The organism is Nesterenkonia haasae (assembly GCF_010119385.1).
Lineage (GTDB): Bacteria > Actinomycetota > Actinomycetes > Actinomycetales > Micrococcaceae > Nesterenkonia > Nesterenkonia haasae.
In genome coordinates this window covers 29370-86518 of sequence record NZ_VFIE01000018.1, presented here as the reverse complement: position 1 = coordinate 86518, position 57149 = coordinate 29370, and the positions used below count along the sequence as shown (strand labels likewise).

Annotated in this window: 57 protein-coding genes (1 of these 57 only partly in view); 21 read left to right on the top strand and 36 right to left on the bottom strand. The window is 61.0% G+C overall.

Going from position 1 to position 57149, the window contains the following annotated elements:
• A protein-coding gene (locus tag FH975_RS03735) for a DUF421 domain-containing protein (RefSeq protein ID WP_162320136.1) crosses the window boundary here: on the top strand, positions 1-517 show its 3' portion. Its footprint begins 11 nt before the window's first position; 517 of the gene's 528 nt are visible here — the last part of the coding sequence; its start codon lies beyond the left edge, outside the window; its stop codon occupies positions 515-517.
• A complete protein-coding gene (locus FH975_RS03730; RefSeq protein WP_235928432.1) occupies positions 504-1094 on the top strand; it encodes a protein-L-isoaspartate O-methyltransferase family protein in 591 nt (196 codons plus the stop codon). Before FH975_RS03735 ends, FH975_RS03730 begins: the two co-directional genes overlap by 14 nt.
• 10 nt (positions 1095-1104) lie before the next feature.
• Here the strand turns inward: FH975_RS03730 and FH975_RS03725 are convergent, their stop codons facing one another.
• The 4 genes from FH975_RS03725 to FH975_RS03710 form a co-directional block, all read right to left on the bottom strand.
• Positions 1105-1476 carry a hypothetical protein gene (locus FH975_RS03725; protein ID WP_162320135.1) on the bottom strand — a complete coding sequence of 124 codons (372 nt, stop codon included), beginning with the start codon at positions 1474-1476 and terminating at the stop codon, positions 1105-1107.
• 11 nt (positions 1477-1487) lie between these two features.
• A complete protein-coding gene (locus FH975_RS03720) occupies positions 1488-3269 on the bottom strand; it encodes an Ig-like domain-containing protein (protein ID WP_162320134.1) in 1782 nt (593 codons plus the stop codon).
• A 172-nt stretch (positions 3270-3441) separates the two neighbouring features.
• Positions 3442-4017: a signal peptidase I gene (locus FH975_RS03715; protein ID WP_162320133.1), complete on the bottom strand. Its 576-nt coding sequence runs from the start codon at positions 4015-4017 to the stop codon at positions 3442-3444.
• A 79-nt stretch (positions 4018-4096) separates the two neighbouring features.
• A complete protein-coding gene (locus FH975_RS03710; RefSeq protein WP_328821764.1) occupies positions 4097-4687 on the bottom strand; it encodes a TasA family protein in 591 nt (196 codons plus the stop codon).
• Between the two features lie 129 nt (positions 4688-4816).
• Between FH975_RS03710 and FH975_RS03705 the strand changes: the two genes are divergently transcribed.
• Together FH975_RS03705 and FH975_RS03700 are read left to right on the top strand one after the other, a co-directional pair.
• Positions 4817-5557, top strand: coding sequence for a response regulator transcription factor (locus FH975_RS03705; RefSeq protein ID WP_162320132.1), 741 nt, complete (start codon positions 4817-4819; stop codon positions 5555-5557).
• Positions 5550-6833 carry a sensor histidine kinase gene (locus FH975_RS03700; RefSeq protein ID WP_162320131.1) on the top strand — a complete coding sequence of 428 codons (1284 nt, stop codon included), beginning with the start codon at positions 5550-5552 and terminating at the stop codon, positions 6831-6833. The genes FH975_RS03705 and FH975_RS03700 overlap by 8 nt, the downstream gene beginning before the upstream one ends.
• 24 nt (positions 6834-6857) lie before the next feature.
• Here the strand turns inward: FH975_RS03700 and arfB are convergent, their stop codons facing one another.
• Entirely contained in the window at positions 6858-7289 is a 432-nt protein-coding gene (arfB, locus tag FH975_RS03695) for an alternative ribosome rescue aminoacyl-tRNA hydrolase ArfB (protein WP_202923043.1), read from the bottom strand.
• 75 nt (positions 7290-7364) lie between these two features.
• Here arfB and FH975_RS03690 point away from each other — a divergent pair, with 75 nt between their 5' ends.
• Both FH975_RS03690 and FH975_RS03685 read left to right on the top strand, forming a co-directional pair.
• A complete protein-coding gene (locus FH975_RS03690) occupies positions 7365-8219 on the top strand; it encodes an endonuclease/exonuclease/phosphatase family protein (protein ID WP_162320129.1) in 855 nt (284 codons plus the stop codon).
• 41 nt (positions 8220-8260) lie between these two features.
• The gene (locus tag FH975_RS03685; RefSeq protein ID WP_162320128.1) at positions 8261-8992 is read left to right on the top strand and encodes a sulfite exporter TauE/SafE family protein; all 732 of its coding nucleotides are present in this window, start codon (positions 8261-8263) and stop codon (positions 8990-8992) included.
• A gap of 50 nt (positions 8993-9042) precedes the next feature.
• On the opposite strand, the gene FH975_RS03680 is transcribed toward FH975_RS03685, so the two are convergent.
• A complete protein-coding gene (locus FH975_RS03680) occupies positions 9043-10767 on the bottom strand; it encodes a carbon starvation CstA family protein (RefSeq protein ID WP_162320590.1) in 1725 nt (574 codons plus the stop codon).
• 237 nt (positions 10768-11004) lie between these two features.
• Here FH975_RS03680 and FH975_RS03675 point away from each other — a divergent pair, with 237 nt between their 5' ends.
• A complete protein-coding gene (locus FH975_RS03675; RefSeq protein ID WP_162320127.1) occupies positions 11005-11478 on the top strand; it encodes a DinB family protein in 474 nt (157 codons plus the stop codon).
• A gap of 16 nt (positions 11479-11494) precedes the next feature.
• On the opposite strand, the gene FH975_RS03670 is transcribed toward FH975_RS03675, so the two are convergent.
• Entirely contained in the window at positions 11495-11782 is a 288-nt protein-coding gene (locus FH975_RS03670; RefSeq protein ID WP_162320126.1) for a transcriptional regulator, read from the bottom strand.
• A gap of 7 nt (positions 11783-11789) precedes the next feature.
• Positions 11790-12236 (bottom strand): hypothetical protein, encoded by a 447-nt coding sequence (locus tag FH975_RS03665; protein WP_162320125.1) that lies wholly within the window; start codon positions 12234-12236, stop codon positions 11790-11792.
• A 91-nt stretch (positions 12237-12327) separates the two neighbouring features.
• Here FH975_RS03665 and FH975_RS03660 point away from each other — a divergent pair, with 91 nt between their 5' ends.
• A complete protein-coding gene (locus tag FH975_RS03660) occupies positions 12328-13035 on the top strand; it encodes a carbon-nitrogen hydrolase family protein (RefSeq protein ID WP_162320124.1) in 708 nt (235 codons plus the stop codon).
• A 35-nt stretch (positions 13036-13070) separates the two neighbouring features.
• Complete coding sequence (locus tag FH975_RS03655) at positions 13071-13724, top strand: class I SAM-dependent methyltransferase (protein WP_162320123.1); 654 nt, start codon at positions 13071-13073, stop codon at positions 13722-13724.
• Here FH975_RS03655 and FH975_RS03650 read toward each other — a convergent pair.
• Genes FH975_RS03650 through FH975_RS03630 form a run of 5 tightly spaced genes read right to left on the bottom strand, consistent with a single transcriptional unit; the run spans position 13627 to position 17727 of the window.
• Positions 13627-14586, bottom strand: a complete 960-nt coding sequence (locus tag FH975_RS03650) for a lysylphosphatidylglycerol synthase domain-containing protein (RefSeq protein ID WP_162320122.1) — start codon at positions 14584-14586, stop codon at positions 13627-13629. The two genes, FH975_RS03655 and FH975_RS03650, sit on opposite strands and share 98 nt — an antisense overlap.
• A 3-nt stretch (positions 14587-14589) precedes the next feature.
• Positions 14590-15465 (bottom strand): SAM-dependent methyltransferase, encoded by an 876-nt coding sequence (locus FH975_RS03645; protein ID WP_162320121.1) that lies wholly within the window; start codon positions 15463-15465, stop codon positions 14590-14592.
• Entirely contained in the window at positions 15420-16487 is a 1068-nt protein-coding gene (locus FH975_RS03640) for a glycosyltransferase family 4 protein (RefSeq protein WP_162320120.1), read from the bottom strand. Before FH975_RS03640 ends, FH975_RS03645 begins: the two co-directional genes overlap by 46 nt.
• A complete protein-coding gene (locus FH975_RS03635) occupies positions 16487-17263 on the bottom strand; it encodes a CDP-alcohol phosphatidyltransferase family protein (protein ID WP_162320119.1) in 777 nt (258 codons plus the stop codon). The genes FH975_RS03640 and FH975_RS03635 overlap by 1 nt, the downstream gene beginning before the upstream one ends.
• Positions 17263-17727: a DUF3817 domain-containing protein gene (locus tag FH975_RS03630; RefSeq protein WP_153078753.1), complete on the bottom strand. Its 465-nt coding sequence runs from the start codon at positions 17725-17727 to the stop codon at positions 17263-17265. Before FH975_RS03630 ends, FH975_RS03635 begins: the two co-directional genes overlap by 1 nt.
• A 124-nt stretch (positions 17728-17851) precedes the next feature.
• Here FH975_RS03630 and FH975_RS03625 point away from each other — a divergent pair, with 124 nt between their 5' ends.
• The 3 genes from FH975_RS03625 to FH975_RS03615 all read left to right on the top strand — a co-directional run bounded on the left by FH975_RS03625 (position 17852) and on the right by FH975_RS03615 (position 22997).
• A complete protein-coding gene (locus tag FH975_RS03625) occupies positions 17852-19114 on the top strand; it encodes an NAD(P)/FAD-dependent oxidoreductase (protein WP_162320118.1) in 1263 nt (420 codons plus the stop codon).
• 4 nt (positions 19115-19118) lie between these two features.
• On the top strand, positions 19119-20729 hold the full coding sequence (locus tag FH975_RS03620) for a cryptochrome/photolyase family protein (protein WP_162320117.1): 1611 nt from the start codon (positions 19119-19121) through the stop codon (positions 20727-20729).
• A gap of 285 nt (positions 20730-21014) precedes the next feature.
• On the top strand, positions 21015-22997 hold the full coding sequence (locus FH975_RS03615; RefSeq protein ID WP_162320116.1) for a BCCT family transporter: 1983 nt from the start codon (positions 21015-21017) through the stop codon (positions 22995-22997).
• Between the two features lie 7 nt (positions 22998-23004).
• Here the strand turns inward: FH975_RS03615 and FH975_RS03610 are convergent, their stop codons facing one another.
• A complete protein-coding gene (locus FH975_RS03610; protein ID WP_235928430.1) occupies positions 23005-23871 on the bottom strand; it encodes an SUMF1/EgtB/PvdO family nonheme iron enzyme in 867 nt (288 codons plus the stop codon).
• Between the two features lie 84 nt (positions 23872-23955).
• Here FH975_RS03610 and betC point away from each other — a divergent pair, with 84 nt between their 5' ends.
• On the top strand, positions 23956-25500 hold the full coding sequence (betC, locus tag FH975_RS03605; protein WP_162320114.1) for a choline-sulfatase: 1545 nt from the start codon (positions 23956-23958) through the stop codon (positions 25498-25500).
• 11 nt (positions 25501-25511) lie between these two features.
• On the opposite strand, the gene FH975_RS03600 is transcribed toward betC, so the two are convergent.
• From FH975_RS03600 to betT, 3 genes are read right to left on the bottom strand one after another with little or no spacing between them, the layout of a single operon-like run.
• Positions 25512-27068: a GMC family oxidoreductase gene (locus FH975_RS03600; protein ID WP_162320113.1), complete on the bottom strand. Its 1557-nt coding sequence runs from the start codon at positions 27066-27068 to the stop codon at positions 25512-25514.
• Positions 27069-27076: 8 nt separating this feature from the next.
• The gene (locus FH975_RS03595; protein ID WP_162320112.1) at positions 27077-28579 is read right to left on the bottom strand and encodes an aldehyde dehydrogenase family protein; all 1503 of its coding nucleotides are present in this window, start codon (positions 28577-28579) and stop codon (positions 27077-27079) included.
• On the bottom strand, positions 28576-30708 hold the full coding sequence (gene betT / locus FH975_RS03590; RefSeq protein WP_153078760.1) for a choline BCCT transporter BetT: 2133 nt from the start codon (positions 30706-30708) through the stop codon (positions 28576-28578). The genes FH975_RS03595 and betT overlap by 4 nt, the downstream gene beginning before the upstream one ends.
• Before the next feature lie 247 nt (positions 30709-30955).
• Here betT and FH975_RS03585 point away from each other — a divergent pair, with 247 nt between their 5' ends.
• The 4 genes from FH975_RS03585 (at position 30956) to FH975_RS03570 (ending at position 34886) form a co-directional block, all read left to right on the top strand.
• On the top strand, positions 30956-31711 hold the full coding sequence (locus tag FH975_RS03585) for a fasciclin domain-containing protein (RefSeq protein ID WP_235928428.1): 756 nt from the start codon (positions 30956-30958) through the stop codon (positions 31709-31711).
• Between the two features lie 195 nt (positions 31712-31906).
• The gene (locus tag FH975_RS03580; RefSeq protein ID WP_162320111.1) at positions 31907-32518 is read left to right on the top strand and encodes a sigma-70 family RNA polymerase sigma factor; all 612 of its coding nucleotides are present in this window, start codon (positions 31907-31909) and stop codon (positions 32516-32518) included.
• Complete coding sequence (locus FH975_RS03575; RefSeq protein ID WP_162320110.1) at positions 32508-33278, top strand: anti-sigma factor; 771 nt, start codon at positions 32508-32510, stop codon at positions 33276-33278. The genes FH975_RS03580 and FH975_RS03575 overlap by 11 nt, the downstream gene beginning before the upstream one ends.
• A 39-nt stretch (positions 33279-33317) precedes the next feature.
• Positions 33318-34886, top strand: a complete 1569-nt coding sequence (locus tag FH975_RS03570) for a molybdopterin-dependent oxidoreductase (RefSeq protein WP_162320109.1) — start codon at positions 33318-33320, stop codon at positions 34884-34886.
• Between the two features lie 24 nt (positions 34887-34910).
• Here FH975_RS03570 and FH975_RS03565 read toward each other — a convergent pair whose 3' ends face one another.
• The 4 genes from FH975_RS03565 to FH975_RS03550 form a co-directional block, all read right to left on the bottom strand.
• Positions 34911-35564: a hypothetical protein gene (locus tag FH975_RS03565; RefSeq protein WP_162320108.1), complete on the bottom strand. Its 654-nt coding sequence runs from the start codon at positions 35562-35564 to the stop codon at positions 34911-34913.
• A gap of 9 nt (positions 35565-35573) precedes the next feature.
• Complete coding sequence (locus tag FH975_RS03560; RefSeq protein WP_162320107.1) at positions 35574-36398, bottom strand: aldo/keto reductase; 825 nt, start codon at positions 36396-36398, stop codon at positions 35574-35576.
• Positions 36395-36880: an HAD family hydrolase gene (locus tag FH975_RS03555; protein WP_328821800.1), complete on the bottom strand. Its 486-nt coding sequence runs from the start codon at positions 36878-36880 to the stop codon at positions 36395-36397. The genes FH975_RS03560 and FH975_RS03555 overlap by 4 nt, the downstream gene beginning before the upstream one ends.
• A 253-nt stretch (positions 36881-37133) precedes the next feature.
• The gene (locus FH975_RS03550; protein WP_162320106.1) at positions 37134-37679 is read right to left on the bottom strand and encodes a GNAT family N-acetyltransferase; all 546 of its coding nucleotides are present in this window, start codon (positions 37677-37679) and stop codon (positions 37134-37136) included.
• Between the two features lie 62 nt (positions 37680-37741).
• Here FH975_RS03550 and FH975_RS03545 point away from each other — a divergent pair, with 62 nt between their 5' ends.
• Positions 37742-38653: an NADP-dependent oxidoreductase gene (locus FH975_RS03545; protein ID WP_153078768.1), complete on the top strand. Its 912-nt coding sequence runs from the start codon at positions 37742-37744 to the stop codon at positions 38651-38653.
• A gap of 24 nt (positions 38654-38677) precedes the next feature.
• Here the strand turns inward: FH975_RS03545 and FH975_RS03540 are convergent, their stop codons facing one another.
• From FH975_RS03540 to FH975_RS03500, 9 genes are all read right to left on the bottom strand, one after another.
• Positions 38678-40075: an L-serine ammonia-lyase gene (locus FH975_RS03540; RefSeq protein ID WP_162320105.1), complete on the bottom strand. Its 1398-nt coding sequence runs from the start codon at positions 40073-40075 to the stop codon at positions 38678-38680.
• Positions 40076-40099: 24 nt separating this feature from the next.
• A complete protein-coding gene (locus tag FH975_RS03535; RefSeq protein ID WP_162320104.1) occupies positions 40100-40795 on the bottom strand; it encodes a YitT family protein in 696 nt (231 codons plus the stop codon).
• A 315-nt stretch (positions 40796-41110) separates the two neighbouring features.
• A complete protein-coding gene (locus FH975_RS03530) occupies positions 41111-41899 on the bottom strand; it encodes an ABC transporter ATP-binding protein (RefSeq protein ID WP_202923013.1) in 789 nt (262 codons plus the stop codon).
• Positions 41896-42876 carry a putative F420-0 ABC transporter permease subunit gene (locus tag FH975_RS03525; protein ID WP_235928426.1) on the bottom strand — a complete coding sequence of 327 codons (981 nt, stop codon included), beginning with the start codon at positions 42874-42876 and terminating at the stop codon, positions 41896-41898. Before FH975_RS03525 ends, FH975_RS03530 begins: the two co-directional genes overlap by 4 nt.
• 101 nt (positions 42877-42977) lie before the next feature.
• Positions 42978-43988 (bottom strand): putative F420-0 ABC transporter substrate-binding protein, encoded by a 1011-nt coding sequence (locus FH975_RS03520; RefSeq protein WP_162320102.1) that lies wholly within the window; start codon positions 43986-43988, stop codon positions 42978-42980.
• Positions 43988-45007 carry a glucose-6-phosphate dehydrogenase (coenzyme-F420) gene (gene fgd / locus FH975_RS03515; protein WP_162320101.1) on the bottom strand — a complete coding sequence of 340 codons (1020 nt, stop codon included), beginning with the start codon at positions 45005-45007 and terminating at the stop codon, positions 43988-43990. The genes FH975_RS03520 and fgd overlap by 1 nt, the downstream gene beginning before the upstream one ends.
• Positions 45004-45858, bottom strand: coding sequence for a coenzyme F420-0:L-glutamate ligase (gene cofE / locus FH975_RS03510; RefSeq protein WP_162320100.1), 855 nt, complete (start codon positions 45856-45858; stop codon positions 45004-45006). Before cofE ends, fgd begins: the two co-directional genes overlap by 4 nt.
• A 97-nt stretch (positions 45859-45955) precedes the next feature.
• Positions 45956-46618, bottom strand: coding sequence for an FMN-dependent NADH-azoreductase (locus FH975_RS03505; RefSeq protein ID WP_162320099.1), 663 nt, complete (start codon positions 46616-46618; stop codon positions 45956-45958).
• 84 nt (positions 46619-46702) lie between these two features.
• Positions 46703-48931, bottom strand: a complete 2229-nt coding sequence (locus FH975_RS03500; RefSeq protein WP_162320098.1) for an LLM class flavin-dependent oxidoreductase — start codon at positions 48929-48931, stop codon at positions 46703-46705.
• A gap of 64 nt (positions 48932-48995) precedes the next feature.
• Between FH975_RS03500 and FH975_RS03495 the strand changes: the two genes are divergently transcribed.
• Positions 48996-49370, top strand: a complete 375-nt coding sequence (locus FH975_RS03495) for a winged helix-turn-helix transcriptional regulator (RefSeq protein ID WP_328821763.1) — start codon at positions 48996-48998, stop codon at positions 49368-49370.
• Positions 49371-50122: 752 nt separating this feature from the next.
• On the opposite strand, the gene FH975_RS03490 is transcribed toward FH975_RS03495, so the two are convergent.
• The 3 genes from FH975_RS03490 to FH975_RS03480 all read right to left on the bottom strand — a co-directional run bounded on the left by FH975_RS03490 (position 50123) and on the right by FH975_RS03480 (position 53546).
• Complete coding sequence (locus FH975_RS03490) at positions 50123-52537, bottom strand: ATP-binding cassette domain-containing protein (RefSeq protein ID WP_162320097.1); 2415 nt, start codon at positions 52535-52537, stop codon at positions 50123-50125.
• 150 nt (positions 52538-52687) lie between these two features.
• Positions 52688-53098, bottom strand: coding sequence for a VOC family protein (locus tag FH975_RS03485; protein ID WP_153078772.1), 411 nt, complete (start codon positions 53096-53098; stop codon positions 52688-52690).
• Positions 53099-53108: 10 nt separating this feature from the next.
• Positions 53109-53546 carry a helix-turn-helix transcriptional regulator gene (locus FH975_RS03480; RefSeq protein ID WP_162320096.1) on the bottom strand — a complete coding sequence of 146 codons (438 nt, stop codon included), beginning with the start codon at positions 53544-53546 and terminating at the stop codon, positions 53109-53111.
• Positions 53547-53626: 80 nt separating this feature from the next.
• On the opposite strand from FH975_RS03480, the gene FH975_RS03475 reads away from it, so the two are divergent.
• Both FH975_RS03475 and FH975_RS03470 read left to right on the top strand, forming a co-directional pair.
• Positions 53627-53929 (top strand): ArsR/SmtB family transcription factor, encoded by a 303-nt coding sequence (locus tag FH975_RS03475; RefSeq protein ID WP_153078774.1) that lies wholly within the window; start codon positions 53627-53629, stop codon positions 53927-53929.
• The gene (locus FH975_RS03470) at positions 53926-54441 is read left to right on the top strand and encodes an SRPBCC domain-containing protein (RefSeq protein WP_153078775.1); all 516 of its coding nucleotides are present in this window, start codon (positions 53926-53928) and stop codon (positions 54439-54441) included. The genes FH975_RS03475 and FH975_RS03470 overlap by 4 nt, the downstream gene beginning before the upstream one ends.
• 35 nt (positions 54442-54476) lie before the next feature.
• Here the strand turns inward: FH975_RS03470 and FH975_RS03465 are convergent, their stop codons facing one another.
• The 3 genes from FH975_RS03465 to FH975_RS03455 all read right to left on the bottom strand — a co-directional run.
• Entirely contained in the window at positions 54477-55754 is a 1278-nt protein-coding gene (locus FH975_RS03465; RefSeq protein WP_153078776.1) for a Y-family DNA polymerase, read from the bottom strand.
• On the bottom strand, positions 55751-56182 hold the full coding sequence (locus FH975_RS03460) for a LexA family protein (RefSeq protein WP_162320095.1): 432 nt from the start codon (positions 56180-56182) through the stop codon (positions 55751-55753). The genes FH975_RS03465 and FH975_RS03460 overlap by 4 nt, the downstream gene beginning before the upstream one ends.
• A gap of 57 nt (positions 56183-56239) precedes the next feature.
• The coding region (locus FH975_RS03455) for a cytochrome b/b6 domain-containing protein (RefSeq protein WP_202923012.1) at positions 56240-57149 on the bottom strand (910 nt) is incomplete at its 5' end.

Below are 57149 nucleotides of genomic sequence, written 5' to 3'. Positions count from 1 at the left end.
TTCGTGGTCAGATATTCTCCGTATTCTGTTCGTTGGCAGTGCGGCTTACGTCACGCTGGTGTGCGTTCTGCGGTTCACCGGCAAACGCACACTCGCCCAGTTGAATGCTTTCGACTTCGTCGTCACGGTGGCGCTCGGGTCAACTCTGGCGACAATCCTGCTCAGCAGCGACGTGTCGTGGAGTGAGGGTGCGACGGCACTTGCGCTCTTAGCACTGTTGCAGTATTTCGTCGCGTTCGTCTCATCGCGGCGGCCCGCAGTCAAGAAGGCGCTGACAGCCAATGCCGATGTGCTGCTGCTGCACGGACGCTTCGATCAGCAGGCGCTGCGACGGCACCGGATGACTGAGAGTGAGCTCCGTCAGGCAGCGCGTCAGGCCGGAAAGGGTGACCTCGGTAAGATCGCCGCAATCGTACTCGAAACCAACGGTTCGCTCAGCGTGATTGCCGACCAAGACTGGGGAGATGCGTCCGCGCTGGCTGGGCTGAATCTGGAGCGGCTTGATGAGCAGCCATAGCTGGATGAGGAGACGCCAGAAGGACGACGTCGAGAAGTCGATGACCGCCATTCGCCGAGCAGATTTTCTGCCCGAGGAGGTGCGTCACCTGGCGGACCTCGATGAGGCTCTCCCCATTGGGTTTTCACAGACCAACTCACAGCCCAGAACCGTGAAGTCGATGCTTCAATTGCTGGAGGTTCGGCCCGGTCACAAGATACTCGACGTGGGTGCGGGGTCAGGATGGTCCACAGGGCTGCTGGGCCACCTCGTCGGAGAGCAGGGCCGCGTCATCGGTGTAGAGCTGGTTCCAGAGCTCGTGAACCGGGCCAATGCTGCGTTGGACACCTATGGCATGCCGTGGATCGAGGTCAGGCAAGCCAGTCGGGGAGAACTCGGGCTGCGTGGGGACTCACCCTTTCACAGGATTCTTGTCTCTGCCGAAGCTGACCACCTGCCGGAGTCGCTGATCGAGCAGCTGCACATGAGCGGAATCATGGTCATACCTGTTCGCGGTGAAATGCTGCGCGTTGAAAAGCGACCGAACGACGTCGCAGTCACCAGACACGGCCCTTTCAGCTTTGTCCCCCTCAGGTGAGTGCCAGCGTCTAGCAGGTGCGGCGCTGCTCTTGCGGAGGGGCGCGTGGGGGAGGCCTGGTTATCACCAGAAGTAGGAGGACAGCGCAGGAAAGCGCAACGATGATGACGTCGATAGCCTGAGGCGGCAGCGCCTGCCGCTGCCCTGGTAGGCCGACGGCCGCCACCAGTAGATGTCCAAGAAGAGCCCCCAGGGCGATCGCGGCGGTGACGAACCTCGACTCCATACAGTTGGCCCACCATAGGCGGGCTGCCGCGATGATCCCAAGAAGTGCGGCGACGCCTGACAACAGGGCAAGATACGCGGTGTCATCGTACTGGAGCCAGGCCAGGTAGCCGTGCGCGGCTGCGAGCAGTACGGCCGAAGCAGCCGTGGCGCGCACCCGCCGCACCATCAGAACCGGTTTCCGGATGTGGAGACCGTATCTGTGGACATTGGGATTCCGAACTGGTTGGTCGCTGCGCTGGAAGGTGACCAGATCATGGTGGAGGGGAAGAGCACTCCGCGTGTGACGCTGCCTCCGCTGGCTTGTTCGCCGAGAGTCACCGTAATAACCGTGCGCTGCGCTCCGTTGACCGTGGTGGTTGAGGCGTTCATGGTGGCATTGAACGTCGCGGTAGCTCCTGTGTTGATGTAGTTATTGCGCAGGTTCACAGAACCCAGATTGACTTGGCTCCCGCCGCGCAGGATATCGATGCTGTCATTGATGAGGCCGCCGTCTTGCAGCCGCACCGTGACCGGAATAGAGCCTCCATTCCAACCTGGCGTCACGGATCCCAGATTGGCCTGCTCGCTGAAGGTGTAGACGATCTGGTCCCCTGGATCCACCTCTCCGCCCCAGCCTCTGCCGTTCGAAACATGTACGCTCAGGCCGCGCATCAGGGGGTTGTCTACTCGTACGCCGGTCACGGTCTGCGACACAGTCTGGGTGCCGTTACCGTCGGTGAGCACCGCGCGGAAGCTGTGCTGGCCGTTGGCTACAGACCTCGAGTTCCAGTCACATGTATACGGAGAGGTGGTCGCAGTGCATACCGTGGTCCATGCTGTGGAACCGGATGGTGCGTGCTGAATTGCCACGGACTGCACTCCAGCAGTGGAGCTCGCCGTCGCGTTCAGGGACACATTGCCGCTTACGTTCGAGCCGGGGCTTGCCATGGTGACAGTGGATACGGTGTTTTCAATGGCGCGGTTCGTCACAAGAGCCGACGTGGAGGAGTTGCCGGCGCGGTCCGTCGCGACCGCTCGGAAGTTGTACGTGCCGTCGGTCAACTTTTTCGTGTCGTATTGGCATGAGTACGGCGCTGTGGTGTCGACGCAGAGGTCCGCCCACGAGCCTGTCCCGGCGACTGAGTACTGCATGCGGACCTCGGCAACACCGGAGCCACTGTCGCTCGCGGTGCTAGTGAACGTGAGGGTTCCTCGCAACGGCGAGCCGGGATCCGCCATGTTCACACTTGGTGCCGTGTTATCGACACGGATCTTGCGAACCAGCTCAGAGGTCGTCGCCGTGCTTCCTGCGTGGGCGGTGGCGCGCAGATCGTATTCTCCATCCGTCACGGCGGTGGTGTTGACCCTGCACGTGTAAGGCGCATCTAGGTTGGTGCAGGCGGTCGCCCATGTGTTCGTGCCGGTGGGAGCGTATTCCACCGTGACCCGATAAGGAGTGGAGCCCGCGTGATGCAAAGTGGTGATGAAGTCTGTGGTGCCGCGAATGATCTCGGCAGGCGCGGTCAACACCACAGTGAGCTTATTTGCCACGGCCGTGGTCACAGTTGCTGACGTTGCCGTGTTGCCGTAAGTGTCTGTTGCCCTCGCGCGGAGGCTATGTTCCCCGTCGTCGGTGTTCACCGTGTCCCATGTGCATGAGAAAGGCGGAACGGTCGCAGTGCACACGTCGCTCCAGCTTCCTGCGGATGGCCCGCGGTGTTGGATGGTGACGCTCCGGACTGCGGAATCCGCGTCCGAGGCCTCGGCCGAGAGGGTCGTGGAGCCTTTCACTGCCGTACCCGGGTTGACCATGGTGACCTCTGGAGGCGTCCAGTCCTTGGCAGCTTGGATGGTGCTGACGCCAGTACTGGACGATGAGGTGAAGGAAGCCGTCGAGAAGCTCGGAGAAGTGTGGCCCAGAACGGCCGCAAGGACGGTTACTAAGACCAGCAGTGTTCGTGCATTCATGTTTTTCCAGGCTTCCGGTTCTCAGCGAGTTGGCTTCACTATTCAGGGTAGAGAGCGGCGGGTTACAGGAACTCAACAGAATGTGCGCGTCGCCCCACAGCATTGCAACAATTCCTATTGACGCACTGAGGACCCCACCTGGTGGTGGGGTCCTCAGTGCGGGCGTTCGTCGTTATGCCGCAAGTGCGGAAGATGTACCGACCGAATTGGGTGCCTGCTCCGGGGTCCGCCAGGCGCGTACCAGGTCAAGCAGGCAGAGCATTCCGATGACGGCTGCGGGTATACCGATCATGACCATCCGCATCTCTCTGTCAGCAAGTGCGATGAAAACCCATCCAATCTCTGGCACGGCTACCTCTAAACGAGCTTGCAGAGGGTCGTCAAGCTGGAACAGCCACGGGTCGGATGCAGCGTTCGCATCTCCCTGGGTCCGGAACACTGGCGCGCCCAACGAATCATCGATTTCCACGATTCGGTGCGTGACTAATTCGGAGAGGCCCGAGTCCGGAGGCGGAAGATATGTAATGACATCGCCTACGACTAGGTCCTCCACTGGCACCGATTTCGCAATGGCCAGTGAACCGCGTTCGAAGGTCCCGGACATCGACGCACCTGTGATCACGTAGCGCTCAAACCCCAACAGGCCGGGAACTAGGAAGGCGGCCGCGAGGAGCAGTGCCACAACGGCTGCGGTGTTGATGAGGACCCTGACAGTTTTTTGGGACGAACGGCGGAGTGTGCGGATCATCAGTTTCTTCTCCCAGGGGTTCTAAGACACGTCGAGGTGCTGCGACGAATCCGGATTGCGTATCCGTGCGCTGCGACGATTACTGGTTGTATGTGGTCGCTTCGGTTTGGACTGCGTCCCATGTGTAGGAGGCAGAGGCGGTTTTGCCCTGCTCTGCATTTCCGGCGCTCTGTGCGAGGGTCACGCGGAAGGTGAACTCGCGGGTCTCGCCTGCTTCCCAGGTGCCAAGGTCTAAGGCACCAGAGGAGGTGAGTTCACCGAAGGTGCCGCTCCAGAGGGCAGGGCCACCTTTAGCATCCGAGATGGTCAACTGAAGGTTTGATTTCTTAGCGAATCCGTTGGACGCGTCCTCGGTCAGTTTGAAGGATGCAGGGAGTGTGCCTGAGTTGGTCAACACCACGCCACCAGATACGGTGTCACCTGGCTTGAGGTTGTCCAGGTTAAAGATGGCCGAGTCTGCTTTCGAGTTGGTCTGAGAGAGCGTACCCGTTGTGTAGGCGTTGTTGTCATTGACTGAGCTAGAGACGAAGTCTGCTCCCGAACCGAGGACCAATGCAGCGGCGGTGAGGAGGCCTGCCAGAGGCAGGAGTAGCCGACGACGTCGCGAGGATGGCTTGGCAGCGACGGCGGTGTCTGTGTCAATAGCGGTGGCGGGTGCGGTGTTCTTCACTGTGGCTCCTGAAGGTGGTGTGGTTGAACTGATGAAGATAACGCTACGGAGGCATGTGCCACAGGAGACCTACAGGTTTTCTTCAAGTTCTCCACAGTTGAGCAACAGGGTTACGTTAGAATCCGCTGAGTGACCCACCACATACTTTTAGTTGAGGACGACGACGGTATTGCGCTCCCACTCGTCCGAGCGTTAACCCGTGAGGGCTACACCGTGCAGCGTGAAGCGGCTGGGGAGCCAGCGATCCAACATGCGCGCACGCAGGTGCCTTGCCTGATAATCCTAGACCTGGGTCTTCCGGACGTTGATGGCCTGGAAGTCTGCCGTCTTATTCGCGAGGATAGCTTCAATGGGGCGATCATGATTTTGACCGCGCGTGGAGCGGAAATAGACCGTGTGGTGGGGCTTGACGTTGGTGCCGATGATTATATGGCTAAGCCATTCGGATTGGCAGAACTGCTGGCCAGAGTCCGTGCACTTATGCGGCGAAGTCAACCCGTGTTGAAGGAAGGCCTACAGAAGAGTCCCGCGTCTGAAGGTGGGAGCGTAAGCGGTCGGGCCTCAGACAGGGACGGTCGGATTGCTGTAGACAGCAGCGCACGCCAGGCATTCGTCCGTGGGAGCGAGTTGCCGCTGACAGCTAAAGAGTTCGACGTTTTGGCTCTCATAGAGGCTGATCGCGGCGCCGTGGTGAGTCGAGAGAAATTGATGGATCACGTTTGGGATACCAACTGGTTCGGGTCCACCAAGACGTTGGATGTAACGGTGGGCCGCCTCAGACAGAAACTTGAGTCTGCGCAGTGCGTTAGTCGGATTGTCACGGTGCGCGGTGTCGGCTTCAGGCTTGAGGAGAACCTGCGGGATGCGTGAGCGACTTCTCGCAGTTTTCGGCAGCCTCATACTGGTGATCATCGCGCTCTATGGGATTCCACGTGCCTACTTTTTGGCTGAAGAGGTGCAGCGAACCGAGGCTCAGGAGCTGGAACGGACAGCGAACTGGGTTCAAGCTTTGATCACTGAGAGCAACAATGGGGGTGACCTGGATGACGAGTACTTGGAGAGGCTTGTGGAAGACGGCCAACGCATCGAGTACCTTGACTCCGAGGGGAGTCTTCTGGCTGTCGCCGGGCAGACACTGGGTGACCATGGCGAGGATCTCAGGGTGAGCCGCGAGCTTCCGGGTGATGAGGAGCTTATCGTGAGCCGCTCGGGAGAGGCAGTCCAAGATCGGCTCGTCTCGACTCTTATGCCGATCGTGATGCTCGGGCTCGGGCTCAGCTTGCTGGCAGGAATCGTCTGCGTGGTGATGGCACGAAGACTCTCGCGTCCCTTTCGCGAGTTGGCCGATACGGCCAGGGAGCTCGGCGGTGGGAGGTTCGACCTGGGCGAGCCCAACTACCGGCTTCCTGAGGCGCAGGCGATAGGGGCGGCGCTTAGCAAGAGCGCCAAACAGCTCAAACAACTCTTAGATCGGGAACGGGAGTTCGCCGCCAACGCCTCGCACCAACTGCGGACCCCCATCACTGCGTTGCGTCTGGAATTGGAGGACCTCACATACTGGCCAGAGACCTCCCCAGAAGTGGCCACGGAGCTGACTCACGCGCTCGGAGAACTGGATCGACTCAGCTCTGCTGTCACTGAGCTACTGGACCTGGCTCGCGGCCAGCGCTTGGGAGATGCCATGACGATCTCCGTGAATGATCTCCTGCAAGCATCGGCCACGCGCTGGTCGCGGCAGGCCAAAAACGCTGGCCGCAATATCACGGTGCAGACCGATCCTGAGCTCACCGGGCTGCTGCACGAGGGGCCGGTGGCGCAGATACTCGATGTTCTCCTGGAGAATGCGCTGACCCACGGTCGCGGGACTGTCCAGTTACAAGCCCTAGACGACGGATCTCAGCTGCAATTGAGTGTGACCGACAACGGTGCGCGCCCGGGGAGCAGTGAGCTCTTTGAACGTCGTGTGTCTCAGGGGGGAGGAGAGGGGATCGGTCTCGCCGTCGCGTCCGAACTCGCTATAGCGGCCGGAGGTGTGCTGCGTCTCGATACAACACCCACGACCAGGTTTGTGTTGGTCCTCCCATCGAACTCTGCGCAAAAGTGGAGCACTGAGCATCCACGCGAAGACTCTCACATTCCTGTGTAGCTCAATGGCAGGAAGCTGCAGGATTCAGTCAGGACGGGGACGGCGCCTGCTCTGTTTGACCTGGGAGCGCTGGCTTTTTCTTTCAAGCCGGCGGCGGTGTGAGCCGCGGGTGCGGCGAGTTGGGCGCCGGGGGACTGGGGGAGTGACGGCTTCTCGCAAGAGCTCCGCCAAGCGATCACGGGCGGCGGTCCGGTTGCGCCGCTGTGAGCGGTGCTCGGCTGCGTTGACCGTGAGGACCGTGCCCGACAGGCGCGTAGCGAGCCGGTCAAAGATGAGTCTTCGCTGGTCTTCCGTTAGCGACGATGTGGTGGCGATATCCAGACTGAGCTGGACGCGTGAATCTGTCGTATTTACCCCTTGGCCCCCAGGCCCAGATGCATGCGAGAACTGCTCGCGGAGTTCTCGGGCAGGCACAGTCAAACCCTCTGGCGCGCCTGGTCCCGGGGATACGTACAAACTGGTCACGCCTTGTAGTCTGCCCTAACCGGAAGGATCCACGCAGGCATCGAAGTCAGTTTTGAGGAGGATGACATGGTGTACGCGAGCTGGCCGCATCAGGATGCTGTGCGCCATATACCAGTCATCGGCCCTGTGGCCAGGCCCGACCTCCACGTGATGAGTTGGAACATTCGCCGGCGAGCACGAGGATTACAGCTGCGCTCCGCAGACCGCTGGACCACACGCGCCCCACACCTCCAGGCGCTCCTCGAAGCGGAAAGACCGACACTTCTTGGCGTCCAGGAAGCGCTCGCCGACCAGGCATTTTTCGCCAGGACAGCTTTGGGTGAGAACTATGCCGTGGTGGGGCGCGGTCGGGGGTCGCGTGGAGGAGGAGAGGGCAATCCGATCCTTTACGACGCCGAGCGACTAGAGCTCATCGACTGGCATCAGGCTGCGCTCTCCACGACCCCCAACAAACCGGGTTCCCGGTCATGGGGCAGCGTCTATCCGCGCATCATGGTGCACGCAACCTTCGCAGACCAAGTCGAAGGCTCGAGATTTGTCCACATCAACACCCATCTGGATCATCTGTCCCCATACGCACGCCTGATGGCGGCACGCGTGATTCACCGGATCGTTGAGGCCACCACAGTGCCAATTGTGCTGACGGGGGACCTCAACGCGGACGCAGCTAGCAAACCACTTGCCACACTGCGGGCCGGCGACTCACTCACCGACACGTGGCCGGCGGCCGAGCAGCGCCTCACTGAGGAGTGGGACACCTTCGCCAACTACAAGCCCCCCAAGGCGACGGGACGGCGCATTGACTGGATTCTGGCGTCGTCGTCCCTCCGTGTGGCCAGCGCAGCGGTCAACGCCGGACGTTATGCAGGAGGCTGGGCCTCCGATCATCTCCCGGTGCAGGTGGTGTTGCGCCCGGCCTGAGGTTTCGATGTTCAATTCGTCACCGCGGATAAGCTGTCGGGGTGGATGAACTCAATACGCTCAGTTGGGTGCTGCTAGGCCTGGGCGCGCTCGTCGTGGGGCTGTCGAAAACGGCGCTGCCGGGTGCTGGCACCCTCGCAGTGGTTCTGTTCGCCACCGCTCTACCAGCGAGGGAATCTACCGCAGGTTTGCTGGTTCTCTTGATTGTCGGCGATCTGTTCGCCGTCTGGATGTACCGGCATACGGTGGATTGGGCGATTCTACGTCGGCTGATCTGGCCAGTTCTGGCCGGTGTCGCAGTGGGAAGTGTGTTCCTCGGCCTAGCCTCGGATGACGTGGTGCGCCGAGTCATAGGCGCGATTCTCTTAGTGCTGTTGGTCTTCACGCTCTGGCGCCGACGCCGTGGGACGACCGTTCAACCCGGGAGAGTCGCCGGTTACGGGTTTGGCTGGTTGGGCGGTTTCACCACTATGGTGGCGAACGCGGGTGGGCCGGTGATGAGCCTCTATCTGTTGGGAATGCGCCTGGATGTGAAGACTTTCCTCGGCACCGCCGCTTACTTCTTCTTTGCCATCAATCTCTTCAAGGTTCCCTTCCAGATCGGGCTGGGCCTTTTGGATCTCAGAATGCTGAGCATCGTGGCTGTGTTGGTTCCGTTGGTGGTGGCGGCGGCGTTCGCCGGCAGGTGGCTGGCTTCGCGCATATCTCAACGGGTCTTTGATGCCTTGGTGCTGATTCTCACCGCCGTCGGCGCGCTCAACCTATTGATATGAATCAACGACCGTTCCTGCACCGCGGACGCTGTGTCAGCTTCCACAAATGCTCATGATGGGCCGGTGCTCCGCCGCGGGTTGACGTCTGCGTACTGTTCGGCCAGTTCCTGCTCCTCCGTCTCTTTGGGCTCATGCCGAGCACGGTTCATAGCAGCGACGGCCTCGATGAACGCCCAGAGGGCGGTGACCAGGACAATCACATTGAGAGTGAGCAGCAGCCAGTTCTGCTGTGACCAGAAATCTCCCAGCTGCTGCATAAGAGCCAGCGTGGACATGACGAGGACAAAGCTCATTGGGATAAGCACGGGCCAGATCATGCGGTTCTTCCGAATCAGAATCACGACCAAGATAGACATGGTCACGGAAGCCAGGATTTGGTTCGTTGTCCCGAACAGGGGCCAGAGAGTCATGCCGCCGGTGCCATCAGCGCCGGTGGAGAAAGCGAGAGCCAGGCCAATGACTAGGACGATTGCCGTAGCGGCCCATACGTTGAGCCTGAATCCCATCACCTGGGCGATCTCTTGGACGACGAAGCGTTTGAGGCGCAACGCGGTATCCATGGACGTGGCGGCAAACAGAACCACGATCGTTGCCAACAACGTGGCAGAGAGGCCGCTTTCGAGTCCGATACCGTTGCTGACGATGTTCGCGCCGCCCTGGATGAACGCTGGGGCTCCTCCGGCATTCCATTCGCTGTAAAGATCCCGCCACTCAGCGACGGACTGGAACCCTGCCGATACGGCGATAATTGACCCTAGTGCCAACAAGCCTTCGCCGATCGCACCGAAATAACCTACGAAGCGGGCGTCAGTCTCCTTGTTGAGCTGTTTGGAAGTGGTGCCAGAGGCGACGATGCCATGGAATCCAGAGATGGCCCCACAGGCAATGGTCACAAAGAGCAGCGGAATCATGGAGGGTGTTCCCTCCGGCACCGAGTCGTTGATCGCTGGAGCAACGACTTCAGGCCGGGACAGGATGACCGATCCGTAGATCACTCCCAAGGCGATGAACAGCTGGACACCATTGATGTAGTCGCGTGGTTGCAGCAGCACCCACACAGGAAGGACTGAGGCGATTGCGGCGTAGATGAAAATCAAGACGATCCATTGGCCTTGCTGAGGCAGCCCCAGGAATGTCTCGGGGAGCTCCACAGGGATGTCGTTGCCCACGAGAATCAGTCCGTAGAGTGCGGCCACGCCTACTGCAGTTACCAACACCAAGTTCATTCGCAGTTTGTAGATGGCGAAACCCACACCGAGGGCGACGATGAGCGCTCCCCAACTCGGTATTACGGCGGTTGGTTGGTCGACCAGTAGACCTGACATCAGCACGGCGAAGATGGTGATCGTCATCACAAGCATAAGGAAAATGACGGCCAGGAACATCGCCCTGCCGCGTTTTCCGATGTATCGCCCGGACAGGGTCCCCATGGACTGTCCCTTGTTTCGGTTGGACGCCCACAGGGCGCCAAAATCGTGCATCGCTCCGATGAACACGGCGCCGATGGTGACCCAGAGGAAGGCTGGCAGCCATCCCCAAATAATGGCGATCGCTGGACCGGCGATAGGAGCTACGCCCGCTACAGATGTGAAGTGGTGTCCCCAGAGGACAAACCGGTTGGTGGGAACGTAATCCACGCCGTCCTGGTAACGGTGTGCGGCAGTGGTGAAGCTGTCGTTGAGCTGGTAAACCCGTTGGGCCAGGAACTTCGAATAGAGGAAGTAACCGGCGAGCAACATGCCCCCGCCGACAACTGCCAACACGATGGCGTTCAGTGATTCCACGATTCTCTCCTTCAGTCCAGCCTGAGGAAGTCCCTAGGCCAATTACCCGGAAAAGTCATGTGACGACAGTCACGGTAACATCCTGTCCGCCCAGTGGACAACCGTCCGCAATTGATGCGTCGTGTGCAGTGAGGTGCTCTATGCGGAGCCGCTCCTCGCTCCCGAGGCTCGTGATCTACATGTCTGCGCTACGATGAGCGCGGTCCGCGAGTTGGAAGGTGTGAGTCATTGACGTTTGAACCAAGGGTCCATAGCGTGCTGGTGGAGTTTGTTCTCCGTAAGTTCGATGAGCTGGTGCGTCTGGCTTCTCAATTGGACGATGAAGCGGCAAACCGGACTACGGCACACGTTGACAGCAATTCGGTGATCCAGATTTTGGTGCACTGCTGCGGCATGATGCGCCGCTGGTCAGCTAGCGTCAATCTGGGAATTGAGGTGCCTCGCGACCGGGAGGCTGAGTTCACAGCGCAGATGCCAGTCGCTGAGGCGTTGGAGCTTGCCGCGCGGACTCGAGCCGAGTTTCTCGTTGACGTCGAGCAGACTGATCCGGCGGCCACTCCTGTCGCTGTCCCGCCTGGCCGGGAGGACTTCTGGACAGTGTCATGCGAAGGTGTGCTGCTTCACGTCTTCGAAGAACTGTGCCAACACTTGGGGCAAGCCGAGGTCACCCGCGACGTGGTTGTCCAATCACAGGCACGTTAGTGCTCCAGCGAGAAAATCACTGACCCGCAGCTTGGTTGAGGACACGCAGAAGGTGACGGAATGACTTCTCCCCTTGACCACTGAGTCTGACTACGGTCCGTCCATACCGATTCCGGCGTTCCTTAATGACAATGACTAACCCGCGCTCTTCAAAGTCTCTAATGACTTTGGACAGATCTGGGGTCGAGAGTCCGGTGGACTCCTGAAGCGCCGGATAGTCCGCCTGTTCGACCTGGTTGAGGTGGGCCAAAGTGACGAAACGCTTGGGCGCAAGGAGGTGGGCGTCCAGGTCTTGGTAGCTCACGGTGCCTCTAACGGCGCAGCTGAAGCCACAGGTAGAACCCCAGCCAGGCTGCGGGAGCTAGTCCAGCGAATATCATCGACTCAGGAAAGGGGACGGTCTCCCCGCGGGTGATCCCCCTCCAAATGGGAAGACTAAGCCACGCGGCGAAAAGGCACGGGAGCAAGACGGCTCGCAACCGAGGTTCGTTCACTCGTGCCTGGCGGTGTGCTATCCACGCGAATGCGCCGGTACTGGATGCCACAGCAGGAATGACCGCCCACCAGGGATGGCCAGTGAGGGCAATTAGTCCTGAAGCCATCGCGAGGATGACAGTTGCTCCCACGCAGATGTGATCAGCTACCCCCAGCTCATGCTTTGGTTGGGCGGGTATGGCAGCCAGCAATGCACGCGCCTGTTCAGGTGTTGGGTTCGCGCCCCCGTCGACTCCCGCAGGTTTTCGCTCAGGCCTTCTCATGTAATCACTTTCACAACTAGTTGCACATTTTGCAAGTAGACTATGGTGCGACCAATGAGCTCCGGAGGCGTTGTTCAGCAATAATCGACTCATGACGTCCTCAACTCTCAGTGTTGCCGTGGCGCAGCCTGCGATTCGCCCCCATGACCTAGGCGGCAATGCTGCCGCACACGCTGAAGCGGTGCGCCGAGCTCAGGCGCGGCTGATCGTGTTTCCGGAGCTATCGCTGACCGGTTACGAGCTTGAGGCCGACGCGGTGGCTCTCAGCGATTCTGCCCTTGAGCCCATCATTGCCGCTTGCCGGGAAACCAATGCGGTCGCTCTTGCCGGGGCGCCCATTATCGAAGGTGACAGGGCCTTCATTGCCACGATCCGCATCGATAGGTCCGGCGTTCGCGCGGTCTATCGGAAAACGTGGGTCCACGGGCAGGAGCATCAACGCTTCACTCCAGGGCCAGGACCTGAGGTGACAGAGATTGACGGTTGGACCGTGGGGTTGGCCATCTGCAAAGATACCGGCGCGAGCCAGCACACGGCTCAACTGGGGAGAAGGGGAGTAGACCTCTACGCTGCCGGCGTCGTCGATCTTCCCGAAGACGTGATCGAGTGCGAGTCTCGCTGCTATGTCATTGCACGGGCATTGCGGGCCCCGGTAGCAGTCGCCAGCTTCGCCGGAGCTACGGGAGGCGCCTTCACCTCAACAGCCGGCCACTCAGCCATCTACGACTCCGCTGGCGAAAGGCTCGCCGGTACAGACGCACACCCGGGTCGTATCGCAGTAGCCGACCTGGTCCGCTGAAGACTATGCCGCCGGCCACCTCGTAGAGTATGGCCATGACAGATTCCGCGCCACCACCCACACGGTGGGCTACCGAGACCCAGAATGGTCATTCCCAGTGGTACATCAACCGCTTCAGGAAACTCGCGGCCCAGGGGCAGGACCTGGTCGGTGAAGCGCGACTGGTCGATGCGATGGTCCCGCGGCATGCGCGCATCCTGGATGCCGGATGCGGCACTGGCAGGCTCTCCGGGGAGCTTCACGCGCGTGGCCACACCGTGCACGGAGTCGACGCGGACCCTGTGCTGATCGCTGCCGCCGAGGCGGACCACCCCGGACCTCGCTACACTGTCGCCGATCTGGCCGAGTTGGAGCTGCAGACGCTCGGAACAACGGAGTCCTTCGACGCTGTGTTGCTAGCCGGCAATGTCATGGTGTTCCTCGCACCTGGCACCGAGATCCAGGTGCTGCGCCAAATGAAGGCATGCGTAAACCCAGATGGTTTCATTATCGTAGGATTCCACACGAACCGGCATCTCAGCCTGGCTGAGTTTGATCAGTATGTTGCGGTGTCCGGGTTGTCCCTAGAGCACCGATTCGCGACCTGGGATCTCAAAGCTTGTCACGACGACGCCGATTTCGCTGTCTCGGTCCTGCGGCGAAGAAGCGAGCCTGACGCAGCCTCGGCACAATCCGGAGAGCGAGAATGACAGCACCGGGTGTAGTCGATGCCAGCGCCAATACTCCATAGCCTACTGAGACGCGAACCCCATCAGCGGCCGAGAGCCCGCTCAGTGAGAAACTCCAGGCGGAGGCCACCTCGCGGATTCCCCAGCCGCCGACCCCCACAGGTATCGACATGCCGGCCAGCGCCACGGCCGCCGCACTCGGGAACATTGCGATCGGGGCGGCGGGCTCCAGCACCGCAACCGAGATCATGAAGAGGGTCGCGAAACAGGTCCATCCGACCACTGAGAGCGCCACGATCCGTATGACTCCGGCTACGGGCACACGGCGGAGCCAGCGGCTGGCAACGGCGGCTGCTGTGAGCGCAGCAAGCAAACATCCGGTGCCTGCCACTGGGGCAAGAGGCAGCAGCACCACGCCGCCGGCAATAAACACCACTGCAGTCCCGACCAATCGTTCGGCGGCCATAGACGCGAACCCGCTGGCTAGGGCCCTGGGGCGCGAGGAAACGGAGGCGTCAGTGCTGTCATCGGCTGCGCGCAACGCGTCGCCCGCCAAACCGCCTGGAAGCACACTGTTGAGAAATGCAGCCTGCCAGCATCGGGCAATAGCCGCACCGACACCGACGTCAATGGCATGATGACGGGCAACAATCCGCCACCGGAGGGCCTGCACAACCACTCCAAGACCTCCAAGGGCGCCCGCTGCGATGAAAGACCACCAGGGCAGACCACGTACGGCGGAAGCGAAGTTCTCTGTCCCCCACAACGCGGCAATGGCCACCAGGATCGTCCCGGTGATGAGGATCTGGGCCGCTCCCACCGCGATGCTTCGCCAGGGCAAGCCCGCTGCCTGCCCCGCGCCGGTCTGCGCAGGGGTGTTCACTGCTCAGCCTGCCGACAAAGCTGCCTGGGCCTCCGGGATGCACACCACGTCTTGGTGCCCCACACGGACACTGAGGTCTCCGTGCTGAAGCTGCACGCGACGCCGCTGCACCCACTGCTGGGCCGCCTCAGCTAAGTCTGGATTCTGTTCCACTGCAGCATTGGCTCGGTCGGTCAGATACCGTTCCACCAACTCAGGCTGAGCGGCGTCGAGAACCCAGTCAGTCTCCACGACTTCGACATCGACGCCATTCTCGCGCAGCAATCCCGCGACCGTTTCTGCGGCGTCAGGTCCGAGCAGATCCTCGCGGCGTTGGTGAGCGTCGAACGCTGCAGCCACCTGGTGGTCTACCGGGTCCTCCGGGGTGAGAGAGACGTGACCGGTCACGGTCAGGCTCAGCAACGCCGCTGCTTGGGATGAAGCAATCGTCTGAGCGATCAGCGTTGCTTCCTGCGGTGAAAGCAGATCCAAAAGCGCTGCGCAGGTTACGAGAGTGGGGGCCTCTGAGCCCACCAGCTCTGGAAGCTGATGTACTGTCCCCACCATCCGGGTGGTACTCCTGACCTGCTGAGCATCCGTTGCAGTGCTCGCATCCAACAACCCCGCATCGTGGTCGACAAGAATCCACTGTTGGGGCACGGTCAGCCGAGGTGCCAGCCACGCCTGATTCGATCCAGTGCCCGCTCCGAGGTCAATGACCACAGCCGCTTGGCCGGCATTGAGACGTTCGTCCAACCAGGAACTGATGCGCTTGATCACAGGTGCAGCGTTCTGCCTCGCTTCGTGATCGGCTGCTCGTCGCAGACCCAACCAGTCCGCAGCCACAGGACGTGTCACCACCGGAGTGCTGTGTGAAGAGTTTCCGCTGTCTCGCTCCATGGTCGGAGTCTATCCCGGTCGACCGAAGCATTGCTGCGCCATCGTCTTCGCAAGTCACCCAGCGTCAGCCACTGCCCCAGCGCTGCCGACCACGCCTGTGGGTCACTGGGGTCAACCGCCATACCCGGCAATGCCGAATAGTCTGCGCGGCGTGCGGGATCTTGAGCTGCCGCCAGGGCTTCCTCCGCCCCGGTACCGGCGCCAACAAGAGCCGGGACCCCGCGAGCAATGGCCTCCGTGACCACCATTCCGTAGGTCTCTACCAGCGAGGGCAGCACCAGCAGGTCCGTGGCATCCCAGGTCTTTTCCAGCGGCTCCCCGGTCAGGGGTCCCACCAGGTCAACGCGACCCGGAAGCCTACTCGCAGCAGCAGCCACGTCTGCCGTGTAGTTCGGGTCCGGGCCCGGAGGTCCAGCGATCGTCAGCCTCCAAGGGACCCGGTCCAACGCTGCCAGTGCTTGCAGCAGCAGCCGCGGGTTCTTTCTGGGCGAGATGGTTCCGAGAAACAACATGCGCGGTGGAAGGGACCCGCGGGCCAGCGGCGAAGCATCACAGCCAGGGGCTGCCACGGCAGTCGGGAGCTTCCCGTACCGAGCAGTCACGTCACGCTGGGCCCACTGACTGGTGCATACGACCCGCGTCGCCTGCTGGAGAGCTTGGTGCTCTGTCTCTTGAGCTGACCTCCGCTGATCCTCACTCAAACCAGTCTCCGCAGGAAGTGGCAGATGCATCAGCACTGATACCTCGACCCCCGCAGCTCGAGCCCGAGCGAGCTCGTCCGGTGCCGCCGAGGCGATGATCCCATCGACGAGCACTGACCTGTACCGAAACAGGCATTGGGCTAACGCACGCTTGGCATGCTGGTCAGGGTTCGGCCAACTGCCAGCTATGGGTTCTTCTGCGACATGCAGACCGTGCTGGTGCCAAGACTGCAGAACACGCCGGTTGTAGTTCAGACCCCCGCTGGGTCCCGGCAGGTCGGCCGGCACAATGAATGCGTGATCGGACTTTCGCGGTTCCATCAGTCCGGCCGCTCAGGATGAGATGTTTCGCCCCGTGATCGGCCGGTACGCTCCAGGAGGAGGATGTCGCGACCGAACGAAGACAGCAGCGCCGCTAGAGCTGTTGCTGCCAAGGCCCCTGCAATGGGGACCGGGACTACAGGGCCTAGGCTCACCACGACAGCGATTGCCTGCCACGCGGCCACGACTCTGCGGAACCCGCTGTAGGGCAGAGACCGGCGCCATGAACGTCTGATCAGCGAGCCGCCCACAAAGAGGTACCGCATCAGTCCGATCAGTAGGACCCACCACCCCACAGTCATAGCCAGCAGAGCAGAAAGGACCAGCAGTGCAGCGGCGTCGGCCTCACCGTCCAACCGTGCACCCGCCACCGTCCCTCGGCCAGCGTGACGAGCTACCCAACCGTCCACTGCATCCAACACTGCCGCCAAAGCAGCAACAATCAGCACCGTCCACGTCCGTGACGGCAGCGCCTGGGCGATCGTCAACACCAGAGCAGCCGTGAGTATGCCGATCAGTGCCACACGAAGCAGCGTGACCCGGTCTGCGGGGGTGATCATCTGGGGGCTCCGGCGCATCACCGACCATGCTGCGATGACAGGAATGAGGGACGACGACGCCACACCCACTGCACCCACCGACGGGCTGGGTTCAGACAGCACGGTCAGGAGGAATGCTCCAGCGACTGCGAAGACGACAGTCAGCGCGGAATCGACCCGGCCCGTGGAGGCTCCGCCCTCCCCAGCTGAAGCAGGTGCCGAAGGTCGACTGGTCATTAGTCGGGGAGTCTGTCGAGCGGTGATCCCAGAGCCAACAGCGCCATGAACGCCACGGCGACGCTGCCCAGCAGAATTGCGCAGCTCACCACCGGATGCTTCACCACTGTTCGGAAGAGGCTGTCGTGCCACTTCTGGTCACGCAAGTCTTCAGTAGCTGTCCGTCTCCAGGAACCGGACAATCGCCCGGTTCGGGTCAGCCAAAGGTCCGCAGGAATCGTCGCATATGGGATGACTGCGCTGATGATCGCTACAGACGCCGGCCAACGTCCCATCCGCTGGTTCTTCGCCACCAGTGCGGCGGTGACGGCATAGGCCAGGAAGACGAACCCGTGGATGCCTCCGCCGATGGTCACCGCTATATCGAGGCCAGCCGTCGCACGTAAGACCATTCCGCCCAGCAGTAGAGTCCACGACACAGCTTCTGCGATGGCCATGACTCGGAAAAGCAGATGCGGACTCATCAGAGCAAAACTCCTTCTGGGCGGGCTGATCAGGCAGGATCCACATGATCCAGTGGCGACGTATCAGTCTACCGGGCGGGTTTTCAGCCGTAGACTGACCCACAAACCAGCGCAAGGAGGCACCATGGACACCGATGTCATAGTGATCGGAGCAGGTCTCGCGGGTCTGCAGTGCGCTCGCCGCCTGCAAAGCAGGGGCCACGACGTCACTGTCCTAGAAGCCGGTGACGCCGTAGGAGGTCGAGTACGCACTGACCTCATTGACGGCTTCCGCTGCGACCGGGGGTTCCAAGTGCTCAATCCGGCCTACCCGGCGGTTCGGGAGTGGATTGACGTCTCGGCGCTGAAGATGCAGAAGTTCGGGGTGGGAGCGGTGGTGAACACCGCCGAAGGAACTTCCACCCTGGCCCATCCACTGAGGCATCCTGACCGGGCCCTCGCCACTCTGCGAAGCAAGCATGTTCCAGTTTCTGATGTGCTTGCGCTCATCCGGTGGATCGGTCCAGCGCTGTTGCGGGAACCCCGGGCGGGGAAAACTGCCCCCCATGATCAGATGCTGAGCACCTCACTGGATAGGGCGGGGCTGACCGGGAGACTGCGCCGCGACCTGCTGGACACCTTCCTTGCTGGTGTCCTAGCGGACAGCTCCGGCGGAAAATCGGCGCACTACGTGCGGCAGCTGGTGCGCTGGTTCGCGCTCGGAGTGCCGGGACTCCCGCAGTCCGGGATGCAGGCGCTGCCTGAGCAGATGTTCGGCTCTCTGACTGATCCCGTCAGGCTCAATACTCCCGCTCGGAAGCTGAAGGAAACAGCGGACGGCGTCGAAGTCACCACAGACAACGAAGTCTTCAGATCCCGCTTGGTTGTGGTGGCGGTAGGCCCCCAGCATGTTGCTGAACTCACCGACCAGCCGTCTCCAAAAACCCATGGACTGACCACCTGGTGGTTCCGCGCGTCAGAACCGCTGGAGGCTGGGAAGTTCCTTATGCTCGACGCCGCCGGAGACGGTGGAGGCCCCGCCGGGCCTGTCTGGAATACGGCCGTGATCTCCGAGGCAGCGCCCTCCTATGCACCATCCGGGGAACACCTTGTGCAGGCCACTACACTTCTAGACCGACCCGATGGCCTCGCCGAAGAGAGTGCCGTGAAGCGTGACTTGGCGCGCCTATACCGGACCTCGACCACCGACTGGGAGGTCATCACACACCATGTGGTTCCCCATACGCTGCCGGCACAACCACCCCCGCTGATAGAGCGCCGACAGCAGCGAATCGGCGACCACACGCTCTTGGCGGGAGACCACCGAGACACCGGCTCCATTCAGGGAGCACTGGTTTCCGGTGACCGCGCAGCCCGGTCTGCTACTGAGTTCCTCGCCCGAGGCTGATGGAATGACTGAGGGACCGGCGGTGCGGCTCATCCTGCCGCATCAGCTTTTCAAGGAACATTTGCAGGAACCGAAAACCACGGTATGTGTCCTCATCGAACATGACCTACTGTTCCGCCAATACGCCTTCCACTCCCATAAGCTGGTGCTGCACCGAGCCTCCATGGACCGGTTTGCTCGCCGACTGCGCGGCGCCGGCTACCAGGTGGAGCAGCTCCGCTCCGAGGCTGACAACAGCTCCCATAGTCAACTCGCGAACCTCATAAGAGAGCTCAATCCAGCTGAGGTGAGTTGCTTCGACGTCGTCGATGACTGGCTCGAGCAGGACCTACTGGCTGCGCTCGCCCAGGGTGGCTACCGCATGAAGCCCAGTAATTTCCTGGAGACTCCGAACTTCCTCACAACCGGCGAGCAGATCGATGACTGGTTCGCCCACCATGACTCCCGTATGCACGAGTTCTACACCTGGCAACGGCGCAGGCTCAACATCCTGCTCGATGAGGATGGCCAACCCCAGGGCGAGAAATGGTCCTTCGATGCCGAGAACCGCAAGAAACTCCCTCGCGGATACGCTCCGCCCACCATCGAGCGATTCGCCCAGCATCCGGTGCACCAGCAGGAGGGGACCCTAGATCTGGACTCTGGCGCAGACCAAGTAAAGCCGGTGCAGAACGACGCCGCTGAGGACGTTGCCCGTGCGATCGAGTGGGTCCGTGCCGAGTTCCCCCAGGCTCCGGGTGACCCGGATCTCTTTGCATGGCCAACCACCGCCAAGGAAGCAGACCAACACCTGCAGGAGTTCGTACTAGACCGGCTCAACAACTTTGGACCCTATGAGGATGCGATTTCCAACCAGTTCCCCTTCATCAACCATGGGTTGCTCACCAGCTCCTTGAACATCGGACTCCTGGACCCACGTGAAGTCGTCCGGGCCGTTCTTCATGGAGCAGACGAGAACACGCCCTTGGCGTCGGTAGAAGGATTTATCCGGCAGGTCATCGGGTGGCGAGAGTATATGAGAGCCACCTACCGGACCCGAGGCCGGCACATGCGGACTGCCAACCGCCTGGGCCACCACAACACCCTCGGGGAAGGCTGGTGGAACGCCACCACCGGGTTGGAACCGGTGGATCTGGTGATCACGCGAGTGCTCGCCACCGGCTACGCCCACCACATTGAACGGCTCATGGTCCTCGGCAACGCGATGTCTCTGCTACGTGTTGACCCGGACGCGGTCTACCAGTGGTTCATGGAGTTGTTCATTGACGCCTACGACTGGGTCATGGTGCCCAATGTGTACGCCATGAGCCAGTTTGCCGCCGGAGAAGACATCACCACCAAGCCTTACGTCTCAGGGAGTAACTACCTCAAAAAGATGTCAGACCTTCCAACGGGGGAATGGACGGCGCAATGGGACGCCCTGTATTGGACGTTTGTCAAAGATCACCAGGAAGTCTTCGAAACCAACTATCGGTCTCGGATGATGGTCTCCATGCTGGAGAAAATGGACCCTGAAAAGCGTGACATGCACTATGAGCGCGCTCGCGGTCTCCTCAGGGGCGATTCCGGAAACCGATTGGTCCGACAGCGCCGCAATGAACAACAAGAATCATGAAAATTGGCTAGTCTATGTATTTATGCACCAGTTGATCATCATTGCAGCCCCGCGCGCTTCTGCGGGCTACGCCAATGATGCCTGGGAACGGACCGCCATCGGCTGGTCCGGTCGCGAGCCCTAGCGCAGATCTCTTTCACATATTTTCACTGCACTTCGCAATATGAACGTTGCACTCAGCACCGTTATCCATTTTTGCTCTTGATGAGAGTGCTCTCCTCGCCTAGGCATGATTCGCCATACGGGGATGAGCATACCAACCACAGTTGAAGGGGACCCCCTGCCATGACTGATCAGAATGAACCACCGAGTCGCAAAACTGTAGGAACGGAGGCTCGCCGCGCTGGACGCCGCGCGGGCGAGGCCTTTGAGACGCTGGACTACCGGCGTCCCAAGTACCCCCACAATATTCACCCAGCACTCGTTCCCGGTATCGGGATTGACGAGCAGCGCCGCCGCTACGGAATCGACAAGATCGTCTTCTTCGTGGCCGGCGCGCTGACAGTGGCCTTTGTCCTGTGGGGTGTCATCAACCCTGCTCAGGTCGGCTCTGTCGCAGGCTCGGCCTTCACCTGGGTGACATTCAACATTTCTTGGCTCTTCGTCATCACGGCCGCAGTGATCTTAATTGCGATGTTGAGTCTGGCCATCTCACGCTACGGCAGGATCCCGCTCGGCACTGACGGGGAATCACCCGAGTTCTCCACATTTGCCTGGATTTCCATGCTCTTCGCCGCAGGCCTTGGCATCGGCGTGCTGTTCTTCGGCCCATCGGAGCCGCTGACCTACTTCACGTCTCCACCGCCGATGACGCATGAAGCCGAATCTACCGAGGCGATGCACTACTCGCTGGGGCAGACCTTCTACCACTGGGGATTTCACGCCTGGGCTATCTACGCTCTTGTCGGAGGGGCAGTGGCCTACGCTGCCTACCGGCGTGGACGTGTGCTGTTGATGTCCTCAATCTTCAGAACTCTGTTCGGCAAGAAACACTCCGAAGGATTCGCCGGTCAGCTGATTGACATCTTCGCGATCATCGCCACGCTGTTCGGCACAGCTGCGACGGTCGGCATCGCCGCCATGCAGGTCGGGCAGGGCGTCACAATCGTCGCCGGGTGGGACGATCTGGGCAACACCGCTCTGATCATCATCATGGCGCTGCTTACGGTCGGGTTCATCATCTCCGCAGTCTCCGGCGTGACACGCGGCATTCGGTACCTGTCCAACGTCAACATCGTCATGACCCTGGGCATCGTGGGCATTATCTTCATTGCTGGCCCCACCCTCTTCCTCGCCAATCTTGTGCCCTCGGGACTGATGCAATATGTAGGCAACATGTTCGACATGATGTCGCGCTCCGCCTCCTGGGGAGAAGAAACCCAGCAGTTCCAATCCTGGTGGACGGTCTACTACTGGGCATGGTGGATCTCCTGGTCCCCGTTCGTCGGAATATTCATCGCCCGTATTTCCCGTGGCCGAACCATCCGCCAGTTCATCCTGGGTGTCACCATCGTCCCCACTATCCTGCTGGTCATTTCCTACGGGGTGATGGGCGGAACGGCCATGTGGATGTACCGCGAAGGCTACGAGGGGTTCAGCGCGGATATGGCAGCGCCCGAGGTGTTCTTTGCCATCGTGGAGAACATTCCTGCTCTGGCAACATGGATGCCTTTTGCCGCGATCGCAGTCCTAGCGGTCTTCGCGATCACAGCTTTGGATTCAGCCTCCACGGTGATGGGAATTCTCAGCTCCCGCGGCAGCCAATCGCCCAAGGTCGGCGTCGTCGTCTTCTGGGGCCTGGTCATGACGGGCATCGCTGTGGTGATGCTTCTGCTCGGAGATGCCGTAGCCCTGGAGGGCCTGCAGCAACTTGTGATCATCACCGCAGTTCCGTTCGCGATCATCATGCTGCTGATCATTGTGGCGTGGTTCAAAGAGCTGCGCACGGATCCGCTGACACTGCGGCACAAATACGCAGACACCGCAGTCAGTAACGCTGTACTGAGAGGAGTTGAGCAGTACGGCGATAACTTCGCCTTCGGCGTCGTCGAAGCAGATCCCGATAGTGGAGCTGGCGCGGACGTGGACTCCGCGCACTCGGACTACACCGACTGGTATCAACGTACCAACGCCGACGGAGAGCCCGTGGGTTACAACTTCGATACGGGGGAGTGGGCAGACCACTACAACCCTGAAACCGGGGAGATTGGCACCGTCGAGGCTGGAGAGAGCCCAGGCGACGCACCCGACGAAAAACCCACAGCCTGATACGTTGCTAGGCGGTACTCAGTGCCAGACGGAAACCGGTATGACCCAGCGAAGTGTCGGCTGTCGCCGCACTCCGGGCAGATGTCCGGTACCGGCGGCAGTAGGACTCGTGGCAGAGGTACGAGCCGCCTCGCATCACGGGGCGATCGTCACCCCGCGCGAAGCTGTCGCTTGTCCACTCCCACACGTTTCCGGTCACATTGTGCAGACCGAATCCGTTGGGGGAGTGGGCATCCACAGCTACTGGGCCCACACGCCCAGCAGGTCGGTGCGGAAACTCACCTGTGAATGTATTCATTCGAGGTCGACCCTCAGGTTCGCGGGTCCCGCCCCAGGGATACGGCTGCTGGTCCAGTCCGCCCCGGGCCGCGAACTCCCACTCGGCTTCGTCCGGCAGCCGCGCGCCTACCCAACGGCTGTAGGCAACGGCGTCCCGGTGGGAGACATGGGTGACAGGATGATCAGTTTCCAGCAGCTCCGAGCTCCCGGGTCCTGCCGGCGCGAACCACGCTGCTCCAGTGACCTGGTGCCACCAGGGCGTGGCGGCCACGGTGGGCGAGGACTGCTTTATGTGGTCTGTAAGCAGACCGTTGAACACCAGAGAGTTACCGTGAACCTCCGCGTCAGTTCGGTATCCCGTGTCCACCACGAAGGCGGCGAACTCTGCCACCGTCACAGCGGTGGCGGAAACGGCGAAGGGTGCCACGTCGACCCATCGAACGGGCCCTTCTCCGTCTTCGGCATACGCCAGGCGCCCCTCACTGCCCATTCGGAAACGCCCACCGGTCAGGCCGATCAGCGCAAGGTCTCCACCGGCCGCAGTGGCCCAACGCTTCAGAAGCTGAGGATCAGCAGCTGACGTGTGGCTCTCCATTGGGCCTTGACCCCGTGTTGGCCCGCAGCAAGATGACATTCCAAAGCTCCTTCTTAACTTCTCGTGAAAGGTACCCCACATCTCATGACTCGCCCCAACATCGTCGTGATCCAGGCAGACCAGATGGCTGCCCAGGCCCTCGGCGCCTATGGAGATACTGCAGCGCACACCCCGGAGATCGACCAGCTGGCTGATCAGGGAGCACTCTTCGAGCGAGCGTACTGCAACACGCCGCTGTGCGCGCCCTCTCGTGCCTCCATGATGACCGGCAGGATGCCCTCTGAGATCGACTGCTGCGACAATGGTGACGACTTCCCAGCCTCGGTCCCGACGTTCGCTCATCGGCTCCGCCAGGAGGGCTACCACACCGCCCTGATAGGACGGATGCACTTCATCGGGCCCGACCAGCACCATGGCTTCGAGGAGCGGCTGACCACGGATGTCTACCCCGCAGACCTAGACATGGTGCCAGACTGGGAACGTCCACTTGAAGACCGTCTCCAGTGGTATCACGACGCAGACGCCGTCTTTGCTGCGGGAGTCTCGCAGGCTTCTGTGCAGCAGGACTTCGACGATGAGGTGAGCTGGCGTAGCCTGCGCCATCTCAATGACAGAGTTCGAGTCAACCAGGAGGCCGGCCATCAGGTCCCTTTCCTGATGGTGACCAGTTTCATCCACCCACATGACCCCTACGAGCCGCCCCGCGAGCATTGGGACCGCTTCGACGGTGTTGCGATCCCGGGCCCCCAGCATCCTGACCCGCCGCATCCCGACCAGGATCCGCACACCCACCGGCTGCGGATCATGAGTGGATTCGATCAGCGCACGCCCGGTACGGAGCAGATCGCCCGCACTCGGAGGGCCTACTACGCCGCAGTAAGCTACATCGACGATTGCATCGGGCGGATCCGCCGACGTTTGGAAGAGCTGCACCTGAGTGAGAACACCGTCATCATCGTCACCAGCGACCACGGTGACATGCTCGGGGAGAAGGGACTCTGGTACAAAATGTCGCCCTATGAGCAGTCGTCCCGAGTCCCGCTGATCATCACTGGACCACAAGCATCGGTCCCGCGGGGACGATTCTCCAATCCGGTCTCTCTCGTGGATCTAATGCCCACCCTGCTGGAAATCTCTGGGGCTGCCGAGCCGGGAGCGCCTGTGACCGATGCGGCCGGAATATCGCTGCTGGAGTCCATCCGGCGGGAACAGTCAGTCCAAGCCGGGCCAGCGGATCGCGACGTCGTGATCGAGTACTTGGCCGAGGGGACCTATGCTCCGCAACTGACTCTGGTGCGTGGCCGGCACAAGCTCATCATCTGCCCAGGTGACCTTGACCAGTTATTCGATCTCATGGCGGATCCGCAGGAGGTGGAGAACCTTGCCGCCGAGCCAGCACAGTCAGAGCTGGTGGCACAATTGCGGGCCGCATTGTTGTCCCGCTACTCCATGGATGACCTGGACCAACAAATCAGGACGAGTCAGCGACGCCGCCAGCTTGTCAGCAGCGCCCTGGCCCAGGGGAAGACCCGGCATTGGGACTTCGCCCCGGACCCGGAGCGGCGCTATGTGCGCGGCGACTTCTGGAGCTCACTGGAATACGGAACGATCCCAGACCGTTCCCGCTGATCACGTGTGCCTCAGACACTGCCTTCGCGAATGAGCTGGGCACAGCGTTCACCGATCATCATGGTGGTGATGTTCGGGTTGACTGTCGTCAGCTCAGGCATCACTGAAGCGTCAGCTACCCGCAGGCCTCTGACCCCCTTGACGCGCAGCTGCGCGTCCAATGGCGACATCTGGTCATCATCGGCTCCCATCCGCACCGACCCGGCTGGGTGGTAGACGGTGTTATGGGTGCGGGTGACGTAGTTGGCCAGGTCTTCATCGGACTGGACGTCTTTGCCCGGGAACAGCTCCTGTCCAGCCCATTCCGCCATTGCCGGCTGGGACACGATCTGTCGAGCCAGCTTGATGCCTTCTACCGCCACACGCATATCGTGACCTTCCGGATCAGTGAAGTACCGGGGATCAACGCGGGGCTTATCCCGGTAGTCCCTGGAACGCAGCCGGACTGTGCCGCGAGACTTGGCGTGGGTCACATTCGGCGTCAGACAGAACGTGTTGTCTGAGGTGGGGTAGCCATGGCGCAGCGTGTGCATGTCGAAAGGCACTGAACCGTAGTGCATCATCAGGTCCGGCCGGTCCAAGCCCTCTTTGGTCGGAGCGAAAATGCCGATTTCCCACCACTGGTAGGAGTCCTCGACCATGGGCTTCTTTGCGTCCCAGGCGATGACTGCTTCTGGGTGATCCTGCAGATGCTCACCGACTCCTGGAGAGTCCACCCGGACGTCGATGCCCTGCTCAGACAGGTGTGCCGCCGGGCCGATCCCGGAGAGCATGAGCAGTTTGGGAGAGTCGATGGCGCCGGCAGCGAGGATGATCTCCTGGCTCGCGCGGATCCGGCGCGCACGGCCGAATGCATTGTCCACCGCATCCACCCCGACGGCCTTGTCGCCATCAAATACGATCTCGCGAACCCACGTGTCAGTGAGGATCGTGAGATTCTCGCGGTCCAGAATCGGGTGCAGATAGGCCACGGAGGATGAAGAACGGGTCCCGTCTTCTTTTCGGTTGATCTGGAAGAAGTTTGCGCCCTTGAGGACTGTCTCGCCGGTGTTGAACTGTACCCGGGGGATACCCTGCTGTTCGCAGGCATCCAGCAGTGCCACACCGCAGGGGTCTCGGGGTGGGATTGTCATCAGATTCACCGGGCCGCTACGCCCGTGGTGGTCTCCCGGAGCGTCGTTGGTCTCCAGTTGTTTGAACAGTGGATAGGTGCTCTCTGCGTTCCATCCGGCTGCCCCCATAGCCTCCCACTCGTCCATATCCTCGCGCAGCGCCCAGAAGGCGATGCAGGAGTTGTGTGAGGAGCAGCCACCGAGCACTTTGGCCCGAGCCTGGCGCATGAACGAGTTGCCCTTTTCCTGTGGCTCGATCTGGTAGTCCCAGTCGTAGCCAGACTCCAGCAGCTCCATCCAGCGGTTCAGCTGCAGCACTTCATCCTTGTCTGCGTCGGTGGGACCTGCTTCAAGCAGAGCGACGCTGACATTGGGGTCCTCCGATAGACGAGCGGCCACGGCGGCGCCACCGGAGCCACCGCCGATGACGAGATAGTCGAAAGTGGTGTTCTCCACAGGTCTCCTTATTCTTCTGGCATGCTGAACCAACCGGTGACGGCTGGTTCAGTGTTTTCGTAAATGTGCTTAGCCTCGCGGTACTCTTCAAAGCCCATCAGACCCAGTTCACGGCCGATGCCGGACTGCTTGAATCCACCCCATTCAGCCTGCGGCAAGTAGGGGTGGTAGTCGTTGACCCAGATAGTGCCGTGGCGCAGTCGCGAGGAGACCCGCTGCGCGGTCCCTGAATCCGAGGTCCACACCGCCCCGGCCAATCCATAAATGGTGTCATTGGCCGTTTCGATGGCCTCTTTCTCCGTGGTGAAAGTCTCCACCGTGATGACGGGGCCGAAGGACTCTTCGGTCACAGCATGCATGCCCCGTTCGACGTCGTCGAGCACGGTGGGTGCGTAGAAGAACCCCTTTTCGTGCTCAGCTCCGCCGAAGTGCCCGCCGGTGCGAAGGGTGCAGCCTTCACTGACGCTTTGCTCAACGTATGCGTGGACTTTCTCCCGGTGCTCCGCCGAGATCAGCGGGCCGGTTTCGGCCCTCTCATCAAAGGGTCCACCCATGCGGATGTGCTCGGCGCGGCGGACTAGTTCGTCGACGAACCGAGTCTTGATCGACTCCTCGACGATCAGTCTGACGCCAGCCGAACACACTTGGCCGGAGTCGGTGAACCCTGCATTGAGTGCATTGTCCACGGCAGCGTCGAAATCAGCATCGGCGAACACCACATTCGGATTCTTTCCACCGAGTTCCAAAGCGATCTTTTTAACTGTGTCTGATGCTGCGGCAGCAATCTTGCGTCCAGTCACTAAGCCACCGGTGAAGGAGACCAGGTCAACGTCTGGGTGTGAGGACAGGGGCGCGCCGGCGGTTACGCCGGGGCCCGTCACCAGGTTCGCCACGCCCGCAGGGAGCCCTAGGGAGTCGAACACGTCCATGATCAGGATCCCGGTGTGCGGGGTGAGTTCAGCGGGCTTGAGAATCAACGAGTTGCCAGCGGCCAGCGCGGGTGCGAGTTTCCAGGCGGACTGCAGCAGCGGGAAGTTCCAGGGAGTGATCATCCCGCAGACTCCTACCGGTTCGTACACCACCTGGGAGCGAACCGTAGGGTCTCCGGCGTCGACCACTCGGCCGGCATCGTGGTCGGCCAGCTTCGCGAAGTGTGTGAAGCAGGCGATGATGTCGTCCATGTCGAGTTCGGCTTCCACGAGCCGCTTGCCGGTGTCCAGGGCTTCGGCGCGAGCGAACTCTGCTTTGCGTTCGGTGAGCTGTTCAGCGACCCTCAGGAGGAACTCGCCCCTCTGGCCGGCTGGCGTGTCAGCCCAGACGCGGGATTCGAATGCCTGTTTCGCCGCGGCGATCGCCGCCAGAGTGTCCTTCTCTCCAGCCTCGGAGACGACGCCGACCTCGCTGCCGTCAGCGGGGCAGCGAATGAGCCGGGTTTCTCCGCTCTCACTGGAAACCCAGGCACCATTGATGAACAACGTGGAGGCTTGAGGGGTAGTCGTGTCGTGGGTCATGAGTCTCCTTCAGTGGGCTGGGTGATCTCTCCAGTGCGGGTCCGGTCGTGATCCCAATTGTCGGGAACCTGACCCACCTCCATAGTGACAGGGCTACCTGCTTCCTCGTTCATGGTGAGGACCGCCAGATGCCGCTCGTAGGAGTCGATTACGTCCGTGATGATCTGTTCCTGGGAATATCCGAACACATCGTGTCCCAACGATCCCGTAGCGGAGAAGATTTCCACCTGGTAGTAAGTTTCATCACGAGTTCTGAGGCGTGGTGCGAAGCTGGGCACCGAGTACGCGATGGGGTACACCTGGTACTTGAACTCGGCTCTGTCTCCGAAGAACACATGGAGGTCGGTGTGCGGAATGTCGGTCCCTGGTACAGTTCCGCGGCTGCAGGTCACCTGAGCTCCCTGTTTCTCCAATTCCGCGGCCACCTCTTCGATGGCGGGGGCCGCCACATTGTTCATGAATTTGGTGACCTCGGCCTCGTCGGGATAGTGCATATGCCGGGCCAGGCGGCGGCGCCACTGGCCTCGGCCACCTTCTCCACTTTCCACGATGCGCTCTGAGAGCGCGGATGACAGTGTGGACTCGCGCGATTCGGCCGTATAGCTCTCCATACGCAAGGCTCTCCACACTCCTGCCATCAGGAGATAGAGGATGATGGACAGCGGCAAGCCCACTATCACCGTGGCCATCTGCAGGGTGTAGATGCCGTCCAACAGCAGCATCACCAGGGTCAGTCCACCGATAATGAAGCTCCATACGATGCGCAGCCACGGCGGTCCGTCCGAGGTGGTGTCTTCGGTCCTGGACGTAAAGTTGGCGAGCACCAGGGCACCAGAGTCGGCACTTGTGACGTAGAAGAGCAGCCCCACCAACACGGACACTCCGATGATGAACGAGGCACCCGGGTAGTCCGCCATGAGCGCGAAGTAACCGGAGCCCTCAAAATCTTCAGCTTGTTCCGCGAACTCCGTGTCGCCACCCATGATCCGGGAGACCGTAGCGTTGCCGAAGATCGAGATCCACACCGCGATGAAGGCGAACGGCACCACAAGCACCCCAACGATGAACTGACGGAGTGTGCGCCCCCGTGAAATTCGGGCCAGGAACAGGCCGACGAACGGCGCCCAGGCCATCCACCACGCCCAGAAGAAGATAGTCCACCATTCGACCCAGCCTTCGTCGAGCCAGGCCTCGGAGGTGTCATAGGCGAACGTTTCAGTCAGCATCCCCGGGAACAGTGCGACGAAGTCTCCGAAGTTCTTCACCAGCGCATTGAGCAACTGCACCGTCTCACCGGAGACCAGCACATAGATCATCAGCAGGATGGCCACCAGGACGTTGAGCTCGGCCAAGCGCCGAATACCTCTGTCCACACCGGAGACTGTAGAAAACGTCACCACCACGGCAGCAAGAATAATCAGCGCAGCCTGGATGCCGGTTCCGGCCTCGACGTCGAAAATCCAACCGATGCCGAAGCTGAGGAACACCACGCCGATTCCCAGGCTGGTGGCGATTCCGAAGACCGTTCCGATCACAGCCCCCGTTTCGATGATGTCGCCAGTCGTGCCGCGGGCACGGCGCCCGATGATCGGCAGCAGGGCGCTGCGGATACTCAGCGGAAGGTGGTAACGGTAGGCAAAAAGGCCGAAGGCCATTCCCATGAGGGCGTACATCGCCCAACCGGGAATTCCGTAGTGGAACATTGTCCACAGCGCTGCCTCTTCTGCAGCCTGCAGAGTACCGTCCGCAGCCCCTGGGCCGACACGAAGGTTGGTGGCCGGTCCGACGACGGCGAAAAACATCAGATCCACACCGATGCCGGCGGCAAAGAGCATCGCGGTCCAGGTGAAGAGGTTGAATCGGGGTCTGGAATGGTCGGGTCCCAGTTTGATTCGTCCAGAGCGGGTGAAAGCGACGACGAGAACAAAGACCACAACGATGGCGGCTGTGAGGATGAAATACCATCCCAAACTGCCGCTGATCCAGGTGAAGGCGCCTTCGAGTACTTCATACGCGGAGGCTGGAGCTGCGGCGGCCCACGCGGTGAACGCCACAATGATAGCTGCGGAAATAATGAAAACAGGCCAATTGACCTTAGAGGCTCCGGAAGCGGTGGGTGCTGCGGCCATCGAGTTCCTCACTCAGTTGATTAACGGTGTCGGGTGATTCATGTACAACGCTATGGGACGTCGGCGTTGGACGCTTTACTGTGACACAGATGGCCGCCCTTTGTCTGGCTCTCGGGGCCACGGGAAAGAAATTCTAAGAATCTTCCCATCCGATACGACTCCGGCGCCGAACTGTTAGTACGCAGGCCGATCACACCACAGAGATTGGACCCTGTCCCACCACACAGTTCGATAGGAGATTTCAGTCATGCAGACCGAGATGCGCACAGCAAGCAAATTCCTTGGCATCGGCACTATCGCATTGCTGGGCTTGACAGCCTGCGGCGGCGCCGACGACGAGGCACCTGAGAATGATCAGGATGCAACGACGCAAGAGGACATGGAACAGGACGATGCCATGGACCAGGAGGACGATACTGACGACATGGACGAGTCCGAAGGTATGGACGAGGATATGGAGGAAGAATCCGATGAGGGCATGGATGAAGATATGGATCCTGCCGCAAACCTCGTCGGTGCCGCCTGTGAAGATTACGCAGAGCAAGTTCCCGAGGGCGACGGATCTGTCGACGGAATGGCTCAAGACCCTGTGGCCACCGCCGCTTCCAACAACCCGATGCTCACCACACTGACCAGCGCGGTCTCAGGGGAGCTGAACCCGGATGTCGATCTGGTGGACACTCTCAACAGTGACGAGTTCACTGTCCTGGCCCCCACTGATGACGCCTTCGGCGAGGTGCCGGAAGAGGACCTGAATGCCTTGGCTGAGGACGCCGACGCGCTCGCTGGTGTGCTTACCTACCACGTCATCCCAGGACAACTGAGTCCTGATGAGATCGAAGGCGAGCACGAGACGGTCAACGGCGCTACTGTGACTATCACCGGAGAAGGTGAAGAGCTCATGTTCGACGAGGCCGGCCTCGTCTGCGGAGGTGTTCAGACTGACAACGCCGTGGTCTACATGATCGACGGTGTTCTGATGCCAGCGGCCGCTGAGGAGTAAACCCCCCCCCCTTTCGCTCTGAAGGTAGAGCCGCACCGCGCCCATGCCCATGGCGCGCACACGATGGCGGCGCCTCGACAGCCCCTGGGGCCCGTCGGGCGCCGCCATCGTCCTATTTTCCCCATCAATGACGACACTCGTCCCACGGGGTCAGAGCAACTCGTGATTAGACCAAGTCCATGGCAAGCTGGAGTAATGTCCAGACCCAAACCGGCTGAGGAGCGCCTCGGCGACTCCCCGCAGTCGGGTGCAGCAATGGATGCCTGCGGTGCATTGCTCGTAAGGATTCAGCATCATGACGAACAGGCTTTCGAGGCCCTGTACCGGCAGCATGGCAGCATCCTGTTGGCAACAATCCTCCGCCTGGTACGCAACAGGTCGCTCGCGGAAGAGGTCTTACAGGAAGTCTTTTTCGAGGTGTGGACCAGAGCTGACTCTTTCCGACCTGACGCAGGATCCGGAAGAGCGTGGTTGACCACTATGTGCCGCCGCAGAGCCATTGATCGGGTCCGGTCCGTTCAGGCCCAGCAAGATCGGGACTTCACCGAGGGAGTTAAGCAGGTCCATGAGGTCGAGCCGGATATCCAGACCGAGGCTTTGAACCACGTGGAGTCCATACGCCTCAACACGGCGCTGCGGCAACTTCCGGCCGAGCAGGCCACGGCCATTGCCATGGCCTACTATCAGGATCTGTCCCACAGCCAGATAGCTACGGCCTTAGACATCCCGCTGGGGACCATAAAATCCAGGATACGCGACGGTATGAAGCGTCTACGCGCTCAGTTGGAGGTGAACGATGCACGCTGATCACGAATACCTCGCGGCCGGTTACGTGCTCGGTGGCCTCGCCCCAGACGAGCTTGAGCTCGCACGGTCCCTCAACGAGTCCGACCCAGAGTTCCGCGAAGAGGTAGCAGCATTCTCGGATACTATGGCGCTGCTTTCGGACTCTGATGTGCCCGTCACCCCCAGCCCTGAGGTGGACGCAGCAATCCTTAGCATTCCCCATCAGGGAACCAACGCGGGCAGCGAACCCCATCCATCCACAGCAGAAGAACCTCAGTCGACGCCGGCCGTGGAACCCACTCGTCGTGCGCGGATCACTCAGACGATGTTCGCTCTGGCGGCCTCCGCACTCGTTATCGTCGCCGCCGTCCTGGGCACCATGCTCTTCAACCAAATGCAGCAAGCGCAGGAGATCGAACAGTCTCTCACCGCAGCTGAGCAGGAGCGTGAGCAGATGGAGCTCTTGCTCGGTGCCCCCGACTTATCGGCCGCCCATGTGGAATCAGCTGCTGGGGGCAGCGTGACTGTCACCTATTCGATGGACGCACAGATGATGCACATCGTCCCTCACAATGTCCCGGCGCCCTCGTCTGATGAGTCCATGCAGATGTGGCTTATTGATGAGGAAGGACCACACAGTCTGGGGCTGATGAGCGGCGAAGGATCCGAGATGCTGGCCTCCGTGGATCTCGCAGAGGGAGTCGCGTTCGGGGTGACGATCGAGCCTTCTGGTGGTTCTCCGGAACCAACAGATGACCCCATTATTGTTGCCGAACTCTAATGCCCCATCCACCTGGGGCCGCGGCTCCGAATACGGAACATGAGCCCCGCTGACGTGTCCCCTCACCGACTCTCCGTGACGCTCCGATGCGCTGTGGCCGGTGTCGTGGCAGCAGCGGTGTTTCTGGGACTTGCGGATATTCTGGCGCGGTTCTTCGCCCCTTCGGCTTCACCCCTGGTCGCGCTGGGCAACACCATCATCGAACTCTCGCCTTCCGCCCTACAAGACTTCGCCATCTCGACCTTCGGCAGTAACAACAAGCTCGTCCTGTTCATCAGCATGGCGATTGGTGGAGCGCTCCTAGCAGCTGTGCTTGGCATTGTGGCAGGTCGGCGGCTGAAGATCGCGAGTGTGGTATTCAGCGTCATCGGACTGGTCTTCATCGGTGTGGTGCTCCGCCGACCAGACACGGGATGGGTCGATGCCGTGCCCACAGTTGCCGGAACAGGCATGGGCCTCGCTGCGTTGACTGCCCTGGTGATCACGGCCCACCCCAAAGCATCGGTGTCTTCTGCGAATGAAGAACCCCCGCTGGCTGCGTCCAGACGAGCCTTTCTCGGCCTGGCCGCCGCTGGTACTGCGGTTGCCGTCGGCTCTTTGGCACTGGGGCGTTCGGTGCAGACTTTTGCTCAAGATGTGGCGACGGCGGTCGGCCGGCTGGTTCTGCCCTCGCCTGCGGTTCGCGCTGCAGCGATTCCCGAGTCCGCGTCTGTGGGCGTCAATGGTGTCGCTTCCTTCATTACAGACAACTCCGAGTTCTACCGCATAGACACTGCCTTGGTGGTCCCCGAGCTGAATCCGGAGGAGTGGTCTCTGCGGATTCACGGTCTGGTGGAGAACGAGGTGCTGATCGATATGTCTGAGCTGTTGTCCCTGCCGCTGGAGGAACATCACATCACCCTGGCATGCGTGTCCAATCCGGTGGGTGGAGATCTCTTGGGAACCGCTACGTGGTTGGGTTATCCGGTGCGGGAGCTTCTGGCGCGTGCCAACCCATTGCCGGAGGCGGATATGGTGCTGTCACGTTCATCGGATGGCTTCACCGCATCGACTCCGCTGGAGGCTCTGACCGACTCCCGCAGCTCACTGTTAGCAGTGGGTATGAACGGCGAACCCCTGCCCGTCCAGCATGGATTTCCTGCGCGGCTCGTCGTTCCCGGACTCTATGGCTACGTCTCAGCCACCAAATGGGTGGTGGAGCTGGAAGTGACACGGTTCGATCTGGCGACGGCGTACTGGACCGACAGGGGTTGGGACGAGCGAGGACCGGTTCTTGTCTCATCACGGATTGACGTGCCTCGAGCGTTGGAGACACTGTCCGCAGGGGACGTCGTCATAGCGGGAAGTGCTTGGGCGCAGCATGTTGGGATCGAAGCTGTGGAAGTCCAAGTCGATGATGGCGAATGGGAGCCTGCCGACCTGGCTTCAGAGGTCTCAGCTGATACCTGGCGTCAGTGGAGGTACGTGTTCCCCGATGCAGAACCAGGAAGGCACTGGGTGTCAGTACGAGCGGTTACCGCGGATGGTGAGGTTCAGACTGGAGAACGTCAGGACCCCATACCGAACGCGGCGACAGGCCGGCATCGTATCGACTTCCAGGTCGAGTGACGCAGACAGACAAAGTACTCTTCGTCAGTCCGGCGGGTCGGGATTCTTGGATTTCCGGTTGGCCTCTGCCTTGAGTGCGGCACTCCAACTGCCGTAGAAATTTCGGATAGCCGGACCGGACGGAATGTCCGTGCGTCCCTGACCCACCATTTCTTTTCTCCACTCAACGTAGTGCTGGAGCTTAGTGGAGTAGTTGCCCTTGGCGGCGTCGTGTTTGAAAGTGCGGATGGCGGTGTCGAACTGCTCCGGGGTAAACCGTGCTGAGCCGAAGCCCTTGGGCATGTGCTGTTTGGATGTGGCGAACCCTGCCGAGCGGAGCGCCTCATTCCATGAGCCTCCAGCACGTTTGAGGATGGTCGTAGCGCCGACTGGCCAAATCTGCTTGCCTTTGCTCGATTGGATCCCATGAGCTGCGATGAAATCGGTTCGAATTTCCGCGTACCTTTTGGCGGAGATTGTCAGTGCAGGGTTCCGTTCAAGGCTCTTTTTCCCGGCTCGCACAGTATCCTGAGCGAGGGAAGTCAGATGAGGTGTGCCCTGGTGGTGGAGCATCGCGTCCAGGGTTTCGGCCATCTCTGAAGGAAGTTCCGGCACCTCAGCGTCTGGAGTTTGGCCGTAGCCCAATGCGAACAGCAGGCTGGCATGCAGAGCGCTGTCGGGGACCAGTGGAGCAACCATGGTTCTGAGCTAGTCCTTCGACGTTTCCGTGCTTGGTGGGCCGTGGACCTGCTCCGCATTGTTCAGTCCATCAATTGACGCCATCTCAGCCTCTGAAAGCTGAAGTCCTGTCACGTCGAGGTTCTCGCTCATTCGCTGCGGGGCATCAGTTTTGGGTATCACGATATCGCCGCGCTGCAAGTGCCAGCTCAGCAGGACCTGGGCCGGGGTTCGGCCGTGCCGGTCGGCGAGCTCCGCGATGACCGGGTCACTGAGCTCCGCGCCTTTACCCAACGGGCTCCACGCTTCAACCGCGATCCCGTGGGACTTGGTGAATTCGCGCAGCTCATTATTGGCGAAGTAGGGGTGGATCTCGATCTGGTTGACCGCCGGTACAACGCCGGTAGCTTCGATAATCCGCTCCAGATGCTCCTCCTGGAAGTTCGACACTCCGATGGAGGCAACGCGCCCTGAGTCGCGCAACTCGACCATGGCCTTCCAGGTATCGACATAGTCGACGGTCAGCTCAGGCATGGGCCAATGGATGAGGAAAAGATCCACAGTCTCAAGACCCAACCGCTCCAATGACTGAGCGAAGGTGCGGTGGACATCGGCGGGCTCGTGGAACTGGTTATTGAGTTTGGTGGTGATGAACACCTCATCCCGCGGAACCCCAGATGCCCGAAGGCCCTGGCCCACACCTTCTTCGTTCTTGTACATCTGCGCGGTGTCCACGTGCCGGTATCCCGTCGCCAGCGCTGCCGCGACCGACTCCGCCGGAGCAGCCAAGGCAGAAGTGCCGAAACCGATGACGGGAATCTGATGACCGGAATTCAGTTCGAGGGTGGAAGTCATAAGGTCCACTCTACGGTGCCGTTCCCGAGATTTCCCTGGACCAATTGCAGCAATGTTCTGATCGCGGGCGGGCCCGAACGCTCCGCTGTTGTGCCTGCGGAACGGTCAAGCAGAACGGCCCGCATCCCAGCCGCGCGAGCGCCGGCGACGTCAGCATCAGGGTTGTCTCCCACCATGAGACAGGCATGAACGGGTTGCCGAACACATTCGCTGGCTGCTGCGAAGATGCGTGGATCAGGTTTGCTGAATCCGAGCGCCCCGGAGGCAAGCACGGGAACATCCGTGAGCCCGATTCGCGTGACCTTTTTCCTCTGCTGCTCATCGGGCCCGTTTGTCACCACAGCCATTGCCAGGCCAGCGGTCCGCAGTGATGCAACGGTGGGTGCGACATCATCGAATGGGCGCCAGTGGTGCTGGTATTCGCGCTGATATTGCTCGAAGACAGCCCAAGCGCCGTCGTCGCTCCTGACGCCAAGGTCGATGACCTCGGCTGAGAACTGCGTAATGCGCTGGAGTCGCTGCTGGGCGTTAGTTCACCTGCCAGGTAACGCTCGTAGAGCTGGTGGGAGATCCGTTGCCACTGCGCCAGCAGATCTTTCACCTCAGCGCTGGTGAGCTGGTCGTGGGTCGGCAGAAGGGAACGTATGGCGGCGTCGCGGGCCGTATCGTGGTCCAGCAGCGTCGCGTCAAGGTCAAACAGCACCGCCCGGATGCCGGGAATCAGACTGGTGATGCTCAGACCTCCATCCGCAGAGGTGTGCTGGCCGGGACTGGGTCTGTGCTGAGCCGACCGTAGGTGAGTACATCAATCCGCTCACCATCTATGAGGAACTTCCGCCGTTCGGTGCCTTCGTGGATGAATCCAGCGGAGCGTGCGATGGCTCCGGATGCGGGATTATTGACCCGATGGCCGAGCTCTAAACGTTCGAAACCCCCATCTCCGGCTTCACGGCTGGTGAGCGCCCAATTCGCTGCCGCTGAGGCCGCTGCTGAACCCAGCCGAAGTCCGCGGAACTCAGGATGTATCCAGTAAAAGAACCACCCGAGACGGTGCTGAGTGGCGCCATTGATGCCGATAACACCCACGCAGTCGTCATCGGCTACGACGGCGAAACCGTGGTTACCCTCTGCGGTATCGGTGACGAAGGTGATGTACTGCCGTGCCGAATCCAGATCGGTAACCTCTCCTTGCCTGCTCATATCTGTGGAGTCAGCCTGGAAACCGGCCAGGACAGCGGTGGCGTCGTCGACTCGCAAGCGTCGCAGGAACGGAGAGTTCACGGATCTACCCTATCTGCCGGAATGTTGGTCCTCATCGCAACGTTGGCCAAAGTATGCGTGCAATGACTTACCGAGAATATGGCGACCCGAACACTCTGCAGCTCGTGGATTTGGCTACACCGAAGGTCGGCCCAGGCGAGGTGCTGATCCGTGCCGAGCGAGCGTCGGTCAATCCGGTGGACTGGAAACTGATGAGCGGTGCCCTCGACGCCATGATGAATACTTTCTTCCCGGTTATCCCAGGGTGGGATGTGTTCGGTGTTGTGGAGCAGGTCGGCCCTGATGTGCCGGAGTTCTCGCCTGGAGACCGCGTCGCCAGTTACGCGCGGAAAGACTTTGTCCAGGGCGGAACCTACGCCGAGTACGTCTCAGTGCCTTCGACCTCGGTGGCGCACGTGCCGGAGGCAGTTAGTTCCGACGCCGCGGCAGGGCTGCCACTCACAGGCCTTACTGCGCTGCGCTGCCTGCAGACTCTGAGTGTCACGGACAAGGACACTGTGCTGATCCACGCAGCCTCTGGGGGTGTCGGCCATTTGGCCTCCCAGTTGGCTCTGGAGGAGGGCGCCAGGGTCATCGGCACGGCGTCTGAAGCTCATCACAAGCGCCTGCGCGACATGGGGGTGGAGCCGGTCACCTACGGCGACGGGTTGGCTGACCGTGTTCGCGAACTAGCCCCGGACGGGGTGGACGCCGTGGTTGACTGCGTCGGTGGAGTGCTCGAGCAGACACTGGCGGTGCTGACCGATGGTGGGCGGCATGTTTCTATCGCTGATCCCACTGTTGTAGAGCAGCAGGGTCGGTGGGTCTGGGTGCGGCCCGACGGCGCCCGGTTGGAAAGTCTTCTGGAACGGGTCGCCGATGGCCGGTTGACCGTGGACATCGATTCGATCTACCCCCTGGAGAAGTCCGTCGAGGCAATGGAACACAACCAACGCGGAGCCCGAGGGAAGATCCTCATTGACCTCACCAGTTGAGCCTTAGCCCGTAAGGGGGAAGACTCAACATTCCACGACGTTGACCGCGAGGCCGCCGAGGGCTGTTTCCTTGTATTTGTGGGACATGTCCTTACCCGTCTCGCGCATCGTGTTGATGACGTCGTCGAGCGTGACGCGGTGTTCGCCGTCGCCCATAAGAGCCATGCGGGCGGCGTTGACCGCCTTCGTGGCGCCAATCGCGTTGCGTTCGATGCACGGAACCTGGACGAGACCTGAGATCGGATCGCAGGTCAGCCCTAGGTTGTGTTCCATAGCAATTTCGGCGGCGTTCTCCACCTGGGTGGGGGTTCCGCCAAGGACTTCGCACAGTCCGGCGGCTGCCATAGATGAGGCTGAGCCAACCTCTCCCTGGCAGCCGACTTCAGCCCCGGAGATGGAAGCCTGCTCCTTGTACAGCACCCCCACGGCCGCAGCGGTCAGCATGTAGGTGGTCACGATTTCACGCCGGTTTGCCTGATCGGCGAACGTGGAACCTGGGCCGTAGTGGGTGGCGTAGAACCCGACGGCCGGAATAATGCCCGCCGCACCGTTGGTCGGCGCTGTGACCACTCGCCCGCCTGACGCATTTTCCTCATTGACGGCCAGCGCCACGAGATTCACCCACTCCTGCCAGTAGGCGTAGGAGCGTTCCGGGTCGTCTTGCCACAATTTGGCGTGCCAGGCTGGTGAGCGGCGTCGAACTTTCAGGCCGCCGGGTAGGGGGCCCTCTCTGGCCAAAGCCGAGTCTTTGCAGGCCTCCATCACTTCCCAGAGGTGCCAGATCCCATCAACGACCTCTTCCTCGGTACGGTGTGCACATTCATTAGCCATCATCACTTGGGAGACCGGCAGCCCGGAATCGCTGCAGTGTGCCATCAGCTGGGCGGAGGTGCGGAATGGGTAGGGAACTGAGGCGTCGGCCTCAGCAAGCTCAGCTGCGGGGGAATCCGACTCAGCGACGACGAATCCGCCGCCGACCGAGTAGTAGGTCTCTTCTGCGAGGAGTGCGTCCTGAGAATCCACTGCGCGGAGGATCATGGCGTTGGAGTGCCGCTCCAGATGGGTGAGGGGCCGCTGAATAAAGTCCTCGATCCGCAGCGTGATGTCCACGCGCTGTCCTAGCTGGGCAGCAACCTGGACGGTCCCTGATGCTTCCATGGAGGCTTTGCGATCGTCGACCTGATCCGGAAGTATCTCTTCAGCTGCCCACCCTTCTAATCCAAGCAGAACGGCGTCAAAGGTGCCATGACCTGCTCCCGTTGCGGAGAGCGAACCCAGCAGCTCAACCTGAATACCAGCGAGGTGGTCGATCTTAGGTACGACCTGCTCATCGACGAACCGGCGGGCTGCGCGCATCGGTCCCACAGTATGAGACGACGAGGGACCCACCCCGACGCTGAAGAGATCGAAAATGCTGATCATGTGACTTAGCTTACGCTGTGCCGTTCAGGCCCTGTACCGACCGGGTCTGTGGTTGAAGGCGATAATGATATTCATAACGACGGCGCCGGCGGCGGAGAGCAAGACGTTCTCAGGGGCGAGGACCGTCAACGCGAAGAGGATGACGGTGATGTCGAGTCCCATCTGCACATATCCGCCACGGAGGTTGAACTGCTCCTGGGCAATGATCGCCAAGATGTTGAACCCACCCAGTGAACTCCCGTGTCTAAACACGATGAGCAGTGCGACGCCCAAGAGTGCATTGCCGGCGAACACCCCGAAGACTGGATTGATATCTGGGACTGGCATAAATATTTCGCAGATGGCGGCGAAGCCGGAGACGATCCCCACTGAGACGGCTGTCCGAAGGGTGAATCGCCACCCTTTGCGCCACAGAGCTAGGCCAAAAAAGGGAATATTGACGAGGAAGAACAGCCACGCCAGGCCAAGCGGCGTGCCGAAAGTGAGCAGAAGGGCCAGGCCTGCGGTACCTCCGCTGACGGCTTCTGACTGTTCGAGCAGGTAGAGGCCTAGGGCTGCCATGAAGGTGCCGGTCACCACCCCGAGAACGTCTTCGACGGCGGAGTGGGGAATGACATGCCCGGCGAGGGGCTGGATATTGGCACCGCGTTCGCTGCGCCCATCTGAGTCGCCGTGGCCGCGGGGTGTTGCGGGGTCCGGCTCTGAGTCTGGTGTGGACATGCGCAATAGCGTACTTCGAGTGTGTTTCGTAGAGGTTGACCGAGCTTCAGGGGCGCCAAGTGAAACGCTAGGCACCGCTGGGGCTCGGGCGTCGCGCCTTCGCATACCTCCAGACCGTTCACGGTCAAGGTGGCCAGAGTTGACCGCCCGTCTGAGGGGTCCAGAGATCGCTGAATCCACCCACGGAGCTCAGGCCGGGAGACCGCTCGGGAAAGTCGTGAGAGCGAACTGCTGGCATAACCGGCAAGAGTACCCATGCGCAGCATATGGTCCGGTGTGTCAGCTAGAGCCAACAGGATGCCTTACTCGAATCAACTAATCTTTCAGCGGACTCGACAGTGAGTAAGAGAAGACTGTGCCGTCTTTGCTGGAAAGAGCTTGGACGTCTACGTCGTACAGACTGGAGATGAGGGCTGGTGTGAGGACCGCAGCAACTTCACCGGCTGCCATGATTCGCCCGTCTGCGATGGCAATGACTCGGTCTGCGTGGAGGGCGGCGAGGTTGATGTCGTGAAGTGCGGTGATGACTGCGAGTCCTTCACTGGCGAGGGCGCGCAGAAGCGCGAGGGTCTGGAGTTGAGCTCGGGGATCAAGATGGTTGGTGGGTTCGTCGAGGAGGAGGAGAATCGGTTGTTGCGCCAGTGCGCGTGCGAGTAGCACACGTTGACGTTCGCCTCCGGAAAGTTCGGTGAAGTCTCTGTGGGAAAGGTATTGTGCTCCGGTGCGTTCCAGAGCGTCCTTCACCACCTGACGGTCATCTACGGAAGGCGCGGTCAGACGGCCAAGGTGTGGGGTGCGTCCGAGCATGACGGTTTCTTGTACGGTCAATGGCTGGTCGGTAGCGGAATGCTGGTCAATGAACGCAACGGCCTTGGCACGATCACGTTGCGTCAGTGCCGTGAGGTTCTTGTCTCCTAGGTAGACCTGGCCACGCGTAGGAGCATCGAGATGGGCGATCAGCTGGAGCAGGGTGGACTTGCCGGCGGCGTTCGGTCCGATGAGTGCAGTGATTGCGCCCGGAGGTGCAGTGAATGTGACATCTTCGATGATGCTCCGCCCGTCGCGGTGGAAGCTCAGACCCTCGACGCTTAGTTCGGCGGTCACAGTGCTCTCCGTGACCGCAACAGAAGAATCGCGAAGGCGGGCGCTCCTAGGATCGCGGTGACGATCCCGACGGGAAGCTCTCGCGGGTCGAAGGCGACACGGGCGATCGTATCGGCGAGAAGGAGCAGGAGCGCCCCAGCGAGGGCTGCGACGGGCAGTAGCCGTCGGTGGTCTGGGCCAGTGAGAAGTCGCGTGGCGTGCGGGACGAGGAGGCCGATGAATCCGATGGACCCGCTGACCGAGACGAGTGCGCCGGTAAGAACCGCGCTAGCTCCCAGGAGCAATATGCGGGCCGTGGTGGCATGGACGCCAAGAGAGCGGGCGGTGCGGTCACCGAACGCGAACGCATTGAGGGTGTTGGCTGAAAGAACAAGGGGCACCCCGATGGTGAGGAACGCAATGGCGGCGATGAGGACACTATTCCAGGTCGTTCCAGCCAACGATCCGAGGAGCCACCCGAGAATCTCCCGGTAGGTGTCACCGGTTGAACTCCAGAAGATGACCAGGCTTGTCATGGCAGAAAAGAGTGAGGAGATCGCGACGCCGGCAAGGACGGTGCGCGACGGCGAAGCCGGGCCGCCGACACTGGCGAGGATCAGGGTGCCGGTGAGAGCCAGTATGGACCCGAAGAACGCGGCTACGGGCAGGGTGATCGTGAGACCTACAACAATGACGAGCACTGCACCCAGAGAAGCTCCAGAGGAGAGACCAAGCAAGTATGGATCGGCGAGCGGGTTGCGGGTACTGGCCTGCATGACGGTGCCGCAGACGGCGAGCCCTGCCCCGACGAACATAGCCGTGACAATGCGGGGCATTCGCAACTCCCACATGATCGCCTCCTGGGTGACCGACAATGACGCGTCAGTGTTGGTCACATGGGCAATCATGCTTACCCCTACATCGTGGACCGAGATATTCGCAGGCCCAATGACGATGGCAGCCAGCATTTCAATGGCGAGTGCGATGGTAAGGAACAAGACACCGACCGTCAGGCGCGCTCGTCCACGGGCCGCTGCTGGCCAACGGGGTGGAGGTGTGTGAGTTCTCGAGTCTGACCGGACTGATGATGCCATGACGGTCACTCCAGGAGGTCGAGGTCTGCGAGCTGCTGATGTATCGTTTCGACGGCTTCCACGCTGCGGACTCCTGCTTCACCGGCAGGGAACGGGATGATGAGGTACCGGTGGTTCTGCACGGCTGGGAGGGCGGCGGTTGCGGGGTGGCCTTCAAGCTGGGCGATCTTCGTCTCTGCGGATCCCCAGTCTGAGTCGACAAGAACGATCACGTCAGGGTCGGCGTCGACGACGGCTTCCCAGGACAGTGACGACCAGGTCATTGGCACCTCGCCGGCGATGTTGGTCAGTCCTACGGCGTCCATGACCAGTTGTGGATTCCCGATACCCGCACCCACGTAGGGGGTGTCGCTGCCGGAGCTATACCACAACGCGGACAGGCCACGATCGTCTGAGGTAATGGCGTCGAGGCGCTGCTGCTGGTCCGTGATCAGGGAATCGGCAGCGGTGGACACATCAAAGACATCCCCAGCGAGTGTGATCTCGTCCCAAAGGTCCTCCCATGTGAGGGGATTGGGCTGGTACTCAGCTTCCTGGCAGGCGGCTGGCGAGACAAGCGTGTTGACTCCAAGGCGGTGGAGGGTGTCGCGTTCCCCGGCGCCTTCAGCGGTGACGTTGGACTCCCATCCGGCGTAGACGAGGTCCGGTTCGATATCGAGTACTGTCTCCTGGCCGGGTACCCGCTCGGAGATTACATCGGGTTCGGTTTCAGGCGCCCACTCCTGGGCGTAGGGGCCGTCGGGGAACGCGACGCCAGCGACCCGGTCCTGTAGTCCCAGGGCAAGCATCATCTCGATCGAGGTCGACTTGATCGCCACGACGTGATCTGGAGCCTCATCGAAGGTCACTTCGGTGCCGCAGTTGTCCACGGTGATGGGGTATGTGGCCTCGGCCTGGCCGGTCGCCGATGGTGGTGTGTTGGTTTCGGGGGTCGTGGCACATCCGACCAGGGCGAGTAGCCCTATGGCGAGGGCGGCGATCAAAGTACGTGCGCGGATTATGGTGGGCTTTCGCATCAACTCAGTGCTTTCAGGCGTGGGGCGAGGTCGCGGTGGAAAAGCTTCATGAAGCGGCCCTGATCGTGACCAGGGGCGTGGAAAAGGAGGTGGTTAAATCCATGGTCGAGGTATTCCGCAATCTGAGCGACCACCTCGTCGGGATCGGTGCCAACGATCCACCGTTGTGCGATCTTCTCCAGCGGGAGGGCATCGGCGGCTCGTTCCATTTCGACCGGGTCCGTGATGTCGTGCTTCTGCTCTTTCGACAGCGAAAGCGGTGACCAGAACCGGGTGTTCTCCAGCGCCTTGTCGTAAGTTGTCTCGTAGGAGATCTTGATCTCGATCATCCGGTCTATCCCATGCATGTCGCGCCCTGCGGCATCCGCTCCGGCAGCCAGCGCAGGCATGAGCTTGTCGGTGTAGAGCTCGCGTCCCTTCCCGGAGGTTGCAATGAACCCGTCGCCTGCGCGTCCGGCATACTTCGCCACCACCGGTCCACCGGCGGCGATATAGATCGGGACGCCGCCGTCGGGGGCGTCATACACGGAGGCATCATGCGTGGAGTAGTAGTCGCCGTCAAAACTGACCCGGTTACCACGCCACAGAGCACGCATGAGGCGCACGGCCTCACGCAGGCGGGCGAAGCGTTCGGAGAACTCCGGCCACTTCTGTTCTCCTGCACCACGGAAACCGGTCGCGATCTCATTCAGGGCCTCCCCAGTTCCGACCCCGAGCCACACCCGGTCCGGGTAAAGGGTGCCGAGAGTTCCGAAAGCCTGAGCGATGACCGCGGGGTTGTACCGGAAAGTCGGGGTGAGCACGCTGGTGCCGAGACGAATGTGTGAGGTGCGTTCTCCGGCGGCGGCTAGCCAGGCCAGCGCGAACGGAGAGTGCCCGCCTTGATGCCGCCAGGGTTGAAAGTGGTCACTGACCGCGACGGACTCGAACCCCTGTATCTCCGCAGCGACGGCAAGCTCAACGAGCTGCCTCGGAGCGAACTGTTCAGCAGATGCCTTGTATCCCAGTGTGATCGTCATGATGGCGTCCTTTCTCGATTCTGTGCAGCGGCGGTGCCGGCGGTGAGCCCTTCCGCGTAGGCCTCGTCGCTTCCGGAACGGAACATGTCGCGGTCCGGTGTGCGGATGATCGACGCCGCCCCTGGCAGGTCCAGGGAGCCGACCGCGTTGCCGTAGCCGCGAACGACGGCGACCGGAAGTCCAAGGGTTTTGCCCTTCACGAGGTCGGTCGCCGCGGCGAGCTCATCCGCAAGGCAAGGGCGGCTCACCGTCAGGGGCCGTCCCGCGGAGTCTGGAATGCTGGAAAGCTCATCGAAGATTCTCACCCCAGCCGCGCCGATCGCGATGTCGGTTTGCCCCTCCCGCCAGGGGCGGCCAATCGTGTCGCTCACGATGACCCCCACTTCTGGGCCTCCGGAGCGGATACCTTCCGCGATAAGACGGGCGGAGCGATCAGGGTCTTTAGGTAGCAGTAGCACAGTGCCTGCGGGGACGTTCGATGAGTCCACCCCGGCGGCGGCGCCCACGATCCCGAGCCGGTTCTCCACGATCCGCGCCCCGCCGCGGGTCGCGACGACGCGTAGCGTCTCGGAAATAATCGCCGACTCACGATCCTCCGCCTGCACAAGACGGCCCTCTGCCTTGGAGACGATCTTCGATGTCACCACCAGCACATCACCATCCTCCAGTGGGCGGTCCATGGTCGAGGTGCGAATCATGGCTACAAGGTCGTCGCCCTCGGAGATTTCGGGGATTCCGGAGGGTGCCCAAATGAGCAACTCTTTCGGTCGTTCTGCGAGTTCAGGACCGGAACGCTCAGGGTCTGCAGCAGCGTCCTCCGTCGGGAACGTCGAATGAAGGGGGCGTGGCATGGTGATGAACGCGTCCTCTCAGAGGCGGGTGAAGGCGAAAATCTGGTCCCGGCCCAACATGGCAGTGGAACCGGGACCAGATCATCGCGATGGCACGTCAGCGATTGGCCGATTCCAGCTGCGCCTCGGCCAGCTTTCGACCAGCGCGATGTGCGTGATCCTCAGCCTTGGTCTTGATCTCCTCGGCCATATCGGTGAAGGCGTCCAGGGCGGGGTTCACTCCGACCAGGGTGAACTCACGGGTCACAACCTCCAAGTCGATCTGCCACACATCTTCGAGGATGCGGCGCATCCAGGCAGTCGCATGGTCCCAGCCTTCCTTGGGCGTGCCTGGTGAGTAGTTTCCGCCCTGTACGGTGACCAGCACGCCCGGCTTCCCCGCAGTCACTGGGGTGAGTGCCGGATTCATGCGAGCATCGGCGATGACGAGGTCGGTGTAAGTCTTGAAGTGCTGCGAGACGCCAAAGTTGTAAAGCGGCACCGCAAACAGGAAGGCGCCGGCCCCGGCGAGCTCGTCCACAAGTGTGGTGGCGAGTCCGAACGCCTCCTGCTGGTTAAGGGTTCGGGCGTCTTCTGCCGTGGCGCTGGCAGCCAATGTATGCGCCCAAGCATCGCTGGGCAACGGAGTGGTGCCGATCTCACGGCGCACAACCCTCGTGTCGGTTGCGGTGGCGAGCCATTGGGCTTCAGCGATATCCGCTAGGGCGCGGCTTACCGAGCCGTCGTGGCGGATGGATGCGTCGATGCGGAGCAAAGACAAAGGAAATCATCTCCTGTTTATCGTTGGGTACTTATGGGCTGAACATCAGGTGAAGGTGGGATGAGAGCCCACCGGTCCCGGCATTCAGGACTGTGGGGTCCCCGTGACCCCTTTGGGGTCAGGGGCGATGTAGAAGTTGTCGCGGAAAAGACCGCTCGGATCCCATACCGCCTTCAGCCGGCGAAGTCTGTTCAGATGCCCTGGCGGGAAGGCCCGGGCGAGGACCTCAGGGCTGGTGTCGGTCTCAAAACTGATGTACATGCCCTCGAATTTCGGCACGAGGTTGGCCCACTGCTGCTGCACCTCCTCGGTGTTGCCGCCAAGCATCGCGATGAGGAAGTTCGCATCTCGCCATCCGTACGCGGCCGCGTCTGCGGACTGGTCGGCGACCGCACCGCCAGCTGAGCGGATACTCAGGATGAGTGAGGAATGGGAAGTGAGGAGGTCTGCGAGCCCGGCTGCGACGTCGTGATCGAGGTGACGTACCAGACCGGCGTGCCCGTGGGGTTCCCCGTGGCCGTGCTGCTGCTCACCTCCGGCGGGCAGATCCAGCAGCGCCGAGTACGGGACCATCTGCACGGACTGGTTTGCCATCGGGGCGAGTTGCGCGAACGGCTGCAGCCGTTCAACGACCATGTCAGGGTTGTTTTCGTCAACGACGATCAGCGCCTGCACTGGGGTTTGTGCGCCAGGACCCGAAGAACTGAGCATCAGGGTTCCTGTCACGGTGGCGTCAGCGTTCTCGATCGTTGCGCCCCAACCTACGAGGAACGTGGTGATGTCCTCGGGGGCGAATGTCAACATCGCGAACCCAACCTGCTCTGAGACTGGGTGCGCCTCGAACTCAAACGACACCACCACCCCGAAGTTCGCCCCTGCCCCGCGGACTGCCCAGAACAGCTCTGGGTTCTCCTGAGCGCTGGCATGGACGAGCTCGCCGTCGGCGGTCACCATCTCGACCGAGCGGAGATAGTCAATCGTCAGACCTCGTTCTCGAGCGAACCAGCCGATTCCTGCCGTAGTGGCCAACCCTCCGACGCCCACGCCGCCGTGGTCGCCGGCGGTGATCGCAAGGTTGAAAGGAGCAAGCTCTTTCGCGACCTGGCCCCAACGCGCTCCCGGGCCGACACGGACGCGGCTGCCGTCGCTGATCGAGATCTCATCTAGCGCGTCGAGAGCAATGACGATCCCACCGTTGTTCAGAGACCTTCCCGACAAGCCATGGCCGCCGCTGAACAATCCCAGCGGTACGTCCCGATGCCGGGCGGCGAACCGCACCGCCTCCTGAACCTCAGAGAATGACTCGGGACGGAGCACCACGCCCGGCTTCGCCCCTCGGAAGTACCCAGAGGTATACCTGTTGTAGCCGCGGTCACCGGGCATCAGGACCCGTGAAGCCAATACCTCGGGGATAGGGTCGTCCTGGAATGCTCTCCCTGTCCGGGCAAGGGCCGGGGTACGAGACGTTGTGCGGGACTTCTCGACCCGGTCCCGGATTAACGGGGCGGTCTCTGTGGCGAACTTGCGGATCTCCCGCGGGTCATCGGACCCCATGATGAACACACTGATCCCATGCTCAGTGGCCAGGTCCGCCAAACTCTCAGCGTTGTACTGTGGCGTCACATTCATCAACCGTGTGATGTCCCGTGGATCACGGCCCGCTTTGCGGGCAGACTCGTCGATGATCTGGTTACCGCGTTCGATATCGCCAGGCTTCATCCACGGCAAGCTCGGCAGCCACCCATCACCCTTGCGCCCCAGTATCCGCTGCATCCGTGGCTTATACGCGCCCACCCAGATCGGGATCTCATGCGCTGGAGTGGGTCCCCGAGCCGCACCTGCCACACGGTGATGCTCACCAGCCACGTGTAGTGGCGACGGGTCCATGGTCTTCCAGATGCCGCGGATGATATCCAGCGCCTCGTCCAGGCCCTTGACTGCCTCCGCCGGGGTCAACAGTGGTGCGCCCATCGTCGCCATCGCTTCGAAGAACCCGCCGGAACCGATGCCCAGCTCGACGCGGCCTCCGCTGAGCTGGTCCAGACTCGCCAGCGCACGCGCCAGCACAGCGGGCTGCCGCAGGGGGAGATTCAGCACGTTCCCGGAGACGTGGATGCGGGAGGTTCTTGCCGCAACCCAGGCCAGCAGGGTCCATGTGTCCTGGAAATCCGGCTGATACGGGTGGTCTTGGAACGTCACTAAGTCCAAGCCCAGCTCCTCGCTGAGCAGGGCTAGATCGACAGGACGCTGCGGGGCAGACGCGATCGGGCTGATGAAGCTGCCAAAACGCATCGGATGCATGTAATCGGACATTGCCCCAGTATTGAGATACGTGACGTCCTTGACAAACACCACGTAACCCACTTACTTTTAGTATGTGACTGAAGAAAAGGCAAGTACATCGCGACGCCCCCTTCGCATCGATGACGAGGAATGCCGTCGCCTGGCTGGCATCATGGAAATCGTCGGCAAACGCTGGTCAAGCGGCATCCTCCTGGCCCTGGGTCTGGGGGCCGAACGCTTCACTGAGATCGAACACCGCGTTGAAGGGCTCTCTGGTCGCATGCTCAACGTCAGGCTCCGCGAACTCGAAGCCGCAGGTCTCCTGGAACGACACGTGGAGCCAACAGTGCCAGTGACAATTCGTTATAAACTCTCCGAACGTGGGATGGAGCTCTTGAAGTCAATGCAGCCCATGGCACAGTACGCACGCCGCTGGGAACCACCCACCAACCAACACAGCGCCCCATAACCCCTCCACGCCGGCCAAATGAGCCCTCGTTAAGGCGACAAAGGCGTCCACATGACGGGGAAGCCTCATCACCATGAGTCACCCCTACCCTCCAGAGTTCCGGGCTCGCGCCAGGCTCCGGCAGCTCAAGTACTAGATACGCGGCGCTGAGCGTCTCAGCCGGACTCTGCCACTCCCAGAATCTTTGGGTTCTGCTGCGCGAACACCCAACGCCGTATTTCGAACTCGAACCTGAAGTCGAAACCGTCTCTAGAAAGACGGTGACACGGAACTTGTGTCATCTGAAGCGCGATAGCTTCGACTTCCGCACGTCCACGCCGTCCATCGCGCCGCGCGGCAATTGCCAACTCAGCAATCCGGCCGCGAGTAATGATTCCGATGAACAATCTAGCCTGATGGGCGCTCAGCAGTGAGGGCCGGGCCCTCGAGACACGATCCCGTTACGATGCCGCGCAGGACTGAAATAGCTGTAAGTGAGAGGTGGCACCTCCACGCGACCCAGGATCCCAACTTGGCCCGCCTTGCGTCCAGATGTACGACGTGAACTGGGACATGGAAAACGCGTGCAGAAGCAGTGAGGAGGGCTTCTGCACGCGTCGCGCTTCCCATCGCGCACTGACATTAGAACACGTCTTCTACGACATCGCAAGGGCAGGAGGTATTAAATCGAATGTATATTCGATCTGAGTTTTCTGTGAGGAAACTGTCAGAATGAACATTCGAAATACGAGGCAAGGGTGAGGTGGCTGAGCTCAGAACCTGACCTGTTGGCGACGGCTCAGATGCAGCCCGGTGAGCGAGCGGCTCGCCGTGAGTAGATCTGTGGGTCGCCCAGTGAAGATGACCTGGCCACCGTCGTGACCGGCCCCGGGGCCGACATCTATTACCCAGTCCGCTCGCGAGATGACTTCGAGATTGTGCTCGATGACGATCACGGTTCGTCCTGAGTCCACGAGTTTCTCCAGCATGGTGATCATGCGTTCTGTGTCGGCCATATGAAGCCCGGCAGTAGGTTCGTCAAGAACGAGAACATCGGAGTCGGCCCCGATCTCAATGGCCAGCTTGATGCGTTGGCGTTCCCCTCCGGAGAGTGTGTTGAGCGGTTGGCCCAGGGTCAGATACCCTAACCCGACGTCGCGGAGTCTGACCAGGATCTTGCTGGCCGCAGGCAGCGATACCTCTGGTGCGGAGGCACTCTCACCTGAAAAGAACTCCAAAGCGTGATCTACCGGCATGCGGAGGACTTCTGCAATGTTCATGCTGCCGAGGGTGTACTCGAGGACTGATGCTTGGAAACGCTTGCCTTGGCATTCTTCACATGTGGTCGAGATCCCCGACACGATACCCAAGTCCTGGTAGATCACCCCGGCACCATTGCAGTTCGGGCATGCTCCTTCAGAGTTTGCACTGAAAAGCGCAGGCTTGACGCCGTTAGCTTTGGCAAATGCCTTACGTATTGGCTCAAGCAGGCCCGTGTAGGTTGCCGGATTCGATCTGCGTGAACCTTTGATGGGGGCCTGGTCGACCGCGACAATGCCATCGCGCCCCGCTAGGGAGCCGTGTATAAGTGAACTCTTCCCGGAGCCAGCAACCCCGGTGACTGCGACAAGAACGCCTTGAGGTATGTCGACATCGACGTTTTGCAGATTGTGTGTGGTGGCCCCGCGGATTGGGATTGCGCCGGAGGCTGAGCGCGTCTGTTCTTTGACTGGTTGTTGGGTCTCGAGGTGATCGCCGGTCAGTGTTCCTGAGTTGCCGAGACCGGCGAAGTCGCCGGAGTAGACCACCTCTCCGCCTTGGCTTCCTGCAGCTGGGCCGATATCCACCACGTGATCGGCGATCGCCATGACGTCTGGGTCATGTTCGACAACGAGGACAGTGTTGCCCTTGTCTCTCAGCTTGAGCAGGAGCTCGTTCATGCGGTCGACGTCGTGGGGGTGAAGTCCTACGGTCGGCTCATCGAAAACGTACGTGACATCGGTCAAAGCTGACCCAAGGTGACGAATCATCTTCACACGCTGGGCCTCGCCACCCGACAGCGTTCCTGAAGGTCGCTCTAGGGAGAGGTACCCAAGGCCGATGTCTGTGAAGTTCCTTAGGACTTCGGCGATCGCAGACAACAGCGGCGCGGCTCCGAGAAGATCACCGGCGGCGGCGTCGAGCTGTTCAATCCAGTCGGCGAGGTCGGTGATCTGCATAGCGCACAGTTCGGCGATATTCTTGCCCGCGATGTGTGAGGACAATGCCTGCTGGGACAGCCGTGTGCCTTTGCAGTCCGGACACTGGGCGAACGCGACGGCGCGGTCAACAAAGGTGCGAATATGGGGCTGCATGCCATCGCGATCTTTGGAGAGAAACGTCTTCTTGACCGATGGCACCAGACCCTGAAAGGTCATATTGGCGCCACCTATCTTCACCTTGCCCGGTTCGCGGTAGAAGAGGTCGTGTCTCTCCTGATCGCTGTAGTCCCGGATGGGTTTCTCTGGGTCGAAGAATCCTGAGTCGCTGTAGAACCGCACGGACCACCCGCCAGCCTTATAGCCTGGAATGGTGATCGCGCCTTCGCTGAGGGACTTGGACTCATCCACTAGTTGCGTGATGTCGATGTCATTGACTTGGCCTCGCCCCTGGCACAGGAGGCACATACCACCGGTGAGGCTGAACCCTGCCGTGTGTTCGGTACCATCAGCTTTGGTGAGGGTGCCGGAACCGGATGCTGAAGCTACATTGAAGGAATAAGCTTGGGGAGAGCCAATCTGCGGATGGGCGAATCTGCTGTAGAGAGTGCGCAGCATGGAATTGACGTCTGTGGCAGTTCCGACTGTGGACCGCGGATTCGGCGACATCCGCTCTTGGTCGATAATGATCGCTGCGGTCAGACCGTGGAGAGAATCCACAGCGGGCCTGGGCATGGAGGGCATGAAGCCCTGGATAAACGCATCGTACGTCTCGTTGATCAGCCGGCGAGACTCAGCCGCGATGGTTCCGAAGACCAATGAGGATTTGCCCGATCCAGAGACTCCGGTGAATACCGTGAGTTTCCGCTTCGGGATATTGAGATTCACATTGCGCAGATTGTTTTCTCGTGCACCTCTGATGCTGATGTATTCGTGCGGCGCAGTAGAAATCGGGCTAGTCGAGTGTGTCTCTGGTGGCAAGTCGGGCATATTCACTCCCACATCGTACAATGTACGCCGAAGAATTTCACAGGTATGCGGCAATATCTCTGCTGCGGATTTCAGTACCAGCGCACTGTTCTGTAGACCCTGTGGGGGCGTCTGCTTGAGAGGTGGTTTGGAGGTGTCTCTGTTGTCGCCTCAGGCTTTCTGGTTGATGCGGAGCAAGTTGCCTGCCGGGTCCCTGAAGGCGCAGTCCCGTACCCCATAGTCTTGGTTGGTGGGTTCCTGGAGTACGTCGGCCCCCGAGGCGACTAGCTGCTCGAATAACCCGTCGAGGTCATCGACGGCCAGAGTCAGGGCCGCATAGCTGCCTTTAGCAATCAGGCTGAGGATGACTGATCGTTCATCATCAGTAATGCCCGGATCTACGGCGGGAGGGTGCAGCACGATCGAGGTGTCGGGCTGGTTGGGTGGACCGACGGTGATCCATCGCATGTCTTCGTAGCCGACATCTTGGCGAACTTCGAACCCTAGTGTGTCGCGATAAAAGTCTAGTGCGTCGTCGGCGTTGGTGTGAGGGAGGAAGGCGTAGTGAATGCTGATATTCATGGCACTCAATTTACGCCCCTTCAGGCGTGGGCGCTTCTTGATTCCTGACGGGTCTGCTCGCCTGCTTGGCTAGGCACGGCGGAATTCCGGCCAGTGCTTGCGGCTGAGTGCGCCTGTAGGCGCTGGGTGGTATTCCGACCAGTTCGGAAAAGCGAGTGCTGAATGTGCCGAGGGATGAGAACCCCACCATGTGACAGACCTCGGTGACACTCAGCTCCCCGCGTCGCAGCAGAGCCATGGCGCGTTCGACGCGGCGGGTCATCAAATAGGAGTAGGGGGATTCTCCGTAGGCCAGCTTGAACTGGCGGCTGAGGTGTCCTGCAGACATAAAGACGCCTCGAGCCAACCCTGCAACATTCAGCGGTTGGGCGTAGTCCCTGTCGATCCGATCTCGGACCTGCCGCATGCGCCGGAGTGTCTCAAGCCGGATCTCACTCGCTGAAGTCATGAGCATATTCTTCCAGGCTGACATCAGCTGTGAGAAGGGATACATGACACTTCATATTTCCATGTAGTAATATTAGGGCCATGAGCGTTTACGCTGCTTTGGCGGAGCCGCACCGGCGGCAGATTCTTGACTTGTTGCGGGCAGGCGAGATGTCTGCTGGCGAGTTGGTGGACGCGTTGGATCTCAGCCAACCGGGAGTCTCCAAACATCTCAAAGTGCTCAGAGCTGCCGGGCTTGTCGATGTCTGGCCCCGCGGCAAGCAGCGCTTCTATGCCTTGCGTCCGGACCCCTTGGTGGAAGTCACCAATTGGCTTGAGCCTTACCGGATGCTGTGGTCCAGCCGTCTGGATAATCTCGAACACTACTTGGAGGAGAACCCATGAATGAGGGCACATATGAAACCGTCAACGGCCGCCCGGCGCTGCGCTTTGAGCGGCGCCTGTCGCATTCGGTTCACCGAGTGTGGCGCGCCGTATCTGACCCTGCCGAGTTGGGACAGTGGTTTCCCGCGGCCGTGCCGTGGGGGCCCGTAGTTGGCGAGAAGATCGAAGCTCACGGAATGACTGGCGAGGTTACCGAGGTGGACCGGCCTCACCGATTGGCGTGGGTGTTCAACGGTGACGACTACAGCTTTGAGATATATCCCGACGGGGACGGGTGTCGGCTGATTTTTATCCACGCATTCGACGCCTCGACTCCAGTGGCACAGACTGCAGCGGGCTGGGAGACGTATCTGATGCGCTTGGATGCGCTCTTGGCGGGTGCTCCGCTCTCCGAAGAGGAAGCGCATGCCAACTGGGATGAGGTGCACGAACGCTACGTCGGGCTCTTCGATGACGACCCCACGCCGGGCCGCGCATTCTGGGCGCGTTTGAAAGAACAGTTGAAGCTCTGACAAGGAAACGCCCCGAGCAGCGCAGGATTTTCAGCTCAGCGGGCGTGAACTTCTAACATCTCTTCCCAACGTGTGGTGTAGCGCGGACTCATCATCTCGCGGCGCATCTCCCACTCAGCTGCTGTGCGCAGGCCTCCGCGCCCCATTCCAATGGCGTCCGTACCGGATTTTTCCCTTACCTGCTGCAGCAGGGGGCCCAGGCCTCTGTCCTGCTGAGGCTCAGCGAAAAGGTCGAAGGAAGGCTGGACACCCTGCGGCGAAAGATCCGTCAAGGTGATGCCCGCCTTGGTGTAGCGCGTGCCCTCTGTAATGCGCGGAAGCAGTGCCTGGGCTGCTCGTGTGAGCAGCACCGGATCGTTGGTGGGAGCGGGTAGCGACAACGTTGCCGAAGGAGAGTCTTTCGCCGCCGAGTTGAACTGGGAAGTCATAGCCCAGGAGGTGAGCGTCTTTGCCTCTGTGCTGCGGGAGTTCAGTCGGGTGCAAGCCCGCTGAGCATAGCTGGCCATCACCTGCGCCATGATCTCCCGAGTGCTCACCGGGGTGGAGAATGATCGGCTGAAGACCAAGGAGTCACGGAATTCGCGTTCTTCCTCCAGTTGGATGCACGGTTGGCCCCGCAGCTCCAGCACGGTGCGCATCATCGTGACGCCGAGCTGACGTCGTATCAGCTGTGCGTCGCTGTCCCGAAGTGCCGCCGCTGTCGTCAAGCCCAGTGCTGCCAATTTCTTCGCTGAACGTGGTCCCACGCCCCAAATCTGCTGAACTGGCAGGCGCGTCATCACCCATTCGCGGTACTCGGCGTCGAGTCCATCCCATACGCACACTCCTTGCATGCCCGGAACCCGTTTGGCGGCCAAGTTGGCCAGTTTTGCGAGTGTCTTGGTGCGTCCGACACCAATCCCTACAGGAAGGCTGAGCCGCTCGGAGATGTCTCGCCGAATACCTTCCGCCCACAACCCCGCTCCTTGCAGCGGTCCGCCGTACCCAGCGAAGGCCTCATCAATGCTGTATTTCTCCACCTCATGGGAATGCTCCCCGATGACCTGCAGAAACCGGTGACTCATATCGCCGTAGAGCTCATAGTTGCTGGACCGTGCCACGAGCCCGCGCTGCTGGGCGGTCGGAGCCAACTTGAACCAGGGCGCGCCCACGGTGATTCCCAGCTCCTTGGCCTCTGCGCTCATGGCCACAGCGCAACCGTCGTTGTTGGAGAGTACGAGAACGGGGCGGCCGGCCAATGTGGGGTCAAAGGCGCGTTCACAGCTGACGTAGAAGCTGTTGACGTCCACTAGTGCCAGGAGATGTTGGCTCATCGAAGACCGTGCAGGCACATATAGGCGACACCCCAAATGGAGAGCTCAGAGAGCTCCGGAATCTCGATGTCCGGATACTCAGGGTTTGCCGCTTCCAATCGGATCCTCGCCCCCGTCAGGCGGAGCCGCTTCACCGTGAACTGACCGTCCAGGACAGCGATCACTACATCTCCATCTCTGGGCCGCGTGCCCTTATGGATCAGGAGCTGGTCGCCGTGGCTGATGCCGGCGCCGACCATGGAGTCCCCGCTTACCCTGGCGATGAACGTAGCCGGAGGGTCATAAACCAGGTGTTCCTGCAGATTAATGCTCTCGTGCACGAAGTCCAGCGCAGGGGAGGGGAACCCTGCCTGCACCGCCGTCGGCATCATCGGCACCTCCAACGCAGGCGCCGTCACCGGTACGGCGCGGATGTCTAGGATGCTCATACTGCTCAGTATGAATCGAACACATATTCGAATGCAAGGGGATGGTGAAACCTGACTTCAGCGGCCCACACGTCCGAACAGAGAGGCTACTGGTGCCATGATCGTGGCTCGGGTTGCCAGCGCCCCGCCGATGATCACTACGAGTGAGAGCACGAACAGCCAGAAACCGGTCCAGTTGGTGGCGTCTTGGCCGGTATAAATCTGGTTGAGGTTGCGCAGAGCGTCGGTGGCGAACACCAGAATGATGTGTATCGCAATGAAGACGACGAAGTAGACCATGACGGGGAAGTGGACCGCGCGGGCCAGCGGAAGGGGAAAAGCCTTGTTCAGGGCTTGCCGATCGTCTGGCCACAACCCCGACATTCTGACCCCGGTAGCAATGGCCAGGGGGGCGGCGATAAAGATCGTGGTGAAGTACGCCAGCTCCTGGGCACTGTTGTAGTGCGCCCATTCTCCCGCAGTGGGCCAATCCAGTGAGAGGTACTGCAGGACTGCGGAGAGCGCGTTGGGGAAGGCGTCCCAGCTGGTGGGCACCACCCGGGACCAGTAGCCGGTTGCTGCGAGCAGGATGACGAACACCACGCCGTTTAGCACCCACAGCAGGTCGAGCGCGTTATGCGTCCAGATGGTGAGGCTGATCCTCCGTTTCCGGTTCCACTTCGGTGTCCAGTGCGCTTCGGGCTTGGTTTCTCGTCGAATCTGGATGCCCGTTTTGATGACCAGGACCATCAGGAACGCGTTGAAGAAATGTGCCCAGTTCAGCCACCACGGGTACCCGGTCGGAACATCCGGTTGCTGGTATTGGCCAGGGTATCTGCCCAGGAATTCCCGACCGGTTTCTGTGCCCAGAAACCACTGGGATCCGAGAACCAGGAGGGCCGCCAGCACGACGACGCCGCCAAGCCCCGCAGCAGCCCGCCCAGCTTTCTTGCTGACACCGCTGGTGGCAACAGCGACCCGCGATGTG

Bases quoted from the DNA above. Each gene is read 5' to 3' on its own strand.
- FH975_RS03690 (WP_162320129.1), top strand. From the start codon at position 7,365: ATGGTGTACGCGAGCTGGCCGCATCAGGATGCTGTGCGCCATATACCA.
- FH975_RS03700 (WP_162320131.1), top strand. From the start codon at position 5,550: ATGCGTGAGCGACTTCTCGCAGTTTTCGGCAGCCTCATACTGGTGATC.
- FH975_RS03660 (WP_162320124.1), top strand. From the start codon at position 12,328: ATGACGTCCTCAACTCTCAGTGTTGCCGTGGCGCAGCCTGCGATTCGC.
- FH975_RS03500 (WP_162320098.1), bottom strand. From the start codon at position 48,931: ATGTCCGATTACATGCATCCGATGCGTTTTGGCAGCTTCATCAGCCCG.
- FH975_RS03620 (WP_162320117.1), top strand. From the start codon at position 19,119: ATGACTGAGGGACCGGCGGTGCGGCTCATCCTGCCGCATCAGCTTTTC.
- FH975_RS03720 (WP_162320134.1), bottom strand. From the start codon at position 3,269: ATGAATGCACGAACACTGCTGGTCTTAGTAACCGTCCTTGCGGCCGTT.
- FH975_RS03490 (WP_162320097.1), bottom strand. From the start codon at position 52,537: ATGCCCGACTTGCCACCAGAGACACACTCGACTAGCCCGATTTCTACT.
- betT (WP_153078760.1), bottom strand. From the start codon at position 30,708: ATGGCCGCAGCACCCACCGCTTCCGGAGCCTCTAAGGTCAATTGGCCT.
- FH975_RS03560 (WP_162320107.1), bottom strand. From the start codon at position 36,398: ATGACTTCCACCCTCGAACTGAATTCCGGTCATCAGATTCCCGTCATC.
- betC (WP_162320114.1), top strand. From the start codon at position 23,956: ATGACTCGCCCCAACATCGTCGTGATCCAGGCAGACCAGATGGCTGCC.
- FH975_RS03635 (WP_162320119.1), bottom strand. From the start codon at position 17,263: ATGACCAGTCGACCTTCGGCACCTGCTTCAGCTGGGGAGGGCGGAGCC.
- FH975_RS03595 (WP_162320112.1), bottom strand. From the start codon at position 28,579: ATGACCCACGACACGACTACCCCTCAAGCCTCCACGTTGTTCATCAAT.
- FH975_RS03615 (WP_162320116.1), top strand. From the start codon at position 21,015: ATGACTGATCAGAATGAACCACCGAGTCGCAAAACTGTAGGAACGGAG.
- FH975_RS03460 (WP_162320095.1), bottom strand. From the start codon at position 56,182: ATGAGCATCCTAGACATCCGCGCCGTACCGGTGACGGCGCCTGCGTTG.
- FH975_RS03485 (WP_153078772.1), bottom strand. From the start codon at position 53,098: ATGAATATCAGCATTCACTACGCCTTCCTCCCTCACACCAACGCCGAC.
- FH975_RS03565 (WP_162320108.1), bottom strand. From the start codon at position 35,564: ATGGTTGCTCCACTGGTCCCCGACAGCGCTCTGCATGCCAGCCTGCTG.
- FH975_RS03585 (WP_235928428.1), top strand. From the start codon at position 30,956: ATGCAGACCGAGATGCGCACAGCAAGCAAATTCCTTGGCATCGGCACT.
- FH975_RS03715 (WP_162320133.1), bottom strand. From the start codon at position 4,017: ATGATCCGCACACTCCGCCGTTCGTCCCAAAAAACTGTCAGGGTCCTC.
- FH975_RS03655 (WP_162320123.1), top strand. From the start codon at position 13,071: ATGACAGATTCCGCGCCACCACCCACACGGTGGGCTACCGAGACCCAG.
- FH975_RS03665 (WP_162320125.1), bottom strand. From the start codon at position 12,236: ATGAGAAGGCCTGAGCGAAAACCTGCGGGAGTCGACGGGGGCGCGAAC.
- FH975_RS03540 (WP_162320105.1), bottom strand. From the start codon at position 40,075: ATGATCAGCATTTTCGATCTCTTCAGCGTCGGGGTGGGTCCCTCGTCG.
- FH975_RS03465 (WP_153078776.1), bottom strand. From the start codon at position 55,754: ATGAGCCAACATCTCCTGGCACTAGTGGACGTCAACAGCTTCTACGTC.
- FH975_RS03570 (WP_162320109.1), top strand. From the start codon at position 33,318: ATGAGCCCCGCTGACGTGTCCCCTCACCGACTCTCCGTGACGCTCCGA.
- FH975_RS03610 (WP_235928430.1), bottom strand. From the start codon at position 23,871: ATGGAGAGCCACACGTCAGCTGCTGATCCTCAGCTTCTGAAGCGTTGG.
- FH975_RS03475 (WP_153078774.1), top strand. From the start codon at position 53,627: ATGAGCGTTTACGCTGCTTTGGCGGAGCCGCACCGGCGGCAGATTCTT.
- FH975_RS03580 (WP_162320111.1), top strand. From the start codon at position 31,907: ATGTCCAGACCCAAACCGGCTGAGGAGCGCCTCGGCGACTCCCCGCAG.
- FH975_RS03520 (WP_162320102.1), bottom strand. From the start codon at position 43,988: ATGCGAAAGCCCACCATAATCCGCGCACGTACTTTGATCGCCGCCCTC.
- FH975_RS03535 (WP_162320104.1), bottom strand. From the start codon at position 40,795: ATGTCCACACCAGACTCAGAGCCGGACCCCGCAACACCCCGCGGCCAC.
- FH975_RS03625 (WP_162320118.1), top strand. From the start codon at position 17,852: ATGGACACCGATGTCATAGTGATCGGAGCAGGTCTCGCGGGTCTGCAG.
- FH975_RS03575 (WP_162320110.1), top strand. From the start codon at position 32,508: ATGCACGCTGATCACGAATACCTCGCGGCCGGTTACGTGCTCGGTGGC.
- FH975_RS03730 (WP_235928432.1), top strand. From the start codon at position 504: ATGAGCAGCCATAGCTGGATGAGGAGACGCCAGAAGGACGACGTCGAG.
- fgd (WP_162320101.1), bottom strand. From the start codon at position 45,007: ATGACGATCACACTGGGATACAAGGCATCTGCTGAACAGTTCGCTCCG.
- FH975_RS03630 (WP_153078753.1), bottom strand. From the start codon at position 17,727: ATGAGTCCGCATCTGCTTTTCCGAGTCATGGCCATCGCAGAAGCTGTG.
- FH975_RS03645 (WP_162320121.1), bottom strand. From the start codon at position 15,465: ATGGAGCGAGACAGCGGAAACTCTTCACACAGCACTCCGGTGGTGACA.
- FH975_RS03470 (WP_153078775.1), top strand. From the start codon at position 53,926: ATGAATGAGGGCACATATGAAACCGTCAACGGCCGCCCGGCGCTGCGC.
- FH975_RS03480 (WP_162320096.1), bottom strand. From the start codon at position 53,546: ATGACTTCAGCGAGTGAGATCCGGCTTGAGACACTCCGGCGCATGCGG.
- cofE (WP_162320100.1), bottom strand. From the start codon at position 45,858: ATGCCACGCCCCCTTCATTCGACGTTCCCGACGGAGGACGCTGCTGCA.
- FH975_RS03640 (WP_162320120.1), bottom strand. From the start codon at position 16,487: ATGGAACCGCGAAAGTCCGATCACGCATTCATTGTGCCGGCCGACCTG.
- FH975_RS03545 (WP_153078768.1), top strand. From the start codon at position 37,742: ATGACTTACCGAGAATATGGCGACCCGAACACTCTGCAGCTCGTGGAT.